A 43,739-nucleotide genomic window follows, 5' to 3' on the forward strand; every position below is an offset into this window, starting at 1 on the left:
AATAGACATCAATCTGAATATCCCTCAGGGGACTATTTTTGGCGTGATTGGCGCGTCTGGTGCCGGTAAAAGTACACTGATCCGCTGCGTCAATATGCTCGAAGTTCCAACCAGCGGCCAAATTATTATTGATGGCGTCGAATTGACGGCATTAAGTAAATCGCAGCTTAGCGAAGCGCGCCGTAACATCGGCATGATTTTCCAGCATTTTAATCTACTCTCTTCTCGTACTGTATTTGGCAATGTTGCCTTACCACTCGAGTTAGCAGGTAAAGACAAAAAGCACATTCAAACCAAAGTTTCTGAACTACTAAAATTAGTCGGTCTTGAAGACAAGCACGAAACATATCCTGCCAATCTTAGTGGTGGTCAAAAACAACGTGTGGCGATTGCTCGCGCGCTTGCTTCTGATCCGAAGGTTCTACTGTGTGATGAGGCAACCAGCGCACTTGATCCAGCGACGACACAATCAATATTAGAATTGTTACGCGAGATTAACCGCAAACTCAAAATCACCATTTTATTGATCACTCATGAAATGGATGTGGTGAAAAGTATCTGTCATGAAGTGGCGATCATCGGCGGTGGTGAGTTAGTCGAAAAAGGTACGGTTGGAGAGATCTTTGCTCATCCAAAAACCGAACTCGCGCACCAGTTTATTCGCTCAACGTTAGATCTCTCTATTCCGGAAGACTATCAAGTGCGTTTGCAACCGACTCGTGTAGAAGGCAGCTACCCGTTAGTACGTTTAGAGTTTACTGGCGCAACCGTGGATGCTCCGCTAATGAGCCAGATTGCCCGTAAATATAATATTGATGCCAACATCTTAAGCTCTGATCTGGATTATGCGGGTGGGGTTAAATTCGGCATGATGGTCGCTGAATTGTTTGGTAGTGAAGCAGACGATAATAACGCAATCGAATTCTTACGTGAGCATAATGTAAAAGTTGAGGTGCTTGGCTATGTCCTTTAATTCATTTTCACAATGGCTAAGCCTTAACGCAGATTTGTTATTAGGTGCAACATGGGAAACGCTCTACATGGTAGCCGTTTCTGGTGTGGTTGGCTTTGCAGTCGGTATTCCACTTGGTGTGATTCTGCATACCTCTAAAAAAGGCGGCTTACTGGAGAATACCAAGCTAAACAGCATTCTTGGCGCAGTAGTAAACGTGGGTCGTTCTGTTCCATTTCTGGTTTTAATGGTCGCCATAATTCCAGTGACCAAACTGTTAGTCGGTACGTTTATTGGCACGACCGCCGCGATCGTTCCACTTACTATTGGTGCGATTCCTTTTGTCGCTCGCTTGATTGAAGGTGCGCTTCTAGAAGTGCCAAATGGTCTCGTTGAGGCGGCGCAGTCAATGGGCGCAACACCACTGCAAATCATCAATAAAGTACTGCTACCTGAAGCGATGCCAACCATCGTCAACTCAGTCACGATTACCTTAGTGACCTTAGTCAGCTATTCAGCGATGGCAGGTACCGTGGGTGGTGGTGGCCTTGGTGATGTCGCTATTCGCTACGGTTTCCACCGTTACGATGTGCTGATCATGGCTGTGACTGTGGTAATGCTTATTGTGTTAGTGCAAATCATTCAATCTATCGGTGATGCCGTTGTTCGCCGTGTAGATCATAGATAAGAAGTTTTTATAAGGAGATTATGATGAAATTTAATGTTAAAGGTTTACTGGCCATTGCCGCTGCGGCATCTGCACTGCTTCTTTCTGGTTGTGGTGAAAAGGAAGTCGATACAAGCAAGATTAAAGTCGGCGTAATGGCGGGTGCTGAAGAGCAAGTTGCTGAGATTGCGGCTAAAGTTGCTAAAGAAAAATACGGTCTAGAAGTTGAGCTTGTCACGTTTACGGACTACGTAACACCAAACGCTGCACTAGACGATGGCTCTATCGACATCAACGCATTCCAACACAAACCATACCTAGATCAGCAAGTGGCTGACCGTGGCTACAAAATCGTGATTGCAGGCAATACGTTTGTTTACCCAATCGCAGGCTACTCTAAAGAAATCAAATCTATTGATGAGATTCAAGATGGCGCTCGTATCGCAGTACCAAATGACCCAACTAACCTAGGTCGCTCACTGCTTCTTCTTGAGCAACAAGGTCTTATCACGCTGCGTGAAGGTGCAGGTCTACAAGCAACAGTACGTGATATCGTAGAAAACCCGAAAAACCTAACGATTGTTGAACTTGATGCAGCGCAATTACCGCGCTCACTTGATGATGTGGTTCTTTCTGTTATCAACAATACTTATGCAAGCTCTGTAAACCTAACTCCACAGCGTGATGGCATCTTCGTAGAAGACAAAGAGTCTCCATACGTTAACTTAATCGTTGCTCGCGAAGACAACGTTAACGCAGAAAACGTACAGAACTTTGTTAAAGCTTACCAAACAGAAGAAGTGTACAACGGCGCTTCTGAGATCTTCCAAGGTGGTGTCGTAAAAGGCTGGTAATCCCCTTCAGCTGAATGACACACTCATAAAAAAGCGGGCACTGTATGTGGCCGCTTTTTTATTTCCTCTCATGCGAAATACCACAGCACAAGCATACCAGCAGAATCAATCGACTACTTTTGTACCGCTTTGAAGCGAGGGTTAGCTTTGCAAATTACGTATAAGCGACCACGTCGCTTGACGATCTGGCAATCGGGATGACGACTCTTCGCACTTTTTAACGATTTTAAAACTTTCATTTTTGCTCCTTAAAGAGACCGAAACGACGATTGAAATTAGATACTCGTCCCTGTTTCTGTGCCACACGTTGTTTCCCGGTGTAGAACGGATGAGATTCTGATGAAACATCCAAGGTTAGATAGGGATAAGTCTTACCATCTTCCCACTCTATCGTGCGGGTTGTGCTGAGTGTTGACCCAACAATAAAATACTTATCGACACTGGTATCGTGAAACACCACTTTGCGATACTCCGGATGAATTTCCGCTTTCATTCTCTCCTCCCTTTCTAATTAAATGATATGTTATAACATATCAAATGATAGTAATTACCAACAAAAGATCAAGCAAATTATTCGCCAATGTTTACCAGCAGTGCGAAGTGCACGATTGTGCTATCTTGTGCAGAAAATTAACGAAGAGATGACGCCGTGTACAACATCGAGCCGATTGGTTATATCCAGAGCCCGTATAAAGAAAAGTTTGCCGTTCCTAGGCAGCCACGCCTAGTGCCTGCTGCAAGCGCTCGAGTGAAACTGCAAGGCGAGGTAAATTGCGCTGAAGCCATCCGCGGCATTGAGCAGTTCAGCCACTTATGGCTACTCTTCTTGTTTGATCAAAACTTAGCGGCAGGTTGGAAACCAACCGTACGACCACCGCGTTTGGGCGGCAACGAGCGTGTTGGTGTATTGGCTTCACGAGCAACATTTCGCCCCAATGGTATTGGCATGTCAGCGGTGGAGTTGAAAGGTATTAACCAAGAAGGTGACCAATTTTATTTGGATCTTGGTAGCGTTGATCTGGTCGACAACACCCCTATCATCGATATCAAACCTTATATTCCCTACTCCGATGCTATTATTGATGCTAGTGGTGGGTACGCAGAAAAAGAGCCAGAAAAGGCGATTGTGTGCTTTTTACCACAAGCAACCGAGAGTCTCTCCCGCTTGGCGAATGGTCAGCATATCCGCCAAGTCATCGAGCAAGTCTTGGCGCAAGATCCTCGACCTGCCTATAAAAAAGGTAAGCCGGACCATAAAGAGTACGCGGTAAATTTGTTCAATTTGAACGTTAAATTCACCGTAAACGATAACTTAGTGTCGGTTACCGTGATTGAACACTTTTGACAAAGCCGTTTGGCTGATATTATAGGCGGCTAACAAATTCCCTTTGTGGGATCGTCATACTCCAGACCATTCCGGCTGAGTATCTAACTTTACTAAACGGATAAATTGAATGCGTACCAGTAATTATCTTCTTTCTACTCTTAAGGAGACTCCAAACGACGCAGAAGTAGTGAGCCACCAGCTCATGCTACGTGCAGGTATGATCCGTCGTCTAGCTTCAGGTCTTTATACCTGGCTGCCAACTGGTCTACGTGTATTGCGTAAAGTCGAAAACATCGTTCGTCAAGAGATCGACAATGCAGGTGCAATCGAAACCTTGATGCCCGTTGTTCAGCCGTTTGAACTTTGGGAAGAGACAGGCCGCTCAGAAAAAATGGGCCCTGAACTACTTCGCTTTACTGACCGCCACGTTCGTCCGTTTGTTCTTAGCCCGACAGCTGAAGAAGTGATCACTAGCCTTGTGCGAAATGAAGTGAGCTCTTACAAACAGCTTCCGCTAAACCTGTACCAAATCCAAACCAAATTCCGTGACGAACGTCGTCCACGTTTCGGCGTAATGCGTGCTCGTGAGTTCTGCATGATGGATGCATACAGCTTTGATATCGATAAAGCGGGTCTAGAGAAATCTTACCAAGCAATGCACGATGCGTACTGTAAAGCATTCGACCGCATGGGTCTTGAATACCGTCCAGTATTGGCTGACTCAGGCGCGATCGGCGGTAACGGTTCACAAGAATTCCACGTTCTAGCAGAAAGCGGCGAAGATTTGATCGCATTCTCAACGGAATCAGATTACGCAGCAAACATCGAAAAAGCGGAAGCACTGGCACCGACTGGTGAATGTGCAGCGCCAACTCAAGAGATGACTCTGGTTGATACTCCAAACGCGAAAACCATCGCGGAATTGGTTGAGCAACACGGCCTAGCTATTGAGAAAACCGTTAAGACGCTTTTCGTTAAAGCTTCAGATGAAATCGATGCGCCAATCGTTGCGCTTATCATCCGTGGTGATCACGAACTAAACGAAATCAAAGCTGAAAACCTAGCTGAAGTTGCCGCTCCTCTTGAAATGGCATCTGAAGAAGAGATGCGTGAACTTATCGGCGCTGGCGCTGGTTCACTTGGTCCTGTTGGCCTTGAGCTACCGTTTATCGTTGACCGCTCTGTAGCGGTAATGAGCGATTTCGGTGCTGGCGCAAACATCGACGGCAAACACTACTTCGGTATTAACTGGGGTCGTGACGTAGAACTAGGTCAAATTGCTGATCTACGTAACGTGGTTGAAGGCGACCTAAGCCCATGTGGTCAAGGTACACTAATGCTTAAGCGTGGTATCGAAGTAGGTCACATCTTCCAACTTGGTAATGTTTACTCTGAAGCAATGAACTGTAGTGTTCTTGATTCAAACGGTAAAAACTCAATCCTAGAGATGGGTTGTTACGGTATTGGTGTTTCACGTGTTGTTGCTTCTGCTATCGAACAGAACAACGATAAATACGGCATCATCTGGCCAGACGCTCTAGCACCGTTCCAAGTAGCTATCGTACCAATGAACATGCACAAATCTGAGCGTGTTAAAGAAGCGGCAGAGAAACTATACGCAGAGTTCACTGCAATGGGTGTCGAAGTTCTATTTGATGACCGTAAAGAGCGCCCAGGCGTGATGTTCTCAGATATGGAGCTGATCGGCATCCCTCACACTATCGTGATTGGCGATCGCAGCATGGATGAAGGTAACTTTGAATACAAGAACCGTCGTTCAGGTGAGAAAACCGCAGTAGCAATGGCTGACATTGTTGAGCACGTTAAAGCGCAATTTGCGTAATTAAACCCTAAGAACTGCAAAAGGCCGATGGAAACATCGGCCTTTTTTTTGTTGTTGTAGAATAGAGAACGAGCTTCGCTCTATGGAACGCTTCGCTCCTAGATTCGAGAGGCGGCAGTGGTTCGTTCTGTGAAAGATTCCCGACTACACTCCTTCGTCGCTATCGGGAATGACGTTATCGAAGTTCCGAGCTTGTGCTGTCATCCTCAAGAGCGAGGCACTCTCAAATACGAAGTCCAGTCTCAATTCTCAAAGCGAAGCATTCTCAAGGACGAAGTCCATTCTCTACTCTCAAAGCGAAGCGTTCTCAAAGCGAAGTCTACTCTCGTCAAACTAGATTCCCGACTGCGCTCCTTCGTCGCTATCGGGAATGACGTTATCGAAGTTCCACGCTTTTGCTGTCATCCTCAAGAGCGAGGTACGAGCGAGTTGGGGATCTATTCTCTACTCTCGAACGAAGCGAAGCGCTCTCAAGGACGAAGTCCGCTCTCAACTCTCGAAGCGCAGCGCTCTCAATTCTCAAAAGAATCCAAAGGCTCTGTCGGCGCTTGACTAGCGACTTTCTTGGCCGCAAACGGCACATCCACCAGCGAACTTGCGTTGCCATCAATCAACTCACCAAAGTGAAATAAGCCGAATTCACCCGGCTTCATACGATGCCAAGCTTCGTTATCGGTCAATGGCTGCGTAGCGATCACCGAGACGACATCGTTAGGCGTCGTCTCTTCTTGGAAGTTGATGGTGACATCTTCATCAATCAAGGTCGCTTTGCCAAATGGCGCTCGGCGCGTAATCCAATAGAGGTGATTGGTGCAGTAAGTCATGACGTATTCACCATCAGAAAGCAGCATATTAAACACGCCTTTTTCTTTTAGTGTGTCGCAGCACTGGGCAACAAAGCGAAACATGCCCATCATATCTTGTGGTGGCTCAGGGTAACGCAGTTCAAGCTGAGTCACTAGCCAGCAAAAGGCGAGTTCGCTGTCAGTTTGCCCTACCGGACGAAAGCGACCCAATGATAAATCTTGGTAATCGGTTAACTGGCCATTGTGAGCAAATGTCCAATAACGGCCCCAGAGTTCACGGGTAAATGGGTGGGTATTTTCCAGATTGACGCCACCACGATTCGCTTGACGAATATGGCTGATCACCGCACGACTTTTTATCGGGTAGTTTTGTACTAACTCGGCAATCTTTGACTGGCAACTAGGGTTAGGATCTTTGAAAGTACGAAAGCCTTTGCCTTCATAAAAGGTGATCCCCCAGCCGTCGCGATGTGGGCCAGTATTACCGCCACGCTGCATCAGACCGGTAAAACTAAAGCAAATGTCAGTGGGTACATTTGCACTCATTCCGAGCAATTCACACATGGTTTAACTCACTCCCTAATTAAACACCCAATACCAAACTAACATATTGTTGGTATTGGGATAAACCGTGCATCAGAATGGGAATTACTTTTCCATTTCCTTTTCGATCAACTGAATCACAATATGAATGATCTTGATATGAATTTCTTGAATACGATCGGCATAACCAAAATGCGGTACGCGAATTTCAATATCGGCACAACCGGCCATTTTACCGCCATCTTTACCTGTCAAAGCGATGGTTTTCATGCCTTTGTTTTTCGCCGCTTCAATTGCATTCAAAATGTTGACTGAATTGCCTGATGTAGACAGACCAAACAATACGTCGCCTTTTGAACCAACCGCTTCAAGATAACGAGAGAAAACAAAATCGTAACCAAAATCGTTACTCACGCAAGACAGATGGCTAGGATCAGAAATCGCAATACCTGGATAACCTGGGCGATTTTCACGGTAACGACCCGTCAACTCTTCAGCAAAGTGCATCGCATCACAGTGAGAGCCACCGTTACCACAAGATAGCACTTTGCCACCTTGTTTAAATGAATCCGCAATCAGTTTTGCTGCAGCTTCAATTTGAGCAATATTATGATCATCACTTAGGAACTTGTTCAGCACTTCAGCTGCTTCAGTCAGCTCACTTTTAATCAAATCCTGGTACATAAGCATTCTCTTTTAATCAGTATTAGAGCGCTGTTATCACAGCCTCAGACTCTTCTGAGTTTACTTGAACCATTCGCACTGTCGAGAGTCAGCCACAAAGATTTCATCGAATCTTGACCTTTCGTGCTCACAAAACCGACATCAGCGCACATTTATAGAATCTTTACTCTACACGGATCACTTTTTGAACAATCTCATGTTTTACATTTTATTAATATCTCTATTACAATTTAACTGGTTAGACCACTAAATTAATCCAGACAATTATCGCTATTCGCTGCCATCTCACGCTGGATAGGGATAAACATAAAGCGTCTGAAAAGGAACACATAATATGGATATCTTGCTCTCCACCCTTAGCTTTGCTGTTGTACTTGGTGCTTGCCTTTACCATCGTGCATCGCTGTTACTCTCACTAACCATGTTGACTGCAACGATGCTGTTACTTTCAATCTCAGGTTATATTGGCTCAATCAGTTGGATGCTCTATTTCACTGCGGTGGTCATTCTGACCGTACCTAGAATGCGCCAAAAGCTGATCAGCCAAAAAGCCTTGAGACTATTTCGCCAAGTGCTACCTGCGATGTCACAAACCGAAAAAGAAGCATTAGATGCGGGCACAGTATGGTGGGAAGCGGAACTATTTAAAGGCAAACCTGACTGGCAGAAACTGCATAATATTGCGCCGCCAAAACTCAGTGCAGAAGAGCAAGCATTCTTGGATGGTCCCGTAGAAGAAGTATGTGCCATGGTGAGTGATTATCACGTCACTCATGAACTAGCAGATCTGCCTCCACAGGTATGGCAATACCTCAAAGAACATAAATTCTTCGCCATGATCATCAAAAAAGAATATGGCGGGTTAGAGTTTTCAGCCTACGCTCAATCACTTGTGCTACAGAAACTGACCGGGGTTTCCAGTGTGCTCTCTTCTACCGTAGGGGTGCCTAATTCACTTGGCCCTGGTGAATTACTGCAACACTATGGCACTCTTGAGCAAAAAGAATACTACCTGCCTCGTCTTGCACAAGGCAAAGAGATCCCTTGTTTTGCTCTAACCAGTCCTGAAGCAGGCTCGGATGCTGGTGCAATCCCCGATTACGGTGTGGTTTGCTATGGTCAGTGGCAAGGTGAAAAAGTGCTCGGTATGCGCTTAACATGGAACAAACGCTATATTACGCTCGCACCTGTGGCGACCGTTCTCGGTCTCGCGTTTAAATTGCGCGATCCTGATGGACTACTAGGAGAAAGCCAAGATCTTGGCATTACCTGCGCTCTGATCCCAACCCATTTAGCCGGAGTAGAGATTGGCAACCGTCACTCTCCACTCAATGTCCCATTCCAAAATGGCCCTACTCGTGCGAATGAACTATTTGTACCAATTGATTACATCATTGGTGGACAAAAAATGGCTGGTCAAGGCTGGCGCATGTTGGTTGAATGCCTATCGGTTGGCCGTGGTATTACGCTGCCTTCTAACTCAACTGGTGGCATTAAGACTGCCGCATTAGCAACAGGGGCTTATGCGCGTATTCGCCGCCAATTTAAACAACCGATTGGTCATATGGAAGGCGTCGAAGAACCTCTTGCACGCCTTGCCGGTAATGCTTATGTGATGGACGCGGCCAGCGCCCTCACCGTAGCCGGTATCGACTTAGGTGAAAAACCATCGGTGATCTCGGCGATTGTTAAATACCATTGTACCCATCGAGGCCAGCGCAGCATCATCGACGCGATGGATATCGTCGGCGGTAAAGGGATCTGTTTAGGCCCTTCCAACTTCCTTGCTCGTAGCTATCAAGGTGCGCCTATCGCCATCACCGTTGAAGGGGCGAACATTCTCACCCGCTCAATGATCATCTTTGGCCAAGGAGCCATTCGCTGTCACCCTTATGTACTCACAGAGATGGAGGCCGCTTACTCAGACCATCATGATGCGCTCAATCAGTTTGATGCTGCGCTGGCTGGGCATGTTAGCTTTAGCGCCAGTAATTTTGTCCGCAGCTTATGGCTAGGTATAACGGATGGTCATTTTTCTTCTGCTCCATACAAAGATGAAACTCAGCACTATTATCAACAGCTCAATCGTTACAGTGCCAATATGGCGCTATTATCGGATATCTCAATGGCGGTACTTGGTGGCTCATTAAAACGTAAAGAACGCCTTTCAGCTCGCCTTGGCGATGTACTAAGTCAACTTTACTTAGCATCAGCGACATTAAAACGTTACGACTTGGAAGGACGAAACAAAGAAGATTTACCCCTGCTGTATTGGGGTATGCAAGATAGCTTGTATCAAGCCGAACAAGCCATCGATGGCCTACTGGCTAATTTTCCTAATCGAGTAATCGCTAAGCTCTTGAAATGGGTTGTAATGCCACTCGGTAAAGTTCGCTGTATGCCTAGTGACAAATTGGATAGCCAAGTCGCGCAGATTATTCAAACACCAAGTGCCACTCGCTCACGTTTAGGTCGCAATCAGTATTTAACGGCCAGTGAATTTAACCCTGCAGGCCGCATTGAGCAGGCGTTACATATCATCTTAGAAGCTGAGCCAATCTTTGATAAGGTATGCCAAGCGATCGGTAAACGTCGAGCGTTCTTAAAGCTGGATATGATTGCTGAGCAAGGCTTAGAATTGAAAGCGATAACAGAAGAAGAAGCCCAGTTACTGATCAAAGCTGAAGAGCAACGTCTCTACGTCATTAACGTCGATGATTTTGCTCCACAAGAATTGGCCACTAAGCCACAAAGCCCTGCGGCAATGGATGAAGTAGCGTAGAACATTCCTATTCATCTTGTAGAGATCGATACAATAAAAAAGGGCTGCTCGGCAGCCCTTTCCTTTTGCACTCTAAACAGAGATTATTCAGATGCAATCTCGAATGCATTAGCCTTTCGTCGGTATTTCCAACTGCATTTCAGGAATCGCCGCTTTTTTCGCTTTCACTTTGCGCATAACTAACCAAACAATTAAGCCCAAAGTAATTATCACAATATTCCCTAACGCGATAATCATCAAACTTCGATTACGCTGTGATTCACGCTCTTGTTTAATGCGGATTTCTTCTAAACGCTGAGCTTGTTTGATGCGCTCTTCTTCTTGCAAGCGACGAGTTTCAGCCAAATCAATGTCTTTCACTACACTGTAAGTTTGCTCAGATAGAGGGAACATCAACTCGCGATGTGAGCCAAGCTCAGTGGCAAACACTTTGCCATTCCAAGAATACTCACCAATCACGCCACTGTATGGGATATCAAGTTCAACCTTCATTGCCTCTTTATCTGCCGCAGAGTTTTCAACCGCTATTTCCTCACCCCTCGCATCCCTATGTTCAATATGAGCGGCCAGTGACCCCGGTTGAATCATGCCTTGTTCACCAGAAAAGATCACTTGGTGAGCTTGATTTTCCGTCCGAGACTGAATAAAGGAAAGTTCGATTGGGCTTGGGTAAACCAATACCTCTTGCTCTTGAGCCCGTAAGAAAACCCCATTGCCTGAGGTAATGCGCACCCGATATTTACCCGGAGCGGACGTAATCGGCAATGAAACCGTAAACACCCCATCACCCGGTTTTTCATCCAAACCTTGGCCGTCATCAGCAAAAACGCCGACCTCAATCGGCACAGGGCGCGCTTCCTTGATCAAGCTAGCTTCATTTTCAATGTACTTAGTAAAGGTGACTTTTAGCTCCACGCGATCCAAAAAATCGCGCAGCACTAAGGGTTTATCATTGGATGTTAAGCGAGCCGTAAACTTCATCTCTTCGCCTTGAAATAGACGTTCAGGTAATGTTTGCGCTGACAGTTTAAGATGGGAAATCAGTTTAATTTTATTTTTTGGCGTTACTTTGCCAATCGCCTGCCAAGGACCTGGCATTGGGTTTTCGATCGACACGATATCCATCGCCGACTCTTGATACCAACTGACGTTATCGGGGCTACGATGGGAGTAGTATTTATGGCCGTCAGGACGCACCAGCACCACAGGTTGTGAGGATTCTGCGCGATAAATAACAAAAGTAATGTGTTCAATGCTAGGATCAACCCGAAAACGGTTATCTAACAGCGTCATCGAACTTTCAGATGTTGCCGTTGCGGACGTTGAGGCGCTCTGAGCGGCAAAGCTCAATGAACAAATGCATAACCCTAGCAAGGCAAACCAAATCCTCAACATCTTCTCTCCTATTGACGCCAGAGGCAGCTTCCGCTTTTCTCTACGATATCTAAACGACTATTATGGGCTTCTATCTCATCGGCAGTAGCGCGTAAAACCTTTAGTGCTTTTCGCTGACTAGAAGCTCGTTTTATTGACTCACCTCCCACTCCTTCACCATCTCCGCTGCCGGGATTGAATTGTAAAGTGGTTTGTCCGCCCGTCATTAATAAGTAAACGTCGGCTAGGATTTCCGCATCGAGCAATGCGCCGTGGAGGGTACGGTGCGAGTTATCGATGCCGTAGCGATCACACAAGATATCAAGGTTATTACGTTTACCAGGGAAGATTCTCTTCGCCATGGCAAGGGTATCGGTCACCTTACAATATTGCTCAGTATTGCCTATCGAGGCATCCAACTTCTCGAATTCATAATCCATAAAGCCGACGTCGAAGGGCGCATTATGCGCGACCAATTCTGCGCCTTGGATAAATTCTAAAAACTCGCGGTGCACATCACGGTATTCTGGTTTATCACGCAAAAACTCATCGGTGATACCGTGGATAGCCACCGCTTCGGCTTGAATTTCACGATCGGGCTTTATGTAGACGTGGAAATGACGCCCCGTCAATTTGCGGTCAATGATTTCCACCGCACCGATTTCAACAATACGGTGACCAAGGTAATGTGGGCCGCCATCTTGATTCATACCGGTGGTTTCGGTATCGAGAACCACGATGCGATGCTGATTTGAATTGTTACTGGTATTCATTGCAGGCTATATGTCAGACTATATGGATTATGTGCTAACACCTATAGTATCAAATCATGACGAAACAAGTGGAAATTTTCACTGATGGTTCTTGTTTAGGTAACCCAGGCCCAGGTGGCTATGGCGTTGTTCTCCGTTATAAGCAAGTGGAAAAAACACTCGCTGAAGGCTTCACCCTCACCACCAACAATCGCATGGAAATGCTGGCAACCATTGTGGCTCTAAAAGCCTTAAAGGAACCATGCCAAGTGATTCTGACTACGGATAGCCAATATGTACGCCAAGGCATCACGCAATGGATCCACAATTGGAAAAAACGCGACTGGAAAACCGCCGATAAAAAACCGGTGAAAAATGCTGATTTATGGAAGGCACTGGAGTTAGAAACCCAACGTCATGATGTCGACTGGCGCTGGGTAAAAGGCCACGCAGGTCATCGCGAAAACGAAATGTGTGATGAACTGGCCCGTACAGCCGCTGAAAATCCAACAAAAGTGGATCACGGCTATATCCCAAGCAACTAAATTACTAAGAACTGTATTCCTAAGGACTAGGCAATTAGGCCTATACGCTTAGCCCCCATAAGCTTACGACTTAGTACAATTCGATTTAGACGAAACTTTGTAGTTGACGCCCACTGGCGTCAATTTTCGTTTCAGCTTCCAATGCGGTTTGATCGGCTTTAATGGATAAGTTCTTTTACGCGCGACAATAAAATACAAACTCCCCATTGGCGCAGCCCAATCACCAATACTGTTTTCCAGCCATGTCCAACAAGTGCGATGAGTCTGCATCGGAAACAACCCATACTGATCGCAAGCCACCACTTGATAATTTAAGATCCCCAACCAGTCCTTAATTCGACTGGTGGTAAACATGCGGCCACTCCACGGCAAATTATTTTTGCGCCAAGGCATGAAACTGGCGAGCCCAGTAAAACTCAATGGGTTAAAACCGGTTAGAATCAAATAACCATCATCAATCATCACTCGATCGACTTCTCGCAACATGCGATGAGGATCATTACAATAGTCGAGTTGATGGGCGAGAATCACCGTATCAAAGCTTTTTTCCAAAAAAGGCAAATCGTAACCATCTGCAATCACGTTATGCAAAGGATTGTGGATATCGAGATTAACTTGATGTTGTATATTGCAGTTGCAGCTCGTAAGCTCGCAGCTTAAACCACCTAACTTGAGCATGTGGTAGCCAAAAAGCTTAGGGCACCACTCATCAAGCCGAGTTTGGATCGATTCGTTAACCCATTGGCCATTTTTTAATTGTGCCCAAGAATGGGGCTGTACAAGCTTTTTTTCACTGCGTGCTGGTTTCATAACGAGCTCACTTTGATAAATGGAGATAAAACCATGTTAGATATCAAAAGCATACCTGCCTTTAACGACAATTACATCTGGCTCATCCAAAATAGCGATCGTCGTTGCGCGGTTGTCGACCCAGGCGATGCGGCGCCCGTATTAGCCTACTTGCAACAACATGAGTTAACTCTAGAAGCAATCTTAATTACCCACCACCACCATGATCACATTGGCGGCATTCCTGAGTTAGTTCGTCAATTCCCAACCATTGACGTAGTCGGCCCAGCCAATGAGCCAGTTCCAACCTTAACCCACCCTGTTGAAGCCGGCGATCAAATTCATCTCTTTGATGAAGTCTTTTTTGTACTCGGTCTGGAAGGTCACACTTTGGGCCATGTCGGTTATGTGGGCGATGGCAAACTTTTCTGTGGTGATACGCTATTCTCTGCCGGATGCGGGCGCGTTTTCGAAGGCACCATGGAGCAGATGCATCAATCACTGAGCAAACTGGCAGCACTGCCGGAAGAAACCGAAGTTTACTGCGCTCATGAATACACTTCGAGCAATCTTGCTTTCGCTATGGCGGTCGAACCCGACAACGCCCAATTGCAAAAATATCGTGAAGAAGTCAATCGTCTTAGAGCGCAAAATAAACCAACACTGCCAACCACCATCCGTCGTGAAAAATGGATTAATCCTTTTTTACGTGTTGATGAAGCCAGTGTCATAAAATCAGTAAGCAACCGAACGACACAAATGGATCCTGTGTCAATTTTTACAGCATTGCGTGAGTGGAAAAACGAATTTTAACGTTTTCCTGCTTGTCACTCAGCTAATGAGACAAGTATTATCAGCAGCCGTTGAAAAGAAGGGCTGTAACATGCGATTTAAACACAGCTGGGTTCTGGCACTGGTATTAACCGGTTGTCAAATGACCCAGCCTACTACTCAAGATTCTGATGTAGAAACCACCTCAGATAAGACCTCTACTGCAACAGTAGTTCCTGCAACATCAGCCACTACGCCTGTAGAATCTCAAGTAGTTGCAACGCCGATTGTGACACCTCAGTCACAACAAGATGTATGGCAACGTATCGCGATGCAGCTTGAGATGCCAATTCCCGACCATAAAACAGTCGATTACTATCGTACTTGGTATCTCAAACACCCAGGGCATCTAAAAACCGTTTCTCAACGCGCCCAGCCATTTCTTTATCTAATTACAGAAAAAATTGAGCAACGTGGTTTACCGTTAGAGCTCGCTCTATTGCCCGTTGTAGAAAGCTCGTTTGATGCTTTTGCGTATTCACACGGCAGTGCGGCGGGTCTTTGGCAGTTTGTCCCTTCAACAGGCAAAATGTACGGCCTTGAACAAGACTTTTGGTATGACGGTCGCCGTGACGTCGATGCAGCAACGGATGCAGCCTTAGACTTTCTAACCGACCTCAACAAACGCTTTGATGGCAACTGGTCACATGCGATTGCTGCCTACAATAGTGGTGGTGGTCGTGTATCGAGCGCCATTCGTAAAAACACCAAAGCAGGTAAACCGATCGACTTCTTCTCTCTTTCTTTACCAAAAGAGACCAGTGCGTATGTACCTAAGCTGCTTGCCCTTGCGGACGTGATCGCCAATCAAGAGAAATACGGAATTGAAATCCCGCCGATTGCTAACAAGCCTGTGGTCGAATTGGTGAAGCCGAATGAACAGCTTGATCTTGCGATTGCCGCCAACTATGCCGATATTTCTGTCCGTGAGCTACAAAGCTTAAATCCAGCTTACAACCAATGGGCTACCTCACCAGATGGCAATACGCAACTGTTGCTGCCTATCGCTTCAGTCGATAAATTTAACGCGCAATTGGCACAAAATCGCGGCAAAGGCATGAAGGTCGCTCGCTATAAAGTGCAATCAGGCGACACCATCAGCGTGTTAGCAACCAAGTACAACACCACCAGCCAAGTGATTCGTACTGCGAATAACATGACCAATAACAACATCCGTATTGGTCAACATCTGCTGATCCCAATTTCAACTAAAGATGACAAAGCTTACGCACTCAGTGCCAGCAATCGTCTAGCGAAAACCCAAGCGAAAGCTCGTGGTAAGTACAAATTGACTCATACTGTCGGCAAAGGCGATAGTTTGTGGAGTATCGCCAAAGCCAATAAGGTGTCACACACTTCACTGGCGAAATGGAATGGTATGGGCCCACGAGACACACTACGTATTGGCCAAGATTTGGTGATCTGGAAAAACAGCGCTGATGGTGCAGTGATCCGCACTGTCTTTTATCAAGTGCGTAGCGGTGATACGGTGAGTGGCATTGCAAATAAATTCAAAGTAAAAACGACCGATGTCGTGAAGTGGAATAGCCTTGAGAAGAAAAAGTACTTAAAGCCAGGTCAAAAACTGAAGCTGTATGTCGACGTGACTAAGGTGAGTGTATGACGCCATCAAGCAACCCTTTAAGCATGCTAGTTGATATTTTTCGTTCGCCTAGCGCCACTTTTATCGCCCTACATCAAAATGGTATGTGGGGTTGGCAGCCTTTCATTGTTTTGCTGCTGACACCATTTTTATTCTGGGGCGCCTACTTTGACATCGTCAATTTTGCATGGCTTAAGCAAGCTTTGCTACCCCAATTAGAGCAAGTGAATCCAAGCCAAGTAGCTTTGCTAGATGCTAATACCTTGATGGCGAGTGAAATCATTGCCGAGGTTTTAGGTCGTATTACCAGTGTGACACTATTGGCCTTTTGGTTTCATTTTGCGACGAAGCCAAGCCAGCACCAACAGGGATACTGGAAATGGTTTGCAGCCAGCTGCGCGATTTTATTCCCGGCCGTACTGGGCGATTTGGCGAGCTATGTCAGCGCCTTACTCAAGCACGGCCAAGTGCTAAGTTATGCTGCCAACCTTAATAGCCTTAATGGTTTATTGAAACTGCCAATGACCAATGATTGGTTTTCATTTGCCAGTTCATTACCGCTGTTAATGCCATGGTATATCGCCCTCGGTTATGCTGCGGTCGGTACATGGACAGAATTCGAACGTGGCCAAGCCTTAGCGATTTCTGCCCTTCCTTGGGTGGTTGTTTACACTATTTGGGCGCTATTTCTACTGATTTTCTAATACGCTTTGCACTGACGGCAATAGACGAAAATAGACTTCAATCGGATTATGATCAGAGGCGTCAGAAATGGGCGCCTCTGCTTTTTCTAGCGTTAAGCCACGATAAAATAGATGATCAAGCGGTAAACCATTAATAAATTGCTTACGATGATCCAATTGATAATCCACTTCTTGCACTCCAACCTGTGCTAATACCCCTTTCATCACCGCTAAACGTTGTTCACTCCAGCTATTAAAGTCACCTGCAACAATAACAGGCCCTGTATGCGCCTTGAGAACGTTAGCTAACTTTTCAAGTTGATGATGATACTCTTGCGTACCATAAGTAAAGTTCACCGCATGGATATTAACCACCGCCAGCGTCTGCCCATTCGATAGTGCATAAGTGGCAAACAGCGCTGATTTCGGCAAGCGCAACCAAGGCTCCATCTCAGTATACCCACAAGCGCGTTTAGGCAATTGATGCGCCAAATTGAGCACACCTGCCGAAGTATCAAATGCTTTAAAGGCATCAACCAAATTTCCACTCCACTGCCCAGCATCGATCCAAGCGCGTAACTCTTCTGTCATGCTCGCTTCTTGCAACAGCAGCAATTGCTTATCTTGAGCAAGTCCCTCTAAAGCCTGTTGCCAGTTGGAACGATTTTGCTTATAGATGTTCCATACCAATAGGTTTAATTGACCATGGTGATCAAGTATTTGAGGGGCTGGGTTTTGATAACAAGCCAATGCGGGCTGCATGTCATTGGCCGAGACTGTCGGCGGCGTAATCGTCGTGACCTGTGCGGTGTCAGGTAAGGTAAAAACACTTCGATAGCCTGCGTAACCTGCAACAGTGACCACCAATGTAAATATGAGGAGAGTTCTTTTTTTCATAATGGGGGATAATGCTCATCCAGCCGAAAGCTGATTGAATATCCTTATTGATTTAAAGCGTCGCCATCCAATATGGCCAGCCCAAAAAATAAAAGAGCCATGCGGCTCTTTTATCTGAATTAGATTGCGTCTTCGTCTTCTTCACCAGTACGAATACGAACAACACGTTCAACGCTAGTGATAAAGATTTTACCATCACCAATTTTTCCGGTTTGCGCCGTTTCAATAATGGTATCGACACACTGATCCGCGACATCATCAGTCACGACAATTTCAAGCTTCACTTTTGGTAAAAAGTCGACCATATACTCTGCACCACGGTACAGCTCTGTATGACCTTTTTGACGGCCAAAGCCTTTTACTTCCGATACAGTCATACCGGTAATACCAACTTCTGCGAGTGCTTCGCGTACATCATCCAGCTTAAAAGGCTTAATGATCGCCTCAATCTTTTTCATGTTCATCCCTTAAACTTACGTTATTTCAATCATTATCCCAAAAAGAGTCACGAATAAAAAGCCCAAGCCTTTAGCCTAACGTGCTTTCGCTCGCCAATCCAATTTATAACCTTTACCAGCAAAAGGTTTGCAATTAAATAGCCCTAGCACCGCAACCACCTCATCACCACATAATAGGATCGGTGTTCGACGTCTTAACCAGCTCGGCACGCCATACTCCTGAAATAATTTTTTCAGTTTACGGCTATGGCCACGACCAACCGGATGAGCAGTTAAACCTTCCGGGTTGAAACTTATCGACAGTTGACTCACTTGCTGCTCGGTTAGTGCCAACTCTCCCATTGGAGAGGCTGATAACCGCAATTCTCCAACGCCATCAGGAAGTATCAGGCATTGATCAACATACAGTGGCGCCTGCCAATGGCTGATTTCTTCGGCAGGCAATACTTGATATAAACATTGCGCAAAACGACGTATCTGTATCTGACCTAAATTGAGAATAGGGTTGGCATCATCGGTCGCCAAAGCCACTTGCTGCCAAATTAAAGCCAGATGATCACGGCTTGGCATGCGCAATTGAGCCTCGGCAAACCACATGCGCAGTAACTGCATGCGTACCCGCTCACTTTTGCTTTCTAGAGTAGCAATAGAAAGGCTGCCATCACTAGCCAACGCGCTTTCAAATTGCTCTGTCAATAATTCGACGAGTAACGCTTCTTGTTCTGCACATAGCTCTGCACTGCGCTGCACCGCACTATGGATATGAGGCCAACGCTGCTTGAGTGCGGGAGTAATTTGATGGCGAATAAAGTTACGGTCAAAACGCGTATCTTGATTGCTTTCATCTTCCACCCATTGCAACTGTAACTGCTGTGCAACTCGCTCAATCTCTGTACGTGGCACGGTAAGTAAAGGCCGTACGATTAAGCCATTTCGCCATGGCATCACTTGCGCCATCGCCGAGAGTCCTCTTGGACCACTCCCCCGCTTTAAGGCCAGTAAAAATGTTTCTAATTGATCATCGCTATGTTGACCGGTAATCAATATATCGCCAGCCCCAACGTGCAGGCTAAGCGCTTGATAGCGAGCCTCGCGGGCACATTCCTCAAGGCTTTGCCCACTATGATCAAGCTGAACCTGCTCAACCACACATTTTATTCCTGCTTGCTGTGACCATTGCTGGCATTGCTGAGCCCATTGGTCAGCATTTACACTTAATCCATGGTGCACGTGCACTGCCAAGCAGACAACACCATGCGCTTGTTGATAGCGGCTCAATAAAGCCAATAGTAAGCGGGAATCAACCCCACCGCTCAATGCTAAAACGATTTTGTTGGGCTGTTGCTGTTGCAGTGATTGAGAAAAAATGGCGTAAAGAGAGTCCATGGCCGCTCACAAGAGTGTCTTAAGTCATCGCTATTCTAGCGCAAAACAAAAAGGGTTGAGACCATGCTCAACCCTTTTCTTTGTTATTCAATGAATCAACAGTAACCGTAGTTCATTAAACGCTGGTAACGGCGAGCCATCAAAGATTCTTCGTCAAACTGTTCCAACTCAGCAAGTTGGCGCAATAGCGTTTCTTTTACATTTTCTGCCGTTTGTTTATGGTCGCTGTGCGCACCACCTAACGGCTCACTGATAATCTCATCGATTAGCTCTAGCTCTTTCAAACGTGGAGCGATAAGACCCATCGCTTCCGCCGCCTGAGGCGCTTTATCTGAATCGCGCCATAAGATAGAAGCACAGCCTTCTGGCGAAATCACTGAGTAGGTTGAGTACTGTAGCATATTGACATAGTCACCGACACCAATCGCCAATGCACCACCAGAACCGCCTTCACCGACTACGTTACAGATAACGGGAACGGTTAGACCAGCCATGACTTTTAGGTTGGTTGCGATCGCTTCTGATTGGCCACGCTCTTCAGCACCAAGACCTGGGTATGCGCCCGCGGTGTCGATAAAGGTGATGATCGGCATGTTAAAACGTTCTGCGGTTTGCATTAAACGCAGTGCTTTGCGGTAGCCTTCCGGTTTTGGCATGCCAAAATTACGTTTTACCTTCTCTTTGGTTTCACGACCTTTTTGATGACCAATAATCATCACTGGACGGCCTTCTAAACGTGCAATACCACCAACAATCGCTTTATCATCAGCGTAAGCACGATCGCCTGCCAGTTCATCAAATTCAGTAAAGATATGCTCGATGTAGTCCAAGGTATACGGACGACGAGGGTGACGAGCAAGTTGAGCCGTTTCCCACGCACCTAAATCGCTGAAGATTTTCTTTTTAAGCTCTAAGCTCTTCTTCTCTAGCTGCTCAATCTCTTTATTAAGATCTACACCAGCATCACCACCATGGCGAGAAACGTCACGCAGCGCTTCGATTTTAGCTTCAAGTTCTGCGATAGGCTTTTCAAATTCTAGAAAGTTTAGGCTCATCTATCGATCCTTTTATATTCGGCAATCAGTGCCGAATTTAGTTAAATTCGAGTTCTACTTGGTCAGGTCCAAGCAGCTGTTTTAAATCATCAAGTAGCGTGTCGCTTGGCGTTACGCGCCACTCAGTACCCAACGTTAAGCGCGCTCTAGCATCTGAACGTTGGTAGTATACATGGACAGGAATCGTTCCTGCACGATAAGGCTCTAAGATGGTATTAAAGCGCTCAAAAAATTGGTTATCGATTTGCGCTTCGCTAATCGAAACAGAAAGGCCACGTGCATATTTTTCACGGGCACTGCCAAGATCCATGACCTCGCGCGCGGTCATTTTAAGACCCCCGTTGAAATCATCAAAGCTGACCTGTCCGGAAACGACTAAAATTTTATCGCTTTCAAGTAATTCTGCATATCGTTCTAGCGCATCTGAGAACAACATCACTTCCATTCGGCCACTGCGATCATCGAGTGTCATCAAGCCAATACGATTTCCTCGCTTGGTGGTCATCACTCGCGCGGCAATCACCAAGCCCGCAATCGTAACCGATTGATCGCGACGAGTCGGTGTTGCATCATTAAGTCGACAGCTAGTGTACTTGCCCAGTTCCTTGATGTAGGCATTAATTGGGTGACCGGTCAAATAAAGACCGAGTGTATCACGCTCACCTTCCAGCCATACTTTTTCAGGCCACGGCGGCACTTTAGTATATTTATGCTCAACTTCTTCAGGGGCTTCGGTGAGAACGCCAAACAGATCCGTCTGACCAAAAGACTCAGCTTGATGATGTTGACTCGCGGCCTTCACCGCATCATTTAATGAGGCCATCAAAGCGGCACGGTGTGGGCCTAATCGGTCCAATGCACCAGCATAGATCAATTTTTCTATCACGCGTTTATTGACCTTTTTCAAATCAATACGAGCGCAAAAATCAAACAAATCCTTAAAGTGGCCATCTTGGTTACGCGACGCTAATATCGCTTCAATTGGACCTTCACCAACCCCTTTGATTGCACCGATACCGTAAACAATCGCGCCGTCTTCATCAACATTAAAGCGGTACAAACCGGAGTTAATGTCTGGCGGTAACACTTTCAGCTTCATGCGCAAGCATTCATCGACCAAGCCAACCACTTTTTCGGTGTTGTCCATATCGGCCGTCATTACAGCCGCCATAAATTCAGCTGGGTAATGGGTTTTTAACCATAATGTTTGGTAAGAAACCAGTGCGTAAGCGGCTGAGTGCGATTTGTTAAAACCGTAACCTGCGAACTTTTCTACTAAGTCGAAGATTTTCATCGCCAATTCGCCATCAACGCCGTTGGCTACCGCGCCTTCTTCGAAGGTAGCACGCTGCTTGGCCATCTCTTCCGGTTTTTTCTTACCCATCGCACGACGAAGCATGTCCGCGCCACCAAGGGTATAACCAGATAAGACCTGTGCGATCTGCATGACCTGTTCTTGATAAAGAATGATGCCGTACGTCGGCTCTAGGATCTCTTTTAGTGACTCATGTTGCCACTTTTCATCCGGGTAAGAGACCGCTTCTCGGCCATGCTTACGGTCGATAAAGTTATCTACCATGCCCGACTGTAGTGGGCCCGGACGGAATAGAGCCACCAATGCGATGATATCTTCAAAACAGTCTGGTTGCAGCCGCTTGATCAGCTCTTTCATACCACGAGATTCAAGCTGGAATACCGCCGTGGTTTCTGAGTTTTGCAGCAACCGGAACGAGGCTTCATCAACCAATGGGATAGACTCGATACGTACCGGGGCTTTCCCTTCACGTTCTAGCCTTGGGTTAATCAGACGCAGTGCCCAGTCAATGATGGTCAGCGTACGCAGGCCCAAGAAGTCGAATTTTACCAGGCCTGCGGTTTCAACATCATTCTTATCAAATTGAGTAACAGGGAAGTGTCCTTCCGCATCGGCATAGATAGGCGCAAAATCGGTAATCGTGGTTGGCGAGATAACCACACCACCCGCATGTTTACCTGCGTTTCGTGTACAACCTTCCAGAATACGGCACTTATCAATCAGCTCTTTGACTTCTTCATCCGCAGCGTACAGCTCTGGTAATGCAGGCTCTGCGGCAAAGGCTTTTTCGAGTGTCATACCCGGATCTGGCGGCACAAGCTTAGAGATGCGGTCAACAAAACCAAATGGATGGCCTAAAACACGGCCAACATCGCGAATAACCGCTTTGGCCGCCATGGTACCAAAGGTGATGATCTGTGATACCGCATCACGTCCATACATTTCGGCTACGTGGTCAATCACTTGGTCACGCTTATCCATACAGAAATCGACGTCGAAATCGGGCATCGATACACGTTCTGGGTTTAGAAAACGTTCGAACAGCAGATCGTATTCAAGTGGATCCAAATCCGTGATCTTCAGCGCGTATGCCACCAACGAGCCGGCACCTGAACCACGACCCGGACCAACAGGAATCTCATTGTCTTTTGACCACTGGATAAACTCCATTACGATCAAGAAGTAACCAGGGAATCCCATCTGGTTGATTACGTCGAGTTCAATCTGCAGACGCTCATCATATTCTGGGCGACGAGCCAAACGGACTGCTTCATCAGGAAAGAGGAATTCTAAACGCTCTTCTAAGCCTTCACGAGACTTCATCACAAGAAAGTCTGTTTCTTCCATCCCTTCAGTTGGGAAAGCGGGTAGGAAGTACTCCCACAGCCTTACTGTCACATTACAACGCTTAGCAATCTCAACACTGTTCTCGAGTGCTTCAGGGATGTCCGCGAATAGCTCGCACATCTCTTCTTCACTACGTAGGTATTGCTGAGAGCTGTAATTCTTAGGACGACGAGGGTCCTCAAGGGTATAACCATCGTGGATAGCCACGCGGATTTCGTGCGCATCAAACAAATCTTCACGCAAGAACACCACTTCATTGGTGGCGACAACAGGTAAGTCAGCGCGCTCGGCCAACTCTAACGCAAAGTGAAGGTAGCTCTCTTCATCGGCACGACCCGTACGTGTCAATTCAAGGTAAAAGCGATCGGCAAAGTATTGCTGATAAAAACCCACGCACTGATTCACCAATGCTTGGTTGCCTTTTAATAGCGCTTTACCAATCTCGCCACTTTTACCGCCAGAGAGAATGATCAGCCCTTCAGCTAATTCCACTAACCACTCTCTATCGATAACGGGCTGGTGTTGAACGTGCCCACGCAAGTACGCTTTCGAGATCAACAGAGTTAAGTTTTTATAACCAGTATTATCGCTCGCAATAACGGTTAATTTAGTCAGTTCATCACCAAATTCCGGTGACTGCATGACAAAATCAGCACCAATGATGGGTTTGATACCACAGCCGTGCGCCGCACCATAAAACTTCACCAAACCACATAAGTTGGTAAAATCGGTTAATGCCATTGCAGGCATACCCATCTCGGCGACTTTCTTCACCAGCGGAGGCACTTTTGATAGGCCATCGATCATGGAGTAGTCACTGTGGACTCGAAGATGGATAAACTTTGGTTCTGACATTAATACTTTCCGGTGTTGACGCTTTATTCTTGGCTGTGGTTATTCTACGTGATTGTTACTCTATTCCGAGCGCTTTTTTCACTGGTTTGAAGCTTTTACGGTGTTGTTCAATCACGCCATGTTGCTCAATGGCATCAAAATGCGCTTTGGTTGGGTAGCCTTTGTGCTTGGCAAAACCAAACTGTGGATATTGTTTATCCAACTCTTCCATTTCTTGGTCACGTACCACTTTGGCCAAAATTGATGCTGCACTGATCTCTGCTACACGCAAATCACCTTTAACCACCGCAATCGCATCCATTGACAATGCAGGGCAGCGGTTACCATCAATCAGCGCTAGATCTGGTTGCACCGATAAACCCGCAATGGCACGCTGCATAGCCACCATGGTTGCTTGCAAAATATTCAGTTGGTCAATCTCTTCAGGAGAGCATCGACCAATTGCCCATGCTAATGCTTTTTCTTTGATTTCAGGCAGTAGCGCTAAGCGTTTTTTCTCACTCAATTTCTTTGAATCGTTGAGGCCTTCAATCGGATTGTTAGGATCAAGAATAACAGCGGCGGTCACGACATCCCCCACCAAAGGGCCACGCCCCACCTCATCCACACCAGCGATAAGCTGGTAGCCTTGTGGGTATTCAAATGGAGGCAATTCTTTTTTTTCTTTGCTTTTTACTGTTGTCATGCTTGTTTGCTCTTTCCAATTAAACTCAGTACCGCGTTGGCCGCTTGCGTATCGGCATCCTTACGAATCCAATGGTGCATCTCGGTAAACTTTTCTACCATATCGTCACCGTGTTGCCCTAACAATTGCAGCACTTCTTGGCTCAAATTCTCCGGGGTACAATCTTGCTGAAGAAACTCTTTGACTAACGCTTGATCGGCCAAAATATTCGGTAAAGAAACATATTTCGTTTTCAACATACGACGCGCCAAAAAGGCAGTAAACGCATTCACTTTATAGCCTACAACCATTGGTCGCTTAATCAGCATACATTCTAGAGCAACGGTGCCTGAAGCCAACATCACCGCATCAGCTGCTGTGATCACATTCTTAGCGGTATCATCGACCAATACAAACTCAAGCTCTGGAGCGTATTCTCGCCAAGCCGCTTCAAACTGTTCACGACGCTTCTGATTGACCAATGCAACGACAAAGCCTAAATCTGGCTGCTGAGCGTGTAAGCGTTTACAAGCTTGAATAAAAGGTTCAGCCAACATATTCAATTCGCTACCACGACTTCCCGGCAATACCGCTAGCCACGATTTATCTTGTGCAAGACCAAGGAGTTCTCGGGCGGGAGCTTTATCCGACTTGAGAGGAATCGCATCAGCTAAGGTATGACCAATAAACTCACAAGGCACATTAAACTTATCGTAAAACGCTTTTTCAAATGGGAGAAAAGCCAAAACCAAATTCGTGGCTTTTGCGATACCGAAAATACGCTTTTGACGCCAAGCCCAAACAGAAGGGCTGACATAGTGAACCGTTTTGATGCCTGCATTTTTTAGATCAAGTTCAAGGCGAAGATTAAAATCAGGCGCATCAATGCCAATAAACACATCGGGTGGATTTTGAGTGAAGTACTTTACCAGTTCTGCTTTTACTTTCAGCAAACGCGGCAAACGGCCTAAAACTTCGACCAGACCCATCACGGAAAGCTCTTCCATATCAAACAATGATTGGCAGCCCTGCTGCATCATCTTAGGTCCGCCAATGCCAACAAACTCAGCATCTGGGTAACGCAACTTAATCGCTTTAATAAAGCCTTCCCCCAGCGTATCCCCTGAGAGTTCACCCGCAACGATACCGATTCGTAGTGGCCTTTCCATCTTTTTATCCTCTTACCTTAAAACGCAAAAAGATCGCAGTTTGGTGCTGCGATCTTTTTTCACTCAACCACTCTGAGACTTAGCGGATAATACCACGTTCTGTTGATTCGATAATCTTCAGCATTGGTTCCACCGCAGGCCACTCTTGGGCCATTTCAGCTAAAATTGGTTTTACTTCTTCCATTGTTTTACCGGAACGGTAAATCTCTTTGTACGCTTTCTGTAGTGCGCGAATTTCCGGCTTTTCAAAACCGTTGCGCTTCAAACCGACTAGGTTTAGACCAAATGGAGAAGCATGGTTACCTTGCGCCAATACGTACGGCAATACGTCTTGTACCACCGCAGAACAACCACCAATATAAGCGTATGCGCCAATGGTGCAGAATGGGTGAATAGCTGATAGAGCCATAACGCCAGCGTAATCGCCTACCGTTACATGACCACCTAAGATCGCATTGTTACCAATGTGAGTATGATTGCCAACAATGACATCGTGCGCTACGTGAGCGTTAACACACAGTAAGTTATCGTCGCCAATAACCGTGGTGGCTTTATCTTGCGTTGTACCACGGTGGATCTGTACCGCCTCACGAATCACGTTACGGTCACCGATCACTACAGTGGTATCTTCACCACCATATTTCTTGTCTTGGTTCTCTTCACCAATCACTGCGTGAGGAAAAATACGGTTCTCTTTACCAATTTTGGTGTGGCCTTTGATCACCACATGAGACATTACTTCAGTACCTTCACCAATTTCGACGTTAGCCGTAATGTAAGTGAAAGGTCCAACTGTAACGTTAGCACCGATTTTTGCACCTTCTTCAACAACCGCTGATGGGTGAATTTGAGCGCTTTCATGAATCATATTAAAACTCTCGACGTGCACATTTTAGATCTGCAGAACACACGACGTCACCGTCTACTTTCGCAGCACATTTGAACGCAGCAATACCACGACGCTCTTTAACAAATTCCACTTCAATCACAAGCTGATCACCAGGCGTTACTGGCTTGCGGAATTTCGCGTTATCAACGCTGGCAAAATAGTAAAGCTCATTACCCGATGGCGCACCAAACGATTTAAACGCAAGTAGACCTGTTGCTTGAGCCATTGCTTCAAGAATTAATACACCAGGAAATACTGGAAGCTGAGGGAAATGACCGGTAAATTGCGGTTCGTTAACAGAGACATTTTTGATCGCTGTCAGATACTTTTCTTCTTGGAAGTCGATAACACGATCAATCAATAAAAATGGGTAGCGATGCGGCAACAGTTGCTGAATCTCAGTGATGTCCATCGTTTTCTTCTCAGTAGTCAAAGTCATATTCCTAAATATTTTGCATGCTAAATGTGGTTTCTGCTTAACATTATACCCAACTAAAGCTGTGATGCTAAGCCACATCCTATGTTGTTAAGTATATAGCGAAAAAAGACCCGCAGTTGCGAGCCTTCTAATTACCCAAAACGAGTTAAGAATCCGCGTTTTCTTCTAGCTGTTTTTCAACCGCTTTCAGGCGCTTATTCATCTCATCAATTCGATGGACTCGGGTGGCCGTTCTGCGCCACTCTTTATTGGTTTGCAGTGGAATACCTGAAGAGTACATACCTTTCTCTTCAATACTGCGCATCACCATACCCATACCGGTAATCGTAACACCATCAGCAATTTCAATATGGCCGTTAAGGACACTGGCGCCACCGATGATGCAGTATTTACCAATTTTTGTGCTTCCCGCGACAACCGTAGCTCCAGCCATCGCTGTGCCATAGCCAATTTCAACGTTGTGCGCGATTTGCATCTGGTTATCAATGATCACGTTATCCGCAATGATGGTATCGTCCAGTGCGCCACGGTCAATCGTGGTACAAGCGCCAATCTCAACTCGATTGCCAATTCGCACGGTGCCAAGCTGAGGAATTTTAATCCACTCCCCTTTTTCATTGGCATAACCAAAACCATCACTACCGATGACCGTATTCGCTTGCACTAGGCAATCTGAACCGATCTCAACGTTATGATAGACACTGACATTAGACCATAGCTGAGTGTTATTGCCGATATTTGCATTCTTACCAACAAAGCACCCCGCACCAATAACAACGTTATCGCCCAGCGTCACGCCTTCTTCAATCACAGCATTGGCTCCGATTGCAACATTCTCGCCAAGAGAAGCGGTAGGATCGATAACCGCCGACGGTGCAATGGCTGACGCCGCTTTTGGTGTTACATCGAGAGCTTGCGCCACTTTAGCAAAAGCGACGTAAGGGTCTGCTACGATAAGCGCATTACCTGAACAAAGATCGCGCTGGGCTTCTTTCACCATAACAACCGTCGCTTGACACTCAGCTAAGTGTTTTGCGTACTTAGGATTAGACAGAAACGTCACATGACCTTGCTGTGCTTTATCCATTGGTGCAACCATGGTCACTGTCGCAGCAGCGTCACCATGGAGCTCTCCCCCTGTAATGGTTGCCAATTCGGCTAATGTTAATGTCTTCATAAAATCTTATTTTAGTGCTTTAATTACTTTTTCAGAGATGTTGTACTCTGGCTTAGCGAAACGAACCGCTTGTGCATCGATAATCATATCGTAGCCTTCTTTCGCTGCGATTTTATCTACTGCATCTTGAATCACTTTGAATAATTTTTGTGTTTCTTGCGCTTCACGCTGCTTTGATGATTGCTCAAGCGCTTGGCCTTTGATCTTGTATTTGCTATCCAGCTGACCGATTTCGATACGTAGTTTTTCGATTTCATCTTGGCCTAGCAGCTCACCATCACGCTTAAGCTTTTCAATTTTAGTCTTCGCTTCCGCTTGAATTGCTTTTAGCTCATCAGCTTTATCCTTAAACTCTTCTTGCATCTTCTGCAATACAACTTCACGTTGCGGCAGCGCTTGAAAAACTTGTGCTGTATTGATATAGCCAATCTTCTGAGCGGCTTCTGCTGCATTAGCAAAAAGAGAAGAGGTCATTACTACAAGGCCAAGACCAGCCGCTTTCATCATTTTATTCACTAGATTTTCCTTAAATTAGAAGGTTCTGCCGATTGTGAAAGTGAAGAACTCTTCGTCATCACCTTCATAAATTTCAATAGGTTTCGCTACTGAGAAGACCAATGGTCCCATTGGTGACATCCATTGCAGAGCGACACCGTAAGAGGCGCGGTAATTGCCTGGATCTGAGTAATCATAATACTTATCATCACCAATATCGCCACGATAAACAAATTCTGTATCCCATACGCTCGCAGCGTCAACAAAAGCACTAGTACGAACTTGGCTACGCACTTCTTCCGACGCAAATGGGGTTGGGAAAATCAGCTCTAAGCTTGCTAAGGCCACAGCATTACCACCAACCGAATCATCTGTAGTGGTCACACAGCCATTGTTACCGCAACTACCTGAGTTATTGGTATAAACGGCTTTAGGACCTGCGCTATTGGAGCCAAAACCACGTAGCGTGGTAAAACCACCCGCGTAGTAGTTTTCATAGAACGGGAATAGGTTCTCGTTACCATCGGTTTCACCATAGCCATTACCGTAGCCAAGACGGCCGCGCATTAGCAAGGTAAATTCATGTTTCTTGGTTAAAGGCACATACTGACGCACATCATATTGCAGCTTAAAGTACTGAGCATCAGAGCTTGGAATTGTCATTTTACCAAACGCACGTTGATAGTTACCCGCCGTCGGGAAGTAACCACGGTTCAAGTTATTGCGCGTCCAAGACAAGTTAATATCGAAATCATTGGTGATGATATCACCATCGGCTTGACCAATACTTTGCGCAAATAGTTGAGCTTGATCATACGTTGGCACATTACCAATCTTGTTATGGGTATAACCAATACCAAAATCGATACGGTTAAGTTCATCAACCGGGAAACCCCAAGTTAAGCTGGTACCGTAACTTTCATTGGTATAGTCAACAATACCGGCTTCTTCCGCTTCAAAAGTGTTATAGAAAATCTTACCACCAAGGCTAACACCATCAAGGTTCCAATATGGGTCGCGATATTCTAAGGTTAAGTTCTTCTGATAATCATTCATCATCGCATTAATGCCAACACGATTACCACTACCGGCAAAGTTATCTTGCTGTAAGCCCACTTGGAAGCTCACACCAGACTCCGTGCCATAACCAACACCAAAATTGACGCTGCCTGAGTTTGCTTCTTTTACGCTGTAGACTAGATCAACCTGATCTTCACTACCCGGTACACGAACGGTTTGTACATCAACAGTTTCAAAAAAGCCGAGACGATTCAAACGTGCTTTACTGGTCTCAAGTGCTTTGCCATTGAGCCAACTGCCTTCCATCTGACGCATTTCACGACGCAACACTTCATCTTTAGTGGCATTGTTACCCACAAAACGAATGTCACGTACATAAATACGCTTGCCCGGTTCAACATTGACGATCAAAGAGACTTGCTTAGTCTCTTCATTAAATTCAGGAATGGTACGTACTTGTGGATAAGCGTAACCCGCTTCACCCAGTACCTTTTTCACACCACCTTCTAACCCCGTGACCTGAGATGCGTTATAGACTTCACCGGCTTCAAAAGGAACCAAAGCTTCAAAATCGGCTTCTTTGCCAATCAGTTCACCACGGAATTTAACATCTTCGACACTGTACTGGTCGCCTTCATCGATATTAAGGGTGATATAAACCCCTTTCTTATCCGGTGAAATGGCAACTTGCGTCGACGTCACTTGAAACTTTAAGTAACCGCGATCGAGGTAGTACGAGCGTAGAGCCTCGATATCGCCCGCCAAAACTTGCTTCTGATATTTATCATCTGAAAGGAAGTTCCACCATGAGACATTTTCATTGAGGTTAAAGCGACCACGCAGATCTTCATCGCTAAACACTTGGTTACCGATAAAGTTAATTTGTTTAATTTTTGCCGAAACACCTTCCGTGAAGACAAACTTCAAATCGGTTCGATTACGCGGCAAAGGCGTCACAACTGCTTTAACACTGGCATTATATTTACCAACGCTGTAATAAAAATCTTCAAGACCTTTTTCAACGTTTGATAGCGTAGTGCGATCTAACGCCTCACCAACACGAATACCGGATGCATCAAGGTTTTGCTGTAGCTGCTCATCTTTAATCGCGCTGTTGCCAGAGAAAGAAACCGTTGAAATAGTCGGGCGCTCGATCACTTGCACGACCAGAACATCACCATCACGTGAAACTTTGACATCTTCAAAGTTGCCGGTTGAATAAAGTGCGCGAATAATACCAGCAACATCTTGATTACTGACTGTATCACCAATACGAATCGGCATTTTCAGCAGTGCAGCACCCAAAGCTACACGCTGCAAGCCATCAACTTGGATATCTTGCACAACAAAATTTTCAGCGCCGTTCGCAGATACGCTCGTTGCTAGCAAAGTCGCCAACAGAATTTTTTTCATCGCCATACTTGTTTTAGTTATTCCTTACTACAACCTGCATCTACTTTATAAACGCGCAAAGTCGTTAAAAATTGCGACCGCCATAAGTGTAAATATGATCGCGCCCCCCAGACGATAGCCCATTTCCTGTACCTTTTCTGGTACTGGGCGTCGAATTACCGCCTCGATTGCGAAAAACAATAGATGTCCACCATCGAGCATCGGCAGTGGAACTAAATTTATAATGCCTAAATTGACACTGATTAACGCTAAGAAACCTAAAAAATACACCAAGCCATAATCAGCAGTGGCTCCGGCTCCTTTTGCTATCGAAATCGGCCCACTGAGGTTATTTAACCCCACGTCACCAACAATCAACTTCTTGAGCATGCTAATGGTCAAGTCAATCACTTGACCGGTTTTATCAATCGCCTTGCCGATAGATTCAAATACACCAAATTGCAGATCGAATCGATAGTTTTGCGGCCATTCTGCGACTTCAGGTGCGATTCCAGCAAAACCAATCCGCTCACCGTCTTTTAACTCTCGACTATCAGGGACAATCGTCAATGCAATTAACTCTCCCTGGCGCAGCACAGTCAGCTCAAGCGCCTGATTGGCATTCGAGCGAATCGCGTCAACCACCTGCTGCCAATTGGCAATCTGTTCACCATTTAGCGCGGTTAAGGTATCACCAACCTTCAGTCCTGCAACCGCTCCGGCACCATCAGGAGAGATCGTTTGCAATTTCAGTGATATCTCAGGTGTATAAGGTTTAAATCCCAGGGATGACATTGCCGATTCTTTTTCTGGATCAAACTGCCATTGCGAAATATCTAACGTCAATTGCTGCTCTAATCCGAGTTCATTGGCTGGCGCAACCGTCAAGGTTAGGCGTTCATCACCAATATGAGAAACCAACCCCATATTAACTGATTCCCAATCCGCGGTTTTGACGCCTGAAATCGTCTTTAGTTCCATTCCTAATTCTAAACCGCCTTGTGCAGCGATTGAATAAGGGGTCACTTGACCGATCACAGGCTTAACAGCTGGTACGCCAATAAGAAAAACCAGCCAATAGGCAAAAATAGCAAAGAGGAAATTAAACACCGGTCCTGCGGCAACAATCGCGGTGCGCTTCCATAGTGGTTTTAAATCAAAAGCAAATGACTTGGTGTCTTCAGTAAGTTCATCAACACGGCCATCGAGCATTTTTACGTAACCACCCAAAGGAATCATCGCAATGGTGTATTCCGTGCCATCTTTACCGATCTTATTCCAAATCGACTTACCAAAACCGATCGAAAAGCGTTCAACCTTTACGCCGCAACGACGTGCAACCCAAAAGTGACCAAACTCGTGCACTGTGACCAAAATGCCTAAGGCGACAATGAACGAGGCAAAGTTCCATAATATTCCGCTCATGCTTGATGCCTACCAATAAATTCCATCGCGAGTGCTCGCGCCATTCTATCGACCTCAAGAATGCTTTCCAAGCTATCGCAACTCAGTTGTGCATTCATCGCACATATTTTTGAGGTTACCCAGCTATTGACTGCTGCAATGTCAGTAAAGGGTAATTTTCGATTTAAAAACGCTTCAACTGCGATTTCATTCGCAGCATTTAGAGCGGTTGTCGCGTGTTGACCTTCGTAGCAAGCATCGATCGCGAGTTTTAAACATGGATAACGATTGTAGTCAGGTGCTAGAAAAGTGAGCTCACCGATTTGAGTGAAATCCAAGGGCTTAACACCCGCTTGAATACGCTCAGGATAAGATAAGGTTAAAGCAATCGGTGTGGCCATATCCGGTTCGCCTAATTGGGCAAGCGTTGAACCGTCACGATATTGCACCATCGAGTGAATGACAGATTGTGGATGGATAACGACTTTAAGTTGTTCACGACTGGCATTAAACAACCACTTAGCTTCAATGTACTCTAAGCCCTTGTTCATCATGGTTGCTGAATCGACTGATATTTTTGGCCCCATCGACCAGTTTGGATGAGCAATAGCTTGCTCTGGAGTAACATTTTTCAGTTCTGCTAGGTCGCTGTAACGAAATGGACCACCTGAGCCAGTCAGCAAGATGTTATGAATCCCATAATGATCCAAATCGCAATGACCTAGATTCGTTTGCACTTCATGAGGTAAGCATTGGAATATAGCATTGTGTTCACTATCAACGGGCAATAACTCGGCGCCACTCTCTTTAACCGCATCAACAAAAAGCTGGCCAGACATAACCAAGGCTTCTTTATTGGCTAGCAGCACTCGCTTACCCGCTTTGACTGCCGCCATCGTCGGCATCAAGCCCGCAGCGCCAACAATCGCAGCCATCACGGTGTCGATCTCGTCAAAAGAAGAAACCAAACACATCGCCTCCACTCCGGATAACACTTCCGTCTTAACATTGGTGGTTTGTAGCGTATTTCTCAACTCATTCGCCGCTCGCTCAGTTGCCATGACAGCATAACGAGGTTGCCACTTAAGACAAAGTTGAGCCATTTTCTCAACATTTTGTCCTGCAGCTAGCGCGACAATACGAAATTGATCAGGGTTGTTTTCGATAACTTTCAAAGTGCTAGCGCCAATAGAGCCAGTAGCACCTAGGATTGTTAATTTACGCATTACGAGAACCAGTCATTGATAGTGCGGCCATGGGCCGCACCATACTTAAAATGAGAAATACAGAAGAGCAAAAACAGGAAATGCAGCCGTCAAGCTATCGATACGATCTAACACACCGCCGTGGCCAGGAATAATATTACTGCTGTCTTTAATGCCTGACACACGTTTGAACATGCTTTCAACCAGATCGCCTAGCACGGAAATAACCACCGTGACTAACGTGATCAGCACAAAAGCACTAGTACTGCTAAATTCGATATCAAACCATTGCGCAGTGCCCCAACCGACCAACAAAGCCGTTAAGATACCGCCAACTAAACCCTCAATGGTTTTATTTGGGCTGACATGAGGTGCCATCTTGCGTTTTCCCATGCTCTTACCAGCAAAGTACGCACCACTATCTGCAGCCCACACAATGAAACAGACATACAGTACCAGTTTAGCACCATGATATGGTTCAACCGTGATTCCCTGCGCACGCAGTATAACTATGCTCCACAAAAAAGGCAGCAAGGTTAAAAGGCCAAACAGATGACGCAATAACTTAGAGTTTTGCCAGCTGGCAGCAGAACGAGGGTAAGTAATCGCTAAAACACTAGAAATAATCCACCAGGCACTGCCAATAGCTAGCAATGTATAGTGAGCACTAGTGAGAGAATTAAGAGAGAAGGCATCGGAAGGGATAAATACAAAGCTAGCAATCGTCACCGCAATACTTGGTATTAAAGCAAGTACGCGAGATTTTGCATCAACAAATTGTGTCCATTCCCAAAAACCGATCAAGGTCACCATTGCGATCAGTGCTATAAAAAGGGGTAAAGAAAGCTTAAAAATCGCAAGGATAACTAATGGAGCAAGAATAAGCGCGGTTATAATTCTTTGTTTCAAACTCTAGTCCTTAGTTGCATTCCATTAATGCTTTAACTTGTTCGCCAGTACAACCAAAACGGCGTTCACGGTCAACAAACCAAGACACCGCCTCAATCAAACTGTCTTCATTAAATTCAGGCCAATAAATCGGAGTAAAGTACATCTCCGCATAAGCCAATTGCCAAAGCATGAAATTACTAATTCGACACTCACCACTGGTGCGAATTAAGAGATCCACTTCGGGTAAATCTGACATAGTAAGATGCGCAGTCATGACATCATCGTCAATCGCATCAATACTCATCTCCCCTGCCTGCACTTTCGCCGCAATTGATTTCGTCGCTTCCAGAATATCCCATTTACCACCATAGTTGGCTGCGATATTAATCACCATGCCATCATTACTCGCAGTAAGCGCTTCCGCCTGAGCGATTTTTTTCTGTAAGCGTTCGCTAAAGCGCGCAGTATCACCAATAACACGTAAGCGTAGATTATTTTTATGCAGTTTTTTCACCTCTGTGGACAACACAGTGATAAACAACTCCATTAGCACACCGACTTCTTCTTCTGGACGACGCCAATTTTCACTACTAAAAGCAAATAAAGTCACCGCTTTAATACCAAGGCGCGCGGCAGTAGAGATCGTTTTACGAACTGCTGTTACACCATTTTTATGGCCAAAAATACGCGGTTTTCCTTGAGCTTTCGCCCAGCGACCATTGCCATCCATAATGACAGCGATATGTTTAGGGAGTAAATCAGGTGAGAGTTGTGTGTTATGCATAGAGCTTATTGGATTGCGGGCAGGTGACAGAGGGTAGCATAAAAGAGCGCTATGCGGCGAGCACAGCGCTTTTTTTTGATGAATGTTTGAGAATTAAACTTCCATCAACTCTTTTTCTTTAGCAGCAAGTACTTCATCAACGTTTTTAACCGCGATGTCAGTTAACTTCTGGATCTCATCTTGACCTTTGTGGTCTTCATCTTCTGAGATTTCTTTCTCTTTAAGTAGCGCTTTAAGATCGCCATTTGCGTCACGACGAATGTTGCGAACAGCAACACGTGCGCCTTCTGCTTCACCACGTACGATCTTAACAAGATCCTTACGACGTTCTTCTGTTAGCGCTGGAAGTGGAACACGGATAATCGTGCCCGCAGACATTGGGTTTAGACCAAGATCAGACATCATGATTGCTTTCTCAACTTTTTGAGTAAGCTCACGGTCAAATACAGTAATAGCTAGAGTACGTGCATCTTCTGCAACAACGTTTGCTACTTGGTTTAGAGGTGTTGGCGCGCCGTAGTACTCAACAGAGATACCAGATAGCAAGCTTGGGTGAGCGCGGCCAGTACGGATTTTAGAAAGGTTGTTCTTTAGTGCTTCAACACTTTTTTCCATGCGCTCTTGCGCGTCTTTTTTGATTTCGTTAATCACGGTTTCACCTTAATGATTCTTCTTTCTCAAAGAGAGTCTAACAGGGCTGAGTAAAGTTTAGTGCTAGTTGCTTTGCAAATAGCACTTTAAACTCTTCAAGTGAACTAAATTAAGCGTTTTCGCTAATTAGCGTACCTTCAGCTTCACCCATAACCACGCGACGTAGTGCGCCTGGCTTGTTCATGTTGAATACGCGGATTGGCATTTTGTGGTCGCGAGCAAGAGTAAATGCTGCTAAATCCATCACTTTAAGTTCTTTGTCAAGAATCTCTGCGTAAGACAATTTATCATACAGCTCTGCGTCTGGGTTTGCTACTGGGTCAGAAGTAAATACGCCATCAACCTTAGTTGCTTTTAGAACCACGTCAGCTTCGATTTCGATACCACGTAGACATGCAGCTGAGTCTGTCGTGAAGAACGGGTTACCAGTACCTGCAGAGAAGATCACTACGCGGCCTTGACGCAATTCACGAATCGCATCCGCCCAGTTGTAATCGTCACAAACGCCTTTAAGTGGGATTGCTGACATAACGCGAGCATTTACGTATGCACGATGCAGTGCATCACGTAGCGCCAAACCATTCATTACCGTTGCTAGCATGCCCATATGGTCACCAACAACACGGTTCATACCTGCTTCAGCAAGGCCCGCACCACGGAATAAGTTGCCACCGCCGATAACGACACCCACTTGAACACCCAGTTCAACTAACTCTTTTACTTCTTGAGCCATGCGGTCAAGAATCGTAGGATCAATACCAAAACCTTCGTTGCCTTGAAGTGCTTCGCCACTTAGTTTTAACAGAATACGTTGATATGCTGGTTTAGGGTTCGTTGTCATGGAGTTTACCTTCCAAAGGGAGTTATCAATTAACAGTCATGATTTAAAACTCAGAATCAAAAATTCCAAATCATCACGGTTCGTTGTTATCTCTTATTCGTAAAAAGACCGCAGCCATGGCTACGGTCTCAGAATTTTCGGGTAACTAAGGATTAACCTTTTTGTACCGCTGCTACTTCATCAGCAAAGCTCATTTCTGCAGCTTTCTCAATGCCTTCACCAACTTCTAGACGTACGAAGTTAGTTACAGAAGCGCCTTTTTCTTTCAGCATTTCGCCTACAGTTTTCTTAGGCTCCATGATGAATGCTTGACCAGTTAGAGAGATTTCGCCAGTGAATTTCTTCATACGGCCAACAACCATCTTCTCAGCGATCTCTTGAGGCTTGCCTTCGTTCATAGCGATTTCAACTTGAACTTCTTGCTCTTTAGCCACTACGTCTGCTGGTACGTCTTCTGGGTTTACGAACTCAGGACGAGAAGCAGCTACGTGCATTGCAACGTGCTTAAGAGTTTCAGCTTCGCCTTCACCAGCTACAACTACACCGATTTTCTCACCGTGACGGTAAGAAGCGATAGATGCGCCTTCAACGTATGCTACGCGACGGATGTTGATGTTTTCGCCGATTTTAGCAACTAGTGCTACACGTGCGTCTTCAAACTTAGCTTGTAGCTCTTCAACAGTAGCTTTAGAAGCTAGAGCTTCTGCTGCTACTTCTTGAGCGAATGCGTTGAAGCTAGCGTCTTTCGCAACGAAGTCAGTTTGGCAGTTAACTTCAAGAAGAGCAGCTACGCCGTTTGCTTCTTGAATGATGATTGCGCCTTCAGCAGCAACGTTACCAGCTTTTTTAGCTGCTTTCGCTGCGCCAGATTTACGCATGTTTTCAATTGCTAGTTCGATGTCAGCGTTTGCTTCTACAAGCGCTTTTTTACATTCCATCATGCCAGCGCCAGTGCGCTCGCGAAGTTCTTTAACTAGAGCAGCAGTTACAGTTGCCATTCTCTATTCCTCGTTGATTCGAAATAAGGTAAAAAACAGGGGCCTACATTGTCGGCCCCTGCTGATAACTATAACTTAGTCTGCGCAAGAAATGCACAAACCAAGTATGGCTCGGAGCCGATATTATTCAGCTTCTACGAAACCGTCTTTTTCAGCAACAACTGCAACGTCTTTGTTACGGCCTTCGTTTACAGAAGTCGCAACAGCGTCTAGGTACAGTTTAACAGCGCGGATTGCGTCGTCGTTACCTGGGATGATGTAGTCAACGCCGTCTGGGTTAGAGTTAGTATCTACCACAGCGTAAACTGGAATACCTAGGTTGTTAGCTTCTTTAATCGCAATGTGTTCGTGATCAGCATCGATAACGAAAAGCGCGTCAGGTAGACCGCCCATGTTTTTGATACCACCAAGAGATTTCTCTAGCTTCTCCATTTCGCGAGTACGCATTAGAGCTTCTTTCTTAGTTAGTTTATCAAAAGTACCGTCTTGAGCTTGAGCTTCTAGCTCTTTAAGACGTTTGATAGACTGACGAACAGTTTTGTAGTTTGTTAGCATACCGCCTAACCAGCGGTTGTTAACGTAGTACTGGTTGCTTGCGATTGCAGCTTCTTTAACAGCTTCAGATGCAGCGCGTTTAGTACCTACGAATAGAACTTTACCTTTCTTCTCGCCAACTTTAGCTAGTTCAGCTAGAGCTTCGTTGAACATTGGTACAGTTTTTTCTAGGTTGATGATGTGAACGCGGTTACGAGCACCAAAGATGAATGGCTTCATTTTTGGGTTCCAGTAACGAGTTTGGTGACCGAAGTGAACACCAGCTTTCAGCATATCGCGCATTGATACAGTTGCCATTTTAAAATCCTCTAATGGGGTTAGGCCTCCACATCCCCCATGAATCCGACCTCCAACATCTATTTGTTAAAGCACAAATAGTTTTACAGCTGAGGCACCCCGGAACATGTGTCGGAATGTGTGTGATTTAAAGATATAAGTTTATGGAACTCGTCAGCTTCGCTGCTAAAGTCACCCTCAACAAAGAGAACGGACGATGTTTCCGGCGCGCTTTATACCATATTTCACTACGTTTTGGCTAGTAAAAATTCCTTTTACTGCAATTGCAGCCCTTCTCTTTAACAGCGGATTTGGGTTTCGCTAAATAACACAAATACACATTCTCAGTTGTTCCTGTTAAAATAGCGTAATCCGCACATTTTTGTGCCGTTGAGTAAGTAGAGAAAAGCCAATGTCAATCAAGATCAAAACGGCTGAAGAAGTCGAACGTATGCGCATCGCAGGTAGCCTAGCTGCCGATATTCTAGAAATGATCGAACCTCATATTAAAGCTGGGGTAAACACCGACACGTTGAACCAAATCTGTCACGATTATGCTCTAGAAAAAGGCGCATATTCTGCCCCACTTGACTACTATGGTTTCCCGAAATCAATCTGTACTTCTATTAACCACATCGTGTGTCACGGCATTCCTGCGACGCAAGATGAAATGGGTAGCAATGGCCAAATGAAGCCAGCTGTACTTAAAAATGGCGACATCATTAACGTCGACATCACTGTGATCATTCCTGACGATGAAAACGCCGATCTCAGCGTGCGTCCGGAAGGTTACCACGGCGATACGTCTAAAATGTTCTTCGTTGGTGATGCGTCACCTGAAGACAAGCGTCTATGTATGGTCACTCAAGAAGCACTGTATGTCGGCATGAAGCAAGTAAAACCAGGTGCAACGGTGGGTGACATCGGTACTGCGATTGAAAAGCACATCAAAACCAACAACAAAAATAACCCACGTAATAAGTTCTCTATCGTGAAAGATTTTTGTGGCCACGGCATCGGTAATGAATTCCATGAAGAACCACAAGTGGTCCATTACAAAAACAACGATCGCCGCGTACTAAAAGAAGGCATGTGCTTCACCATTGAACCGATGATCAATGCGGGTAAATTTGGCTGTACCGTCGACGCGCAAGACGATTGGACGGTATACACCGGTGACGGCAAAAAATCAGCTCAATACGAGCACACCATAATGGTGACCAAAGATGGCTGTGAAGTCTTCACTCTACGCAGTGATGAAAGCATCCCTCGTTTGATGAAAAACGCATAATATCTTCCCTATCCCCGCTTTTGCGGGGATATTTTTTTGTCTTACCGAATTTGATAAAGTGCAATCAACAACTCAGCACGGAAGCCACTATGCCTTTTCAATCCCCGCTCACATTCAGTGACGAGCAAATTAATATTAGCGAGCTGAAAGCTCAATTAGAGCAGTTTGCTGACTATCAACGAAAAGAGTTCCTTAACCACCATCCAGTCAATGATCTAGTACTCGGTCGCGCCGAATATACCGATTTACTGCTCAACCGTTTGTGGCAACATTTTGGTTTTGCTCGCTTACCCAATATCAGTTTGGTGGCCGTGGGCGGTTATGGCCGAGGAGAACTTCACCCTCTTTCCGATATCGACATGCTGATCGTGTCGAAAAAAAACTTACCTGAGCATTTAGCCAGCAAGGTAAGTGAATTTATTACTTTGCTGTGGGACTTACGCCTAGAGATCGGTCACGCTGTCCGTACCATTGAGCAATGCGCTGAAATCGGTCGCGCCGATCTTACCGTCGCGACCAATCTACAAGAATCCCGCTTACTGTGTGGTTGTGAAGATACTTTCCACCAGCTGAAAATGGTGATTCACTCAGAATCATTCTGGCCAAGCGAAACCTTCTACAAAGCCAAAGTTCAAGAACAAAAAAACCGTCATGCACGCTATCACGACACCACCTACAACCTTGAACCTGATATCAAGTCAACGCCTGGTGGTCTGCGAGATATCCATACTCTAAGCTGGGTTGCTAGACGCCACTTTGGCGCAACCTCCCTGCTCGAGATGAGCCGTTACGGCTTTCTAACCGATGCGGAATATCGTGAACTGGTCGAGTGTCAGGATTTTTTATGGCGAGTGCGCTTTGCGCTGCATATCGAACTACGTCGTTACGATAATCGCCTCACCTTTGCTCATCAGGCCCAAGTTGCCGAAAACCTCGGCTTTGTTGGCGAAGGCAATCGCGGCGTGGAAATGATGATGAAAGAGTTTTACCGCACACTACGCCGTGTGGCTGAACTTAATAAAATGCTGCTCAAACTGTTTGATCAAGCGATCCTAAATAACGGCACAGAAAGTCCACCGCAAATCATCACCGACGATTTCCAACGGCGCGGTAACTTAATCGAAGCTCGTAAACCTGCGCTGTTTCAAGCTCGCCCAGAAACCATCTTGGACATGTTTTTGCTCATCGCCAATGACTCAACTATTGAAGGCGTTGCACCGCCAACACTGCGCCAGCTACGAACGGCTCGTCGTCGCCTCAACAAATTTCTCCATACCATACCTGCGGCTCGAGAAAAGTTTTTGGAACTATGTCGCCACCCCAACGCGCTGCATAAAGCATTTAGCTTGATGCACAAATTAGGTGTATTAGCCGCCTATTTACCGCAGTGGAGCCAAATTGTTGGTCAAATGCAGTTTGACCTATTCCACGTATACACCGTGGATGAACACAGCATGCGCTTGCTCAAACATATCAATACTTTTAGTTATGCAAAAAACCACGGCAAACACCCTATTTGCTGCGAGGTATATCCGCGCATCCAAAAGAAAGAACTGCTGATCATTGCCGCTATTTTCCACGATATCGGTAAAGGACGTGGCGGAGACCACTCAGTGATTGGCGCCAAAGAAGCGTATGATTTCTGTATGGAACATGGCCTCTCAACGCCAGAAGCCAACTTAGTCTCTTGGCTAGTACGTCATCACTTACTGATGTCAGTTACCGCTCAACGTCGTGATATTTACGATCCAGAAGTGATCACCGAATTTGCCAAGCTAGTACGAGATGAAGAGTATCTCGAATACCTAGTCTGCCTAACCGTTGCCGACATCTGTGCGACTAACCCCGAGTTGTGGAACAGCTGGAAGCGCACCTTACTGGCGGAGCTCTTCTATTCCTCTCAACGAGCTCTGCGACGCGGCTTAGAAAACCCCGTTGATGTGCGCGAGCGTATCCGCCACAACCAACAAATGGCCTCAGCCGTGCTGCGTAAAGAGGGCTTTACCGCCAGAGAAATTGAAGTGTTATGGCAACGCTTTAAAGCCGATTACTTCCTGCGTCATACGCATAAACAAATTGCGTGGCATTGTAGCCACCTACTGCGCCACGATGATCCAAGCAAACCATTGGTGTTGATCAGCGAAAAAGCCACACGCGGTGGCACCGAAGTCTTTGTTTACCATAAAGACCAGCACGCGCTGTTTGCCACCGTGGTAGCAGAACTGGACAGGCGTAACTTCAACGTTCATGACGCGCAGGTCATGACCAGCAAAGACGGTTATGTACTCGATACTTTTATGGTATTAGACCAGCATGGTGATGCGATTGAAGTTGGCCGCCATAAGGCCGTCATTAAGCATTTAACTCACGTACTACAAGATGGCCGACCAACTAAGATCCGCACCCGACGCACGCCACGTAACTTGCAGCACTTTAAGGTAAAAACCAAAGTGGATTTTTTACCAAGTAAAAGTAAAAAACGCACCACGTTGGAGTTTGTCGCATTAGACACCCCTGGTTTATTGGCCACTGTTGGGGCAACATTTGCCGACCTCAATATTAATCTCCACGCTGCAAAAATCACCACGATTGGGGAGCGAGCCGAAGATTTGTTTATCATTACTGGCACTGAAGGCGGCAAGCTTAGTGAACAAGAAAAGAGCCTATTGCGCGAGGCTTTATGCGCTAACGTTGAGGAACTCGCACCAAACTGATCTCGACCACAAGTTGATAAAATAGCCAGTAAGGCGGCTACCTCCAATCAGTATAGGCTGCTACATTAAATGGGTGAATACTCGACATCATTCTCGAAGTCATTGAAGAGTAAGCCACTTTCACCCTATTTTATGAGGTAGCCTATGTTTGCAAATCTTATCGGTTTAGGCATTCAAGATCCGCAGCAGATTGAACGTTATTCTTTGCGTCAAGAAGCCCATAAAGACGTGTTAAAAATCTATTTCCGTAAACAAAAGGGCGAATTGTTCGCCAAAAGCGTTAAATTCAAATACCCACGCCAGATCAAAAACGTTTTAGTTGATAGTGGTAGCCATAAATACAAAGAAGTTACCGAAATCAACCGCAACCTCACCTTGGTCATTGATGAGCTAAACAAGATCACCAAGCCGGTAAAATTGGCAGAGGTGGATGTAAAACAGAAAATCTTATCTGATTTACGCCATTTGGAAAAAGTCGTGTCGAGTAAGATCGCAGAGATAGAAGCGGATCTAGAAAAGTTGAAGTGAGAAGCGAG

At 45.7% G+C, this 43,739-nt stretch carries 39 protein-coding genes and 1 pseudogene; 13 read left to right on the forward strand and 27 right to left on the reverse strand.

Annotated elements, in window-relative coordinates:
* The 3 genes from metN to RH88_RS02850 all read left to right on the forward strand — a co-directional run.
* The coding region (gene metN, locus RH88_RS02840) for a methionine ABC transporter ATP-binding protein MetN (protein WP_005593334.1) at positions 1-973 on the forward strand (973 nt) is incomplete at its 5' end.
* On the forward strand, positions 963-1,640 hold the full coding sequence (locus RH88_RS02845; protein ID WP_005593335.1) for a methionine ABC transporter permease: 678 nt from the start codon (positions 963-965) through the stop codon (positions 1,638-1,640). The genes metN and RH88_RS02845, both read left to right, overlap by 11 nt.
* A gap of 23 nt (positions 1,641-1,663) precedes the next feature.
* Positions 1,664-2,473, forward strand: a complete 810-nt coding sequence (locus RH88_RS02850; protein ID WP_005593336.1) for a MetQ/NlpA family lipoprotein — start codon at positions 1,664-1,666, stop codon at positions 2,471-2,473.
* A 113-nt stretch (positions 2,474-2,586) separates the two neighbouring features.
* Here the strand turns inward: RH88_RS02850 and ykgO are convergent, their stop codons facing one another.
* Both ykgO and RH88_RS02860 read right to left on the reverse strand, forming a co-directional pair.
* A complete protein-coding gene (ykgO, locus tag RH88_RS02855; RefSeq protein WP_005593337.1) occupies positions 2,587-2,712 on the reverse strand; it encodes a type B 50S ribosomal protein L36 in 126 nt (41 codons plus the stop codon).
* A complete protein-coding gene (locus RH88_RS02860) occupies positions 2,709-2,966 on the reverse strand; it encodes a type B 50S ribosomal protein L31 (RefSeq protein WP_005593339.1) in 258 nt (85 codons plus the stop codon). The genes ykgO and RH88_RS02860 overlap by 4 nt, the downstream gene beginning before the upstream one ends.
* A 156-nt stretch (positions 2,967-3,122) precedes the next feature.
* Between RH88_RS02860 and tsaA the strand changes: the two genes are divergently transcribed.
* The gene (gene tsaA, locus RH88_RS02865; protein ID WP_005593340.1) at positions 3,123-3,818 is read left to right on the forward strand and encodes a tRNA (N6-threonylcarbamoyladenosine(37)-N6)-methyltransferase TrmO; all 696 of its coding nucleotides are present in this window, start codon (positions 3,123-3,125) and stop codon (positions 3,816-3,818) included.
* A 109-nt stretch (positions 3,819-3,927) separates the two neighbouring features.
* Positions 3,928-5,643, forward strand: a complete 1,716-nt coding sequence (locus RH88_RS02870) for a proline--tRNA ligase (protein WP_005593341.1) — start codon at positions 3,928-3,930, stop codon at positions 5,641-5,643.
* A gap of 512 nt (positions 5,644-6,155) precedes the next feature.
* Here the strand turns inward: RH88_RS02870 and RH88_RS02875 are convergent.
* Both RH88_RS02875 and lpcA read right to left on the reverse strand, forming a co-directional pair.
* Positions 6,156-7,013: a class II glutamine amidotransferase gene (locus tag RH88_RS02875; protein ID WP_005593342.1), complete on the reverse strand. Its 858-nt coding sequence runs from the start codon at positions 7,011-7,013 to the stop codon at positions 6,156-6,158.
* Between the two features lie 84 nt (positions 7,014-7,097).
* Positions 7,098-7,676: a D-sedoheptulose 7-phosphate isomerase gene (lpcA, locus tag RH88_RS02880; protein ID WP_005593343.1), complete on the reverse strand. Its 579-nt coding sequence runs from the start codon at positions 7,674-7,676 to the stop codon at positions 7,098-7,100.
* Between the two features lie 334 nt (positions 7,677-8,010).
* Here lpcA and fadE point away from each other — a divergent pair, with 334 nt between their 5' ends.
* Complete coding sequence (gene fadE, locus RH88_RS02885) at positions 8,011-10,458, forward strand: acyl-CoA dehydrogenase FadE (RefSeq protein WP_005593345.1); 2,448 nt, start codon at positions 8,011-8,013, stop codon at positions 10,456-10,458.
* Positions 10,459-10,566: 108 nt separating this feature from the next.
* Here fadE and RH88_RS02890 read toward each other — a convergent pair whose 3' ends face one another.
* On the reverse strand, positions 10,567-11,853 hold the full coding sequence (locus RH88_RS02890) for a TIGR03503 family protein (protein WP_005593346.1): 1,287 nt from the start codon (positions 11,851-11,853) through the stop codon (positions 10,567-10,569).
* 8 nt (positions 11,854-11,861) lie between these two features.
* Complete coding sequence (dnaQ, locus tag RH88_RS02895) at positions 11,862-12,605, reverse strand: DNA polymerase III subunit epsilon (protein ID WP_005593348.1); 744 nt, start codon at positions 12,603-12,605, stop codon at positions 11,862-11,864.
* A 56-nt stretch (positions 12,606-12,661) separates the two neighbouring features.
* On the opposite strand from dnaQ, the gene rnhA reads away from it, so the two are divergent.
* The gene (gene rnhA / locus RH88_RS02900; protein ID WP_005593349.1) at positions 12,662-13,129 is read left to right on the forward strand and encodes a ribonuclease HI; all 468 of its coding nucleotides are present in this window, start codon (positions 12,662-12,664) and stop codon (positions 13,127-13,129) included.
* Between the two features lie 63 nt (positions 13,130-13,192).
* Here the strand turns inward: rnhA and RH88_RS02905 are convergent, their stop codons facing one another.
* Positions 13,193-13,939 carry a class I SAM-dependent methyltransferase gene (locus RH88_RS02905; protein WP_005593351.1) on the reverse strand — a complete coding sequence of 249 codons (747 nt, stop codon included), beginning with the start codon at positions 13,937-13,939 and terminating at the stop codon, positions 13,193-13,195.
* Positions 13,940-13,972: 33 nt separating this feature from the next.
* Here RH88_RS02905 and gloB point away from each other — a divergent pair, with 33 nt between their 5' ends.
* The 3 genes and pseudogenes from gloB to RH88_RS02920 all read left to right on the forward strand — a co-directional run bounded on the left by gloB (position 13,973) and on the right by RH88_RS02920 (position 17,056).
* Positions 13,973-14,731 (forward strand): hydroxyacylglutathione hydrolase, encoded by a 759-nt coding sequence (gene gloB / locus RH88_RS02910; RefSeq protein WP_005593352.1) that lies wholly within the window; start codon positions 13,973-13,975, stop codon positions 14,729-14,731.
* A gap of 229 nt (positions 14,732-14,960) precedes the next feature.
* Positions 14,961-16,373 (forward strand): annotated as a pseudogene (locus tag RH88_RS02915) (LysM peptidoglycan-binding domain-containing protein); the annotation flags it as partial.
* Positions 16,370-17,056, forward strand: coding sequence for a YIP1 family protein (locus tag RH88_RS02920; protein ID WP_005593354.1), 687 nt, complete (start codon positions 16,370-16,372; stop codon positions 17,054-17,056). The pseudogene RH88_RS02915 and the gene RH88_RS02920, both read left to right, overlap by 4 nt.
* On the opposite strand, the gene RH88_RS02925 is transcribed toward RH88_RS02920, so the two are convergent.
* The 20 genes from RH88_RS02925 to rpsB form a co-directional block, all read right to left on the reverse strand.
* Positions 17,042-17,932 carry an endonuclease/exonuclease/phosphatase family protein gene (locus tag RH88_RS02925; RefSeq protein WP_005593355.1) on the reverse strand — a complete coding sequence of 297 codons (891 nt, stop codon included), beginning with the start codon at positions 17,930-17,932 and terminating at the stop codon, positions 17,042-17,044. The genes RH88_RS02920 and RH88_RS02925 overlap by 15 nt on opposite strands.
* Before the next feature lie 119 nt (positions 17,933-18,051).
* A complete protein-coding gene (gene glnB / locus RH88_RS02930) occupies positions 18,052-18,390 on the reverse strand; it encodes a nitrogen regulatory protein P-II (protein ID WP_005593356.1) in 339 nt (112 codons plus the stop codon).
* Between the two features lie 75 nt (positions 18,391-18,465).
* Positions 18,466-19,776: a tRNA lysidine(34) synthetase TilS gene (gene tilS, locus RH88_RS02935; protein ID WP_005593357.1), complete on the reverse strand. Its 1,311-nt coding sequence runs from the start codon at positions 19,774-19,776 to the stop codon at positions 18,466-18,468.
* Between the two features lie 95 nt (positions 19,777-19,871).
* The gene (gene accA, locus RH88_RS02940) at positions 19,872-20,831 is read right to left on the reverse strand and encodes an acetyl-CoA carboxylase carboxyl transferase subunit alpha (RefSeq protein ID WP_005593359.1); all 960 of its coding nucleotides are present in this window, start codon (positions 20,829-20,831) and stop codon (positions 19,872-19,874) included.
* A gap of 37 nt (positions 20,832-20,868) precedes the next feature.
* Positions 20,869-24,348: a DNA polymerase III subunit alpha gene (gene dnaE / locus RH88_RS02945; RefSeq protein WP_005593360.1), complete on the reverse strand. Its 3,480-nt coding sequence runs from the start codon at positions 24,346-24,348 to the stop codon at positions 20,869-20,871.
* Between the two features lie 55 nt (positions 24,349-24,403).
* On the reverse strand, positions 24,404-25,033 hold the full coding sequence (rnhB, locus tag RH88_RS02950; RefSeq protein ID WP_005593361.1) for a ribonuclease HII: 630 nt from the start codon (positions 25,031-25,033) through the stop codon (positions 24,404-24,406).
* Complete coding sequence (lpxB, locus tag RH88_RS02955; protein WP_005593362.1) at positions 25,030-26,181, reverse strand: lipid-A-disaccharide synthase; 1,152 nt, start codon at positions 26,179-26,181, stop codon at positions 25,030-25,032. Before lpxB ends, rnhB begins: the two co-directional genes overlap by 4 nt.
* 79 nt (positions 26,182-26,260) lie before the next feature.
* Entirely contained in the window at positions 26,261-27,049 is a 789-nt protein-coding gene (gene lpxA / locus RH88_RS02960; RefSeq protein WP_005593363.1) for an acyl-ACP--UDP-N-acetylglucosamine O-acyltransferase, read from the reverse strand.
* Between the two features lies 1 nt (position 27,050).
* On the reverse strand, positions 27,051-27,503 hold the full coding sequence (gene fabZ, locus RH88_RS02965) for a 3-hydroxyacyl-ACP dehydratase FabZ (protein WP_065545989.1): 453 nt from the start codon (positions 27,501-27,503) through the stop codon (positions 27,051-27,053).
* Between the two features lie 151 nt (positions 27,504-27,654).
* Positions 27,655-28,686: a UDP-3-O-(3-hydroxymyristoyl)glucosamine N-acyltransferase gene (lpxD, locus tag RH88_RS02970; RefSeq protein ID WP_005593365.1), complete on the reverse strand. Its 1,032-nt coding sequence runs from the start codon at positions 28,684-28,686 to the stop codon at positions 27,655-27,657.
* Positions 28,687-28,692: 6 nt separating this feature from the next.
* On the reverse strand, positions 28,693-29,193 hold the full coding sequence (locus RH88_RS02975) for an OmpH/Skp family outer membrane protein (RefSeq protein WP_174269635.1): 501 nt from the start codon (positions 29,191-29,193) through the stop codon (positions 28,693-28,695).
* Between the two features lie 24 nt (positions 29,194-29,217).
* Entirely contained in the window at positions 29,218-31,620 is a 2,403-nt protein-coding gene (gene bamA, locus RH88_RS02980) for an outer membrane protein assembly factor BamA (protein WP_005593367.1), read from the reverse strand.
* Between the two features lie 39 nt (positions 31,621-31,659).
* Positions 31,660-33,018, reverse strand: a complete 1,359-nt coding sequence (gene rseP, locus RH88_RS02985) for a sigma E protease regulator RseP (protein WP_005593368.1) — start codon at positions 33,016-33,018, stop codon at positions 31,660-31,662.
* Positions 33,015-34,223: a 1-deoxy-D-xylulose-5-phosphate reductoisomerase gene (gene ispC, locus RH88_RS02990; RefSeq protein ID WP_005593369.1), complete on the reverse strand. Its 1,209-nt coding sequence runs from the start codon at positions 34,221-34,223 to the stop codon at positions 33,015-33,017. Before ispC ends, rseP begins: the two co-directional genes overlap by 4 nt.
* A 45-nt stretch (positions 34,224-34,268) precedes the next feature.
* Positions 34,269-35,111 (reverse strand): phosphatidate cytidylyltransferase, encoded by an 843-nt coding sequence (locus tag RH88_RS02995; protein ID WP_005593370.1) that lies wholly within the window; start codon positions 35,109-35,111, stop codon positions 34,269-34,271.
* A 10-nt stretch (positions 35,112-35,121) separates the two neighbouring features.
* Positions 35,122-35,877: a polyprenyl diphosphate synthase gene (gene uppS / locus RH88_RS03000; RefSeq protein ID WP_005593371.1), complete on the reverse strand. Its 756-nt coding sequence runs from the start codon at positions 35,875-35,877 to the stop codon at positions 35,122-35,124.
* A gap of 93 nt (positions 35,878-35,970) precedes the next feature.
* Complete coding sequence (frr, locus tag RH88_RS03005; protein WP_005593372.1) at positions 35,971-36,528, reverse strand: ribosome recycling factor; 558 nt, start codon at positions 36,526-36,528, stop codon at positions 35,971-35,973.
* A 109-nt stretch (positions 36,529-36,637) separates the two neighbouring features.
* Positions 36,638-37,369: a UMP kinase gene (pyrH, locus tag RH88_RS03010; RefSeq protein WP_005593373.1), complete on the reverse strand. Its 732-nt coding sequence runs from the start codon at positions 37,367-37,369 to the stop codon at positions 36,638-36,640.
* A 152-nt stretch (positions 37,370-37,521) separates the two neighbouring features.
* Positions 37,522-38,367 (reverse strand): translation elongation factor Ts, encoded by an 846-nt coding sequence (gene tsf / locus RH88_RS03015; protein WP_005593374.1) that lies wholly within the window; start codon positions 38,365-38,367, stop codon positions 37,522-37,524.
* 123 nt (positions 38,368-38,490) lie between these two features.
* On the reverse strand, positions 38,491-39,219 hold the full coding sequence (gene rpsB / locus RH88_RS03020) for a 30S ribosomal protein S2 (protein ID WP_005593375.1): 729 nt from the start codon (positions 39,217-39,219) through the stop codon (positions 38,491-38,493).
* A 391-nt stretch (positions 39,220-39,610) separates the two neighbouring features.
* Here rpsB and map point away from each other — a divergent pair, with 391 nt between their 5' ends.
* From map to RH88_RS03035, 3 genes are all read left to right on the forward strand, one after another.
* The gene (map, locus tag RH88_RS03025) at positions 39,611-40,489 is read left to right on the forward strand and encodes a type I methionyl aminopeptidase (protein WP_005593376.1); all 879 of its coding nucleotides are present in this window, start codon (positions 39,611-39,613) and stop codon (positions 40,487-40,489) included.
* 53 nt (positions 40,490-40,542) lie between these two features.
* Entirely contained in the window at positions 40,543-43,203 is a 2,661-nt protein-coding gene (glnD, locus tag RH88_RS03030; protein ID WP_277422377.1) for a bifunctional uridylyltransferase/uridylyl-removing protein GlnD, read from the forward strand.
* A 144-nt stretch (positions 43,204-43,347) separates the two neighbouring features.
* Positions 43,348-43,731 (forward strand): DUF3461 family protein, encoded by a 384-nt coding sequence (locus tag RH88_RS03035; protein WP_005593378.1) that lies wholly within the window; start codon positions 43,348-43,350, stop codon positions 43,729-43,731.
* Positions 43,732-43,739 lie beyond the last annotated feature (8 nt).

Source organism: Vibrio scophthalmi LMG 19158 (genome assembly GCF_000222585.1).
Taxonomy (GTDB): domain Bacteria; phylum Pseudomonadota; class Gammaproteobacteria; order Enterobacterales; family Vibrionaceae; genus Vibrio; species Vibrio scophthalmi.

Excerpts from the sequence above, each read along its gene's own strand:
- RH88_RS02845 (WP_005593335.1), top strand. The coding sequence starts at position 963 with ATGTCCTTTAATTCATTTTCACAATGGCTAAGCCTTAACGCAGATTTG.
- RH88_RS02905 (WP_005593351.1), bottom strand. The coding sequence starts at position 13,939 with ATGAAACCAGCACGCAGTGAAAAAAAGCTTGTACAGCCCCATTCTTGG.
- gloB (WP_005593352.1), top strand. The coding sequence starts at position 13,973 with ATGTTAGATATCAAAAGCATACCTGCCTTTAACGACAATTACATCTGG.
- fadE (WP_005593345.1), top strand. The coding sequence starts at position 8,011 with ATGGATATCTTGCTCTCCACCCTTAGCTTTGCTGTTGTACTTGGTGCT.
- rseP (WP_005593368.1), bottom strand. The coding sequence starts at position 33,018 with ATGAGCGGAATATTATGGAACTTTGCCTCGTTCATTGTCGCCTTAGGC.
- RH88_RS02875 (WP_005593342.1), bottom strand. The coding sequence starts at position 7,013 with ATGTGTGAATTGCTCGGAATGAGTGCAAATGTACCCACTGACATTTGC.
- dnaQ (WP_005593348.1), bottom strand. The coding sequence starts at position 12,605 with ATGAATACCAGTAACAATTCAAATCAGCATCGCATCGTGGTTCTCGAT.
- lpxA (WP_005593363.1), bottom strand. The coding sequence starts at position 27,049 with ATGATTCATGAAAGCGCTCAAATTCACCCATCAGCGGTTGTTGAAGAA.
- tilS (WP_005593357.1), bottom strand. The coding sequence starts at position 19,776 with ATGGACTCTCTTTACGCCATTTTTTCTCAATCACTGCAACAGCAACAG.
- accA (WP_005593359.1), bottom strand. The coding sequence starts at position 20,831 with ATGAGCCTAAACTTTCTAGAATTTGAAAAGCCTATCGCAGAACTTGAA.
- rnhA (WP_005593349.1), top strand. The coding sequence starts at position 12,662 with ATGACGAAACAAGTGGAAATTTTCACTGATGGTTCTTGTTTAGGTAAC.
- bamA (WP_005593367.1), bottom strand. The coding sequence starts at position 31,620 with ATGGCGATGAAAAAAATTCTGTTGGCGACTTTGCTAGCAACGAGCGTA.
- RH88_RS02925 (WP_005593355.1), bottom strand. The coding sequence starts at position 17,932 with ATGAAAAAAAGAACTCTCCTCATATTTACATTGGTGGTCACTGTTGCA.
- rnhB (WP_005593361.1), bottom strand. The coding sequence starts at position 25,033 with ATGACAACAGTAAAAAGCAAAGAAAAAAAAGAATTGCCTCCATTTGAA.
- RH88_RS02890 (WP_005593346.1), bottom strand. The coding sequence starts at position 11,853 with ATGTTGAGGATTTGGTTTGCCTTGCTAGGGTTATGCATTTGTTCATTG.
- pyrH (WP_005593373.1), bottom strand. The coding sequence starts at position 37,369 with ATGACAACGAACCCTAAACCAGCATATCAACGTATTCTGTTAAAACTA.
- RH88_RS02860 (WP_005593339.1), bottom strand. The coding sequence starts at position 2,966 with ATGAAAGCGGAAATTCATCCGGAGTATCGCAAAGTGGTGTTTCACGAT.
- tsf (WP_005593374.1), bottom strand. The coding sequence starts at position 38,367 with ATGGCAACTGTAACTGCTGCTCTAGTTAAAGAACTTCGCGAGCGCACT.
- ispC (WP_005593369.1), bottom strand. The coding sequence starts at position 34,223 with ATGCGTAAATTAACAATCCTAGGTGCTACTGGCTCTATTGGCGCTAGC.
- glnB (WP_005593356.1), bottom strand. The coding sequence starts at position 18,390 with ATGAAAAAGATTGAGGCGATCATTAAGCCTTTTAAGCTGGATGATGTA.
- rpsB (WP_005593375.1), bottom strand. The coding sequence starts at position 39,219 with ATGGCAACTGTATCAATGCGCGATATGCTGAAAGCTGGTGTTCACTTC.
- RH88_RS02870 (WP_005593341.1), top strand. The coding sequence starts at position 3,928 with ATGCGTACCAGTAATTATCTTCTTTCTACTCTTAAGGAGACTCCAAAC.
- dnaE (WP_005593360.1), bottom strand. The coding sequence starts at position 24,348 with ATGTCAGAACCAAAGTTTATCCATCTTCGAGTCCACAGTGACTACTCC.
- lpxD (WP_005593365.1), bottom strand. The coding sequence starts at position 28,686 with ATGAAGACATTAACATTAGCCGAATTGGCAACCATTACAGGGGGAGAG.
- RH88_RS02850 (WP_005593336.1), top strand. The coding sequence starts at position 1,664 with ATGAAATTTAATGTTAAAGGTTTACTGGCCATTGCCGCTGCGGCATCT.
- lpxB (WP_005593362.1), bottom strand. The coding sequence starts at position 26,181 with ATGGAAAGGCCACTACGAATCGGTATCGTTGCGGGTGAACTCTCAGGG.
- ykgO (WP_005593337.1), bottom strand. The coding sequence starts at position 2,712 with ATGAAAGTTTTAAAATCGTTAAAAAGTGCGAAGAGTCGTCATCCCGAT.
- RH88_RS02975 (WP_174269635.1), bottom strand. The coding sequence starts at position 29,193 with ATGATGAAAGCGGCTGGTCTTGGCCTTGTAGTAATGACCTCTTCTCTT.
- map (WP_005593376.1), top strand. The coding sequence starts at position 39,611 with ATGTCAATCAAGATCAAAACGGCTGAAGAAGTCGAACGTATGCGCATC.
- RH88_RS03035 (WP_005593378.1), top strand. The coding sequence starts at position 43,348 with ATGTTTGCAAATCTTATCGGTTTAGGCATTCAAGATCCGCAGCAGATT.
- uppS (WP_005593371.1), bottom strand. The coding sequence starts at position 35,877 with ATGCATAACACACAACTCTCACCTGATTTACTCCCTAAACATATCGCT.
- RH88_RS02920 (WP_005593354.1), top strand. The coding sequence starts at position 16,370 with ATGACGCCATCAAGCAACCCTTTAAGCATGCTAGTTGATATTTTTCGT.
- lpcA (WP_005593343.1), bottom strand. The coding sequence starts at position 7,676 with ATGTACCAGGATTTGATTAAAAGTGAGCTGACTGAAGCAGCTGAAGTG.